Source organism: Vibrio penaeicida, assembly GCF_030689305.1.
Classification (GTDB): domain Bacteria; phylum Pseudomonadota; class Gammaproteobacteria; order Enterobacterales; family Vibrionaceae; genus Vibrio; species Vibrio penaeicida_B.
On the sequence record NZ_JAUYVM010000004.1, the window covers coordinates 230,686 to 288,356 of the forward strand.

Genomic DNA, 57,671 nt, shown 5'->3' on the forward strand with positions numbered 1-57,671 from the left:
CCTTTGAGAATCGGTTTTCCTGGGACGTAAGAATGCTGTAGTTGATTGATGGCAATGCCACGAGGACGAGTACTTGTCATCGTTTATTCCTTGTATTCGAAAAAGCCTATGCCCTACCCAAGGGAGGGCATAGGAAAGTGATGAGTGTTTAAATTAGATTTATTGTCTAGGGTCAACAGACCCTTGGTGTTACTGGTTTTTGGCTTGTTTAGCGAGTTCCGCCGCTTTCTTCTTAGCACGTTTAGCGGCTTCTTTTTCTGCTAGCTTTTTAAGCCCTGTTTTGGTGTAAGCGGTACCAGTAGCGTGTGCGATGTTGCGGATTACCGCCCAATCTTCTTTGTAAGTTATAGGAGCAAAGCGATCAGCGCCTTTGAAAGTCGCGCTCATTTCCGGCGTAAAGCGATAGGATGAAAACGCTTCTTTGATTTTTTCGACTAATTCAGGGTTGAGATCATGAGAGTAGCCAAAAGCAGAAGTTGGGAATCTAGGACTGCGATAAATGATCTTAAGTGCACTTTCGTCAACTCGACCTGCTGCTACCATTCGGTCGTAAACATCTGATGCGACGGGTGCAGCATCGTAGTCACCATTAAATACGCCAAGAATAGATTGATCGTGTTTGCCAGAGTAAAGAACTTTGTAATCTTTGTCTGGAACTATCCCTTTATTTGGAAAGAGTGCTCTAGGCGCTAGGTTACCAGAGTTTGATGAAGCTGATGTGTGAGCAACACGTTTGCCTTTCAAATCGTCCATGGTATTGATGCCGCTATCTTTTCGAACGATCGTAACTAAGTTATAGCCTTGGAAACCGTTTTCGTTGCCTTTTACAGCAATAGGCACGTAACCCGCAAGGTTTACAGCATAGCCTGTTGGACCTGTTGAGAATCCAGCAACGTGCAGTCTTCCTGAACGCATGGCTTCAACTTGTGCTGAGTTTGAGTGTACTGTGTAGTAAATGACGCGCTTGCCAGTAATTTTAGTCAGGTGTGCTTGAAAATCGGCGAACGCATCTTTGTATATAGCGGGGTCTTCAACAGGAGTATATGTAAAGACCAATGTACTTGGGTCGCGCCAGTCGTCTTTGTTTTTTGGTGTGTCAGCAACAAGGTCATTGTTTTCATCACAATACCGGTCATCCAATACACCTCTATTTTCACACGTCTGCGCAAATGCTAATGAAGGCAAAAGCAGGGAGGTAGCAATAAGTAATCCTTTAGGTGCTAATTTCATCTTGAAACCTTTTTGTTGATTTAATGTAAAGGGTCGAGTTTGTTATTGCTAGGAATGTGCCATGTTAATTAAATCTATGAAAACAAAGAGATATGAAGCTGGGTGTGTTTTTGATTTACAAATGTGTCACATCTGTCCTTTGTTTTTTTATTGTTTGGGTCAAATGTGTCCAAACCGTTTTTATGAATAATTAAGAGCCGCTTTTGGCGGCTCTATCATTAACTTACCTACTATAGTTTCATGCAGTTAGCGTAATAAGTGACGGTTGAAGGCCAATCACTGAATACACCTAAAACACCTACTTTTTGTGCCAAAGCATCTAACATCACCATGGCATCACCATCATTATTGATGCTGTTTTTAACACTTTGATAATACCAACCACCACCGTTGTTTAGTGGCCCAGAGCGCTCTAACGTCCATGTGATGATATCAAGACCAGCTTCTTTCGCTAGTTTGGCATAATCTGAAGGCACAATGCTTCCTTCACTGTCCAAAGTAACCAAGGCGTACATAGGAGGTGCAATAATGTTAACGCCTGATTCAGCTAAAGATTTCATATTATCTAGTGTGGGTTTAAAGTTCTCGTCGTTGTAGACTCGATCGTCTAAGTAAACAGCTTGCTGACCAAACTTAGGCTCGTTTGTTAGCCAGTATTTTACATCGTTCAAGTTAAACGATTGTACGTAGGCATCCTTCGCTTTAATCCCGCCAGCTTTTAGTTCATCAATCAGTTTTTGTGCATAATCTTCTTGCGAAAAACCGTTGTAAGGCATACCAACAGCAGGGGACTTAAGCTCTGGAGTAACTTTTACACCATGTTCTTTAAACAAAGCGACGCTTTCTGCATGAGTCATTAACGTTCCCGACGTAGAGTAGAGATCGGTTCGCCAGCCTGGTGTTCCATTCATGTATTCTTCAGGTGTTTGAGCCATTGGGTTAGCTCCATCCATTTTTCCTTTAAGCGTTTTAAATTCCGCCAAAGTAAAGTCAGACGTGCGACATTCAGCTTGCGCTTTTTCTCCCGTTTCCAAATTGGCGGGCTTGAAAGGAACAGTACATTTTTTTGCAAGCTCAGGAATGGCGAGTACATTGGTTGTTGTATGCAGATCGCTTTGCGAATGACGACACACTAGTTCTTTGTCTTTCGTGAAAGTAACGTCACACTCGAGTACCCCAGCGCCTGTGCGAATTGCCGCTAAGTAAGATTCTTTGGTGTGTTCAGGAAACTGCATTGCTGCACCGCGGTGACCGATGGAAAAATCGCTTCGATGAAAAGGACCGGCTTCACAAGCTTGAAGCTTAGTTTTTAGTGCGCTTTCGTCCATATTGTCGACAAGATACATAGGGCGGGGACCCAAATCTGCCGAGACTTTGGCGAAGGCAACCCCTGACGTCAGCCCTAGGCAAATGAGCGTAGTACCCACAAGTGTTTGTTTCATGTTATTTCTCCATTTTATAGAATGCACTTTAATGTGCAAAAGGAGAATTGCAGGCTACATGCCAATTATTATATTCAACAAAAACAAATGGATAAGATTGGAGGTTTTGATTATGAGTCATTTTTGTCCTTCAAATGAAAGCCCTTAGCAACGCCAAGACGAAGGGAAGCCTTGACGTTTGATAAGTAACCCCAGCTCTGGTTAAGCAAGAAGTTTATGAGCGTTTTAGTACTTTAAAACTGTCTTTGTCTAACTGATGTTTTTTCATTTTCCGGTACAAGGTTTTTCGTGGAAGGTTTAGTGTTTCTGATACCTGATTAATGTTTCCGCTGCTTTCAGAAAGCGCTGTTACCAGTAAATTCTTTTCATACTGATCAATTTGTTCTTCAAATCCCAGGGTTTTAGCCGTTTTATCTACTTCAATTGGCGCTTCGAGATCAAATCCATCTCCGACGATACCGAGTACGAACCGCTCAGCCACGTTTTTTAGCTCGCGAACATTGCCGACCCAAGTGTGTTTGTGTAATTGCTGAATATGCTCTTGATAAAGAGAGGGGGCACGAGTGCTGTATTTTTCACAAGATTGAAGGACAAAAAAACGAAACAGACTTTGCAGATCTTCTTTGCGATCACGAAGCGGTGGTAAATGAATGCTCGCAATATTTAACCGATAAAAGAGGTCGCTTCGGAATTGTCCCTGCTCACTTAACGCAGACAAGTCCGCTTTGCTCGCAGCAATAATCGTAATATTGACCTTAATGAGCTCGTTGCTGCCTACTCGTTCAATAACACGCTCTTGGATAAAACGAAGTAACTTTATTTGAATGGCAATTGGCATGGTTTCTATTTCATCAAGGAAAAGGGTGCCGCCATTGGCTTGCTCGATCTTTCCAATTCGTTTGCGATTCGCGCTTGTGAAAGCCCCGGCTTCATGCCCGAAAAGCTCACTTTCAATAATACTTTCACTCATTCCGCCACAGTTAATGGCGACGAACGGTTTCGATTTTCGTTTACTAAACTGGTGCAAGGCTCTGGCTATAACTTCTTTACCTGTTCCGGTTTCGCCGTTGATGATGGTGTCTACATTTGATTTAGCAAGAGCTAGGACTTGAGTGCGGATCTTTTCCATTTTACTGGAGTCACCAATGATGACGTCTTCTATACTGGTGCTGCTGGGCAAAGGGTGCTTTTCTAGCTGCATGAGCCGGGTCTGACACGCCATTGTTAACTTTTCGGTTAACAGTTCCGGTTCTAGCGGCTTCTCTAAGAAATCAAAGGCGCCGTTTTTCATGGCTTTTATGGCCATGGGAATATCACCATGTCCACTCATTAAGATGACAGGGACCCCAGGTGCTCGATTATTAATCGCACTAAGCAGGCACAACCCATCGATGGAAGGCATTTTAACGTCGCACAAAACAGCTAGGTTACTTTCTGGCTTAAGCTGTTTGAGCGCCTTTTCTGGTTCAGTAAACGTAGAAACATCGAACCCTTCAAGTTCGAGCATTTCTCCGACAGCGTCGACGACATCGTGTTCGTCGTCAATAAGTAAAATTGAATGTTTCATTGTAATAGTTATTTAGTTCGTTTTGAGTGTTAAGGTGAAGGTTGTACCTTCCTGAGCTTTGGATTCCGCTCTAATAGAGCCACCAAAGTCTTTGATAATGTTGTAAGCGATGGACAAGCCAAGCCCTAATCCTTTACCCGATTCTTTGTTGGTATAAAAGGGGTCAAATATGTGTTCGATTTCTTCTTGGTTTATCCCCGTACCGTTATCTGAAACGGTAATGCTTGTTTGATTTTGTGTCGTCGTTACGGCAATAGATATCGTCGGGTCTGAGACTTTTTCTACCGCGTCTAACGCATTCCCGATAATGTTAACCAATACTTGTTCTAAGCGAATGGTGTTAGCAGACACATACGTAAGGGAGTCGGGCTCAAAAGTGATAATGTCATTTGGATAGCGGCTTTCTAAAAGTTGAATGGCATCGTTGATGACCGGTTCCAAGTGTACCGATTCCATATGGCCATCACTTTTTCTTGCGAACGCTCTGAGATGCCGTGTTATCGCAGCGGTTTTGGATAGAAGCTTTTGTATTTTATCTAAGTTAGTTATCGCTTTTTCAGGGTTATCTTTGTCTAACCACAATTTCGCGCTTCTTACGTGGCTGTTCACGGCTGTGAGAGGTTGATTAATTTCATGTGTTATCCCAACGCTTAACTCTCCGAGTGCCGCTAACTTGCCGGCTTGTATTAACTCGTCCTGTGTGGAGCGAAGTTTCTTTTCTGCGGTAGCACGTTCGATGACTTCTTGCTCAAGCCGTTTGTTAGTTTGTTCAACTTCAATTGCTGTTTGTTGGAACACTTGCAAGTCTTTAGCCATTTCCGTTACTTCATCGCCACCAGAAATCGCGACAGGTGTGGCGAGATGTCCACTCGAAATGGCTTTCATATTAAGTTGAAGTTGCTGAATTCTTTGTAAGATATTTTTCTTTACATAAAACCAAGATATAGCCACGGCTGTTGCTATGCTGATTAGCGAAAGCAGTACGGCAAACCTTTGATTAGCCGACAATGATTGTCTTGCCGAATTAAGCGACCGATCGATGTCAGAATTAACGGTGGCAGTGTATCGCTCAATTTGCACAGCAAGCTGGTGTAGATGCGTGTTACTGTTCTCGAGTAAGAATTGAGCTTGGTAATGTCTATCGATTAATTCATCTTTTAGCGCAAAGAGCCTGCCACCTCGAGAAGTTAATTTATGAAGAACAACCAATTGCTCATTTAAGTTTGGGTGCTGAGAGGGAAGGGAACTTTTCTGCCATACTAACCACCATCTATTCCCTAACTCTTCTAATCGCAAGATGGTTTCATCCAACTCGTTAAAGCTGGCATCGTTATATAGTTTTTCAGCAAGGCCAGACTGGTAATAAATAAGTGACCGAAACTGTGCGTATTCGATTTTTTGCTTCTCGGAGTTCGATAACGAATCGAGAGACTCACCTGCTAATTCCAATAGTGGGAACAATCCATCAAGTAAAAAGTTCAGTTGAGAAGTTAGTTGATCCGATTGAGCTTCATTCTGATAAAGCAAACTCAAGCTGTTTCCGATTTGAGTGATGATGTTCTTAAAGTAGTTATGGTAGTCAGGGAACTGCGCCATGACATGGTTCATTTCAACAATCGCGCTGTTAATCTCTTCCATGGCATGGTTGCGTGACACGCTTGAATCAGCCGTACCTAGGAGTGGAGCTGTGGCAATGATCAGGCGAACCTTGTCATTTAATTTTGCGGCATAGTCCAACGCTTTGAGATCATTGTTGTTCAAATGCTCTAGTCGGGTATTGATATCTAAAAAGGTATAAGAAGACAATCCAGATACGATAAGCGTGGTTAAGGACAAAATAGCCATTGCCAGTGCCAGCCGCACGCCCATACCTTTCCATCGTATTTTCATATATCACTAACAAACTTAATAGAATACACCGTTATATAATGACCAATAACGATGCATTTATCCTAGTTAAGTTATAGTTTTGTTAAAAAAACTAAGCGCTGTGTCACTATGATGAAACTACAGCTTGGCTACAGATACCAGTGGGCAATGATCACTAAGCCGATGGTTAAGGACATCATGTTTGGTAAAGGTGATTTGTTTTGCTTGATTAAGCGGCAGATCAGGGCTTGAAACTATATGATCAATTAGATTTTGATACTGGTGTGTTTTTGTTGGATTAGAACGAGATCTCACGCGGCACTCTGCTTTGGTGTTTTTACTGGTCAGAGTAACTTGAGTATTTGTGTTTTTCGTTAATATACGCCACAACCAGTCATTAGGGTAGGCAAGATTATGGTTGAAATCGCCCATAATGGCATAAGATTGACCTTTCTTTTGTCTTTCTTTAATCCATCCATTAAGCGATTTACCTTGTTTGGCTAGGGCTCGGCAGGAATTGGTATTCTTTCTTGCAGCAAAGCAGCCCGATTTTAAATGTATAGACAACAAGTGAATAGGCTTCTTTTTCGGAATATCAACAACAATGTAAGTAGCAAACCGTAACTTGTTAAACTGAGATGGCATCAAATTAATATCATCTTGGTTTTGAACATTGATGCCTTTTGATACAGCAAACCCAGTGTATTGATTAATATCCTCAAACTGTAGATCTCGATGTTTACTTCTAGACCGTTCCGAGAAAAAGTATTGATAGCCAGCCCCAGTTACTTGCTCGAGCGCTTCTTTTGAATCCACTTCTTGAAATGACATTATGTGTGAAGACGGATTAGGTATATTACTAAACACCTTGTTCAGTGCTTTAAAGTCACTGGTTTCTCTTTGGCTAGGTTCAATTCGCTCACTCGGATTAGTGGTTAGCCACTCAAGGTTCCAAGTGGAAAACGTAAACTCTGTGCTTGCAGCAGGGAAATGAACAAGAAATGTTGATAAGAAGAAAAAACGTGTCAAAAGGAAAAGAAAGCGTTTCAAAATGAATCTCATTTGTTATTAATCTTTTTCAGGAATAATAACGGAATTTGAATAGATAAAGTATGACGTTTGGTTCAATTTTAACAAACAATCCAAATGTGCGATCGTCGCCACTAAGATCGATTTGATCTTGCACGCTCGCTTGTTTTTATTGATTTGGATCAAAACGCCTCCCCTGCGCATAACTTCTAATATTCCACCACATATAGTGCCTTTGAAAAATAAATACGCATATATAGTGTTTTAAACCAGCCAGCGCCGAGGAGTAAAAGTGAATACAGTTGTCATAAAAAGGGATGGGGCGAAAGCACCATTTGATAAGGGACGCATCATAACTGCTGTAGAAAGTGCATCGAATACATCTGATGAAGCGCTTTACCGATACGCCGAACAGGTTGCAAGCGCAGTCTACAATTCGCTAGAAAATCGCCTAGAAGTATGCATTCAGGAAATTCAAACTCTGGTTGAAAACGAGCTGATGCAAGGTCCTTATAAAGGTTTGGCTCGTTCTTACATTGAGTATCGTCACGACCGAGATATTGCACGTGAAAAACTCAGCGTTTTAAATAAAGAAATTGAAGGGCTTATTGAACAAAGTAATGCCGACTTGCTCAATGAGAATGCGAATAAAGACGGCAAAGTTATCCCTACACAGCGCGACCTACTGGCCGGAATAGTTGCAAAACATTATGCTAAAACTCACATTTTGCCACGCGACATTGTCCAAGCTCATGAAGCTGGAGATATCCATTACCATGATCTAGATTACGCGCCTTTCTTTCCAATGTTTAACTGCATGCTCATTGATTTAAAAGGCATGCTCACGCACGGATTTAAAATGGGGAACGCTGAAATCGACACACCAAAATCGATTTCAACCGCAACCGCGGTTACTGCTCAAATCATTGCTCAAGTTGCAAGCCACATCTACGGCGGAACCACGATAAACCGTATAGATGAGGTTTTAGAGCCTTACGTATTGGCTAGCTACAATAAGCATTTAGAAATAGCGAAAGAGTGGGATATTCATAATCCAGAGGCTTTTGCTAAAGCTCGCACAGAGAAAGAGTGCTACGATGCATTCCAGTCTTTAGAATATGAAGTAAACACTCTCCATACTGCAAACGGTCAGACTCCATTCGTAACATTTGGTTTTGGCTTGGGAACAAGTTGGGCATCTAAACTTATTCAACAATCTATTTTAAAAAATCGAATCTCTGGCTTGGGGAAAAATCGTAAAACAGCTGTTTTTCCGAAACTTGTCTTCGCTATCAAAGATGGTCTTAATCACAAGAAATCGGATCCGAACTACGATGTAAAATCACTGGCACTAGAGTGCGCATCCAAACGTATGTATCCAGATATCCTTAACTACGACAAAGTGGTTGAAGTGACGGGTTCTTTTAAAACACCAATGGGTTGCAGAAGCTTCTTAAATACCTACGAAGAGAATGGTGAGTTGATTCACGAAGGTAGGAATAACCTAGGTGTTGTAAGTCTTAACCTACCGAGAATTGCGATTCAAGCTAAAGGTAGTGAAAAGGCTTTCTATAAACTGTTAGATGAAAAACTCGCTTTAGCTCGTCGTGCCTTAGAAACACGCATATCTCGATTAGAGACGGTGAAAGCCAGAGTCGCCCCAATTTTATACATGGAAGGGGCATGCGGCGTGCGTTTGTCTCCAGATGAAAGCGTTGCTTCAATTTTCAAAAATGGCAGAGCCTCAATTTCACTTGGGTACATTGGTATACATGAAACCATGGTGGCTCTGTTTGGTGAATCTGATCATATGTACGATAGCGACACGCTTAGATCGAAAGGATTAAGCATTGTAGAGTACATGAAAACACGAGTTGAAACGTGGACAGAAGAAACCGGTTATGGTTTTAGCTTGTATGGAACACCGAGTGAAAACTTGTGCAGCCGATTCTGTCAAATTGATACTAAAGAATATGGTGTGATTGAAGGGGTAACCGACAAAGGGTATTACACCAATAGTTTCCACTTGGACGTGCAAAAGAAAGTGAACCCGTACGACAAAATCGATTTTGAAATGCCATATCCAGAAGTGTCTAGTGGTGGGTTCATATGTTATGGCGAGTTCCCTAGCATGCAACGTAACATTGAAGCGTTAGAAAACGTATGGGACTACAGCTATAGCCGAGTTCCATATTACGGCACCAATACACCGATCGATGAGTGCTACGATTGCAGTTATACCGGAGAATTTGAGTGTACGAGCAAGGGCTTTACATGCCCAAGTTGTGGAAACCATGATTCCACAAGGGTTTCAGTGACTCGCAGAGTGTGCGGTTACTTGGGCAGCCCTGACGCAAGACCGTTTAACTTCGGTAAGCAAGAAGAAGTGAAACGCAGAGTTAAACACCTTTAATGAATTACCATCAATATCATTCGGTTGATGTAGTAAACGGACCTGGTACACGCTGTACACTGTTTGTATCAGGTTGCGTTCACCAGTGTCGGGGATGTTACAACAAATCCACTTGGTCTTTGTGTTCTGGTCATCCATTTACATCGGAGCTCGAAGACCAAATTATCAAAGATCTGTCTGATACGCGTATACCTAAAAGAGGGCTCACACTATCTGGTGGTGACCCACTTCATCCTGAAAATGTATCAGATATTTTACGGATTGTTGTACGCGTAAAGTCTGAGTGCCCCGACAAGGACATATGGCTTTGGACGGGGTATCGAATGGATGAACTGACGACGGAGCAAAAGCGAGTGGTTGATCTTATCGATGTTTTAATTGATGGAAAGTTTGAGCAGGAGCAAGCTGATCCTAATTTAAGTTGGCGTGGAAGCGCCAATCAAATCATTCACTACATGAAAGTGTAAATTCGCAAAGACGAACAGGTTGAATCGTAGCGTTTAAACAATCACAATTTCCTTTCGATTTTTTGTTGTAACAATGTTAACTTGCTTGTCACTGTTGAATATCAAAGGGTTGTGAATTCCATGCTATCTCATCTACCGGAACCGAAACAGGATCCGATTCTTTCGCTCTCTGTTGCCTACCGAAATGATCCTAGAACCGAAAAAGTGGATCTGGGTATTGGTGTTTATCGAAATAGTAACGGTGACACACCAATCATGAAGGCTATCGCGTTAGCTCAAGAGCACGTTGCATCAACACAAAAAACGAAAGCCTATGTAGGGCTTGCTGGTTGTGAAGAATTCAACCAAAGCATGGTAGATTTATTGCTAAAAGGAACGGCGGCTTACGATCGCGTTTCGGCTATTCAAACTCCAGGCGCGAGTGGTGCACTTCGCATGTTGGGCGACTTACTGAAAGTTGCCCAACCGAACACCACTATATGGCTAAGTAATCCAAGCTATGTGAACCATCAACCTGTGATGGAAGCCGCTGGATTGAAAGTTAAGCATTACCGATACTTTAGCCCTTCAACAAAGCAAGTTGACGTTACAGCAATGCTTGAAGACTTATCTCTCGCTGGTCCAGAAGACGTTGTTTTACTTCACGGCTGCTGTCATAACCCAACGGGTGCAGATATTGATTTTAAAGCATGGGAAGCCATTACAGACATGGCAACCAAGCAGGGTTTCACCCCATTTGTTGATATCGCTTATCAAGGTTTTGGAGACGGACTAGAAGAGGATGCACTGGGTTTGCAGCATATGGCAAACCACGTTGAAGAAATGTTCATTACCACTTCCTGTTCAAAAAACTTCGGTTTATATCGTGAACGAACTGGCGCAGCGATAGTTGTCGGTAAAAATGCTAATGAAGCAGCTAACGCAAAAGGGAAGTTGTTGCAGCTAGCACGTGCGACTTACACCATGCCGCCAGATCACGGTGCCGCATTGGTAAAAACTGTACTAGGAAACAAAGAGCTAACTTCTGTTTGGCGAGAAGAACTTTCGCAAATGCAGCATAGGCTTGTTTCTCTAAGGGAAGGTTTATGTTCAGAGCTTAAAAATGCACATAACTCTGACCAATTTGACTTTATCCAGTCACACAAAGGTATGTTCACTGTGCTAGGCTTCTCATCTGAACAAATGCTTCAACTACGTGAAAACTATGGAATCTACGGTGTGGGTGACGGGCGTATAAACATCGCGGGCCTTACCGAAAAAGACATTCCTTATGTAGCCGAGGCAATAGTAACCGTATCTAACCAATAAGAGGTGGTAATGAAGTCGAGTAGACCTTTCATTTTCTTGGCAATAGCTGGTGTATTGACTGCGTGTATCAATATTCAAACAGGTGTGCATGCTGAGCCAAAGGCCAGTGGGAAATCGGAATCAACACACGAGGTGGACATGTTAAAAACACCCGACGGAAAATTGGTTCTCGGTGAGAAAGAGTGGGTTCATATTGCCGGTTTAGGAGAGAGCTATAAAGCTCGAGTCGATACTGGTGCAACGACTTCATCTATCAGCGCTGTTGATATAGAAACGTTTGACAAAGATGGGCAGGATTTCGTTCGATTTAGAATTGCTCATGAAGGAGAAAAAAGCCCGGTGCTAACTCTACCTGTGCAGCGTTGGGTTCGTATCAAACAATCTAGTCAAGATTCTTACCAAAGAAGAGCTGTGGTAGAAGGTGATATTCAAATTGGTGATTTGAAAACAAAGACAGAGTTTACTTTAGCTGATCGATCTCATCTTACTTTTCCAGTGCTTTTAGGAAGAAGCTTCTTCAGAGATGTCGCCGTTGTCGATGTCAGTAAAAAATATGTGCAGAAGAAAGTTAAGTAACGAGAGATTTTTGAATAACATTTAAAAAGCCTTCACTTTAATCATAAAGTGAGGGCTTTTTTTTGACTACCCGAGTTAGAACATGAATCTCGCGCCCATGATAAGCTGAGAGCCATAAACACCGTTGTCAGCGATGTTTGCACCGATTGAAAGTTGATCAGTTGAGTGGAAACGGCCGCCAAAGCTATAAGTAAGCTCTGTGGTGTCACTGTAAACCAACTGACCCACTTTTACATTGGCTTCAATGTTGTCTAGCACCCATATACGAGCACCAATATTCAATTCTGGTACAAACTGGTTACCAACAAATTTGTCGTCACTCGTTTTAATATTATGGAGCAGCATCTGACCGAAGATGTCCGCAAACCCTGTTGCTGGGCCGTTAAAGCCGACACCGACCGCGATGTCGTAATCACCTTCGAATCGGCTGTCTAAACGGCCAATAAAATGGGTGTTTTCGGTAAACGTCAAATTACCCTCTGCGCCGTAAGAAGTGGGGCTAGCACCGACTCTAAACTCAACAGAAGAGTAGTTGAAATTGTTAGCAAGAGTTGTCATCGGGCTTAGAGCCATGAAAAGTAGTGCTAAGTGGCGTTTACGTCCAAACATATGTATTCCATCCATTTTACGCTTTGGCTTAGTGCCAAAAATACGGGTATACAAAAAGGTCTGCAAAAAGCAGACCAATATTTAAATTTAACGATATTTCAATGAGATCTTAAAGGATCTGTAAGTGTTCCACTTCGATTTCTGGGGTTGAACCGCCTTCGTACTCGCCATAAAGACGGATTTTTGACTCGGCATTAAGTGGTTGTGTCAATACTATGTCGTCTAGCTCTACTTGGATCTGCGCATCTCCATCAGTAAATATAAAGGTATCTTTGCTGATCTGTTTAATTAGGTGTCCTTCGGTGACGACGTCTTTCTCGGCTGTCCAGCTGGTATCTTTCAGCATTTCTGCAACAGAGGTTAGGTCTACTGGGCCACTATACGTAACGTACTTTTCCTCTTGCTCTCTATCTCCAGCAAACGCAAGAGTAGGTAATGTGATTAGTGCAGCTGCAATGGATAAAGTGATGGCTTTCATGTTTTGTAATCCTTATGACTTGAGTTCGAATACAGTTAAACAGGAACAGTCTTAACAATGTCTGATGGGGAAGTTCATTTTGAATTCATTTGGTTTAGGGTGCTATGTAGCTTGAGGTTAATTAGTGATAAGCATTACTATACGTTCAATCAAAATACATAATAAAATGAATCGACTATGATCCCTTCAATTCAAGCTCTTATGGTTCAAGGAACAACATCTGACGCAGGAAAATCTGTTTTGGTGGCAGGCTTATGCCGCGTGCTTGCCAGAAAGGGGAGAAAGGTTGCCCCTTTTAAACCTCAGAATATGGCGCTGAATAGTGCTGTGACGAAAGATGGAGGCGAAATAGGTCGAGCTCAAGCTGTTCAGGCACAAGCATGTGGCGTGGAACCTTCAGTCCATATGAACCCTGTTTTGCTCAAACCTAACTCTGATACTGGCGCTCAGGTAATTCTTCAGGGTAAAGCGATAACCAATATGGAAGCAGAAGGCTATCATGACTATAAAAAGGTCGCGATGGACAGTGTTATGGACTCGTTTGGACGTTTACAACGTGATTTTGAATCTATTGTTATTGAAGGTGCAGGTAGCCCAGCCGAAATTAACTTAAGGGCAAACGATATTGCCAACATGGGCTTCGCCGAAAATGCCGATGTTCCGGTCATTATTGTGGCTGATATTGATCGCGGTGGTGTGTTCGCCCATCTATATGGCACGCTAGAACTGCTTTCGCAATCGGAACAAAACCGAGTAATTGGTTTTGTTATCAACCGCTTCAGAGGTGACATTAAACTTCTTGAATCTGGTTTAGATTGGCTTGAAGAAAAAACAGGGAAACCAGTATTAGGTGTATTACCCTTCTTGCATGGTCTAAACCTCGAAGCGGAAGATGCTATCACAAAAGAACAAGTGACGACCGAAGGGCAACTTTTCAAAGTAAAAGTACCGGTTTTTACGAGAATTAGTAACCATACGGACTTTGATCCCTTGCGATTAAACCCAAACATTGACTTCGAATACGTTGGCAAAGGGGAGTCCTTGCAAGGAGCAGACTTAATTATTCTTCCTGGGACCAAATCTGTACGGCAAGATCTTGAATATCTTCGTTCACAGGGGTGGGATAAAGACATTCTAAGACATATCCGTTTGGGCGGTAAGGTCATCGGGATATGCGGCGGGTATCAAATGCTCGGCAATACAATTTCGGACCCCGATGGCATTGAAGGCACAGCGGGTGACAGCGAAGGTCTCGCTTTACTGAATATGACAACAGTCCTCCACCCTGAGAAGCAACTTAAAACAGTTAAAGGTACACTTCGACTTGAAAACCAATCTTTTCCTGTTTCAGGTTATGAGATTCACGCTGGCGTGACGCAAGTCAACGAAACTCAACCCATTTCGCTAGAATATCAAGTAAGTGATGGAGCTATCAGTAGCTGTAACCAAATTTTTGGTAGTTACTTGCATGGCATATTTGAAGAACAAGAGGCTACGGGTCTGCTTCTGGAGTGGGCAGGTAGTGAAGAGATTCAACCTGTAAACTTTGAAAAGATGAAAGAAGATGCCATTGATCGTATCGCAGATGCCATTGAAGAGTATATGGACTTAGATAAACTTTGGGCGACTATACCGCAATGACCATTTCTAATGGTCTCAGCAATACTTGTACTGTTAATGCAAGAAAAAATGACCCTGTCACATTTTATCTTTACCACAATAAATCACACTGCCCAATTGTTTACCCTTTGGTGAACTTAGGCGTAATGTTTGATTCTATCTATCTGTTAAACTTTAAACATTTGAACGAGGGGAAGGGTATATTTAACTCATATGCCTACGTAACGGAACGCTGATGCTGACAGATTTTGAGTTGGAAGCACTTTACTTAAGTTTAAAGGTCGCGCTTTATGCGGTCATTTGGCTTACGCCTTTTAGTATAACGATTGCTTGGCTGCTTGCTCGAAAATCTTTCTGGGGCAAAAATGCTTTTGATGCGTGTATACACCTTCCTCTTGTATTACCGCCTGTTGTTATTGGGTATCTACTTCTTGTCGGTATGGGCAGGCAAGGGGCGATAGGAAAGTGGTTGTTTGATACGTTTGGCATCGCTTTCAGTTTTGATTGGAAAGGCGCTGTTTTAGCTTCTGCGGTAGTGTCGCTTCCTTTGATGGTCAGAGCGATCCGACTAAGTATTGAAAGTATTGATACAAAACTAGAACAAGTTGCTCGTTCCTTAGGGGCAACTCCTTTGCGCGTATTCTTTACGATTACGTTACCACTCGCCATTCCAGGCGTAATAACGGGCGCATTGCTCGCATTTGCGAGAAGCCTGGGGGAGTTTGGAGCAACGATAAGTTTTGTTTCTAGTATCCCAGGAGAAACCCAAACGCTGCCTCTTGCTATGTATTCTTTTATAGAAACGCCTGGAGCGGAATACGAAGCAGCGCGTCTATGCGTTATTTCAATTGTCGTAGCTTTGATTTCATTGCTCGTATCGGAAGTTCTTAGTAAGAAAGCCAATCAAAAAATTGGGTTGATTTCTAAGGAGAGAAAATGATTTTAATAAAAGTGAAGCAGCAACTTGGCCAGCTAAATTTAGACGTTGATTTGTCCGTTCCTTCAAAAGGGATTACCGCAGTTTTTGGGCGCTCTGGCGCTGGAAAAACATCTTTGATAAATGCTGTGGCAGGTCTGTCAATTCCAGACGACGGGCGAATAGAGGTTAATGGTAAAACTCTATTTTGCCGAGAATCTGGTCAAAATCTGCCTATTGAAAAGCGACGAATCGGTTATGTTTTTCAGGACGCAAGACTTTTTCCCCACTATTCAGTGAAAGGAAATTTACTCTACGGTACTGCGACAAAAGACGCTGCTTACTTCGATATTATTTGCGATTTACTGCAACTACATAGCTTACTGGGCAGGAAGCCTATCGACCTTTCTGGTGGGGAAAAACAACGTGTCGCTATCGGGCGCGCTCTGTTGTCTAAACCCTCTTTATTAATAATGGATGAGCCATTAGCATCTTTGGATCTTCCACGGAAACGTGAAGTGATGCCTTTTTTGGAGCGACTGGCGAATGATATTGATGTTCCAATTCTCTACGTAAGCCACAGTTTGAATGAGATCATTCGCTTGGCAGATCACATGATTATTTTGAATCAAGGTAAGCTTGAAGCGGCAGGCTCACTAGAAAGTGTATGGGATTCTCAGGCAATGCGACCTTGGCAATCTTTTTCTGAGCAAAGCACATTGTTTGATGCAATCGTTGAATCTCACCACCCCAAGTATGCTTTGACCGCGCTTAAATTGTGTGAAAAAACCCAACTTTGGGTCCAAAAAATAGATGCAGATCTTTCATCTCCAGTTCGTATTCAAGTAAGAGCAAATGATGTCTCTTTATGCTTATCAGAGCCAAAAGAAACATCTATACGAAATATTATCCCAGCGCTCATCGAGGACATGGAAGTTCAATCACCCTCACCAGACAAACAAAGCGTTGCCATTAAACTCAAGTTAAGCGACCAGTGTTCTTTGTGGTGTAACGTTACCCAATGGGCTGTTGATGATCTTGAGCTTGAGATCGGAAAAAGGGTCTACGCTCAAGTTAAAGGGGTAAGCGTTACACAACGCGATGTCATTCAGCATTGACCCGCGACGCTATCACTAGGTGAATAACCAAACTGCTTTTTAAAAGCATTAGTGAAGTTAGATGGGTGCTGATAGCCAGCGTCATAAGCCGCTTCTGTGATGGTCTTGTAACCTTGCTCTAAAGCCTGCTTTGCTCGAGCCAATCTTCGATAGCGAACGTACCCAAGTACGGTGTAACCGACTTCATGTTTAAAGCGCCTCTGTAGGTTTGAAGTGCTCATGGCTGCATATGAAGCTATATCTTCCAACGAAAGTTCCTTATCCAAATTGCTTTCAAGGTAACTAATTAGGTGCGAGATATTTCCGTTGAAATTGAAAGGTTGATCTGAAGACAACGAAGAGTGAATCTCAGAAGAAACTTGCTCAAAGGCGTTCGACATAACTAGTAGAGTGTTGGTTTCGAATTTCAGCATCTCAGTTAGCGTTTGAGGGCTCTTTATTTGAAGAAAATCATTGAGTAGTTCAATGATATCTCTACTAGGTTCAAAGCGAACATGTGCTTTGTCTGTATTAAGAAAATCCCACATATTGTCTTCAGAAGTTAAATTCAATCTTTGATTGAACCATTCCGGCTTGATCATTATGTTGATCTTTTTGACGTTGTTTCCACTTTGAGTTCGTTTGTGGAACGTAGCTGGCGTTTTAAGGTTAGCGATTAGTGCCTGAGGCGCATCGATAGCATCAAGCTCAAAGTGCAAATCGTCATAACCGAAAACGAGCTTACCCTCTAGTAAAATCGTGATAATGACGGATGTTGGAGCGGTTGCGACTATATGACAGTCTGTTAAGTCGGAAGTGACTCCGCCATGCACTGTGATACCCGCTTTCGAGCGATAGTCGACAAACTCTCCCTTTACAATCACGTCTTTAGATGAACGGTTGGAATTGATAACGCTTTGTTGATCGCCTCCGTTATTCACAAATTGAGTAATAGCGAAAGTTTCATGAGAGCGGGAACTCCGTTCTATTTTTGCGGGTGACATTCTATATTGTTCCTAATAAGCGTTTAGCGATTTTGGATAACTGTTTATTCTTTTCAATAATACTATCAGCAAATACCATATCTGCGAATAATTATCATTTGTAAGAATTAGGATGTGGTACCCATGGATAAGTTACGTGCTTTTACTAGCCGAAGAACATTTATTAGCCTTGCCATTGCTGGCATATGTGCACCTGCGATATCGTCTGCTTCAGAGGAAAAGTCTCATATTGAAAAAGTAATGGTGTGGGGGACTAGTGTAAAAAGTAGTTCTGAGTCATTAAGTTCTGATGACTTCGCGCTAAAACAAGCTGATCACATGTCCGATCTTCTAAGAGACATTCCTGGGGTAGACGTCGGTGGAACACATTCCGTTAACCAGCGTATCAACATTCGCGGTTTGGATGAAACTGACCTCGACATTCGTCTAGATGGCGCATCTCAGAACGCTAATATGTTCCACCACGTTGGGAACCTAACACTAAACCCAGACATCATAAAATCAGCCAATATTCAGGTTGGCGCGAATTCGGTAACAAGTAACGCTATAGGCGGTTCTGTTTATTTTGAAACGAAAGACGCAAAGGACTTACTTCGTTACGATGAAACGTATGGCGCTCGCGTATACGGCGGTATCGGTTCTAATGCATTTTCAACAGGCTCTTTGACAGCATACGGAAAGCTTTCTGATAGCGGTGATGCACTTGTGTATTTGTATGGCATAAAGCGCAGTAACTTCAAAGATGGTGACGGAACGGAAACAATTGGCTCAGAAGGGCAAGTTAATAACCTTTTAGCGAAAGCTGGGTGGGATATTGATGAAGCGCAGCGTCTAGAGTTTTCATACGACTATTACCGAGATCATGGTGACTACAACCCGCGCCCGAACTGGGGGGCCGAAGGAAATGAATTCAGATCATCTGATGCGCTAATCGACACCAAGTATTCGCGCCACACTTACACGTTAGGTTATGAATTAAAGACAGAAAATTCAGTTCTAAATGCGGCTCTTTATCAAAATAAAATAAACCTTTTCCGAAACGAAGTTGGCATTCCTGGATTCTGGCCCACAGACAGAGTTGGGGAAAACACGGCGGAAAGCACGAATACTGGAGGAAGTGTAAAAGGGCAGTCGGAACTTTCAGTACTCGGCTTTGCGAATACATTAACCTACGGCTACGAAGTGAAACAGCAAAATAGTGAGAACGAATACGCCCTAGGTGACTCTAATACTTCTAAAGCAATCTCTCATTCACTGTATGTTGAAGACAAAACGGTTGCAACGGATTCCGTTGATGTAACCGTGGGTGTTCGCTATGACAATGTGAAGCGTAACACTAACTTAGATGACACATCGTTTGATAAAGTAACGTGGGCTGGTGGCGTAGATTGGCGAATTACTGAGTCTGTTACCTTATTTGCTAGCACTCGTACTTTGTTTAAAGCGCCAGAACTTCTAGAAACGTTTATTAACTTTGAAGACAAGCTTTCTGACGACATTGCACCGGAAACAGGTTTCAACCATCAAGGCGGTATTAAGTTTGACAAAAGCATTAACGATCACTCTGTCGCTGCAAACTTGACTGTGTTTAACACGAGAATTAATGACTACATCATCAAAAAGTATCAGGGATCATCAAAACCATACCTGTTACTTAACGGAGAAGACGCAGAACTAACGGGTTTTGAGGCGAGCTTCCACTATGGGTACGATGCGTTCAACTCTCGCTTGTCGTATTCACGTTCAAACAATAAGTTCTTGGAATCTGGTGACCCAATTAACGCAACAGGTCGCGGTGCTCGCAGTACAGATATTGGAGACAGTGTTTCTCTTAACCTTGAATACGTCGCTTACGATATTGATGCAATATTTGGTTGGAATTCAAACTATATAATGGAAGAAACCAATGTACTTGAAGGCAACCCAGTTAAGGAAGCCTACGATGTTCATAAGATCTATGCTCAGTGGGCTCCAAGTCAAGTAGAAGGGTTGGCTCTTACATTTGGTATCGATAATCTATTTGATGCGGCGTACGTATCCCATGCGTCCACATCTGGCACATCTAAATCTCGTTCGGGCAAAGTATTTAGCCTAGACGACTTAGAACCAGGTCGAAACGTTAAGTTATCTGTTGCCTATCAGTTTTGATGGGTATCTAGACTAAACGGTCGCTCTGAGACAGGATATATTTTCCTGTCTCGAGCTATTGAGCGTTTCACTACACATCAAATTTCGCGACTAAGTTGTCCATATTCTCGCACTGCACTGCGAGAGTTTCGCAGGCGTTCTCAGCACTACTTATCATTTCAACCATTTGGTAGCTACTTTCTATAATACTTTGCATATTTTGATGAATGTCGTTAGAAATCTCTAGCTGCTGTTGGGCTGTGCGAGTAAATAACGTATTGGATTCCGATGCTTTATTGATACTACTAGAAATCAATTTAAGCGTTGTACTGGTTTCGTCAGCTTGTCTTAACGTTATCGCCCCCGTTTCTTGGCTCACTTGAATGGCTGAACTAGCTTCATTAGCACTGTTTTGTAAGGCTTCAACTAATCCTTTTATCTGATCGGTACTGTTTTGAGTTTTTGTTGCGAGGGTACGAACTTCGTCTGCGACAACAGCGAATCCTCTCCCTTGCTCACCGGCACGAGCGGCCTCAATTGCTGCGTTTAAAGCTAGCAAATTGGTTTGTTCTGCAATTTCAACAATGACGTCCAGTATCGATACGATTCCATTTACACTGCTATCCAGTGTCCCAAGTACCCGACAAGCCAATACATTCTCTTCACCTAGCTTTTGTATTGAGAGACTTGTTTTATTTAAAAAATCGGTTGCAGAGTGTAAGTTCTCAACACTGGCAGCATTGGCGGATTCTGTTGTGGAAATATTCGTCGACATGTCGGAATTAAGCGTATCAAGGCTCTGTGCCGCACTGTCAACTTGATCACTTTGAGATTGTTGTTCCGACACATGAATAACGATTCCTTGAGTTAAACTACGAATATTTTCCATCTCGGCTCTTACGGAATTAGAAGCGAGAATAATCTCAGTGATCGTTTCTTGAAGAGAGGTAATAAAGCTATTAAATGCCTTTGCAAGTTGACCTAGTTCATCTTGGCTTTCTAGTGGCATACGATAAGTTAGGTCGGCTTCACCTGATGCGATTTGCTTTAAAGATTCTGTTAATTTAATGACGGCGGAACTGACCCAACGACTCACCATAAAAGCGAGTGAAAGTGCGATTAAAATAGCTACTGCTCCACCTATTTCGAGAATAAGTGTTGCTTGCCTAGTTAGGGACTCTCGATTATCCGATATTGCCGATTGATGCTTGAGCAAACTGGCATCCATTAACCAGATAGATTGCCATGTTATTTGCTCTAACTCACTAAAACTTGGTTTGTTTTCGAAAAAGTAGGTAGAAGGCGAAGCATTTGCATACATTTTCTCTTGGCTTGCTATGTAATGAGTAATGCTTTGTTCTAACTCTTGTACAGATGATTTCTCAGGTAGTAGCGACGCAGTGATAATTGAAACATCGTTAATGATTTGGGATTGTAACCTTTTAAAACTTTCTGAGTATTGTGCGCGTTTATTATCGCTGTCGAAATCGAAAGCTAACTTTTCGGACAGACTTCTTAAAGAGATCATCGATTTAGATAAGGAGTTTAGTGCGCTAATAGATGGAGAAAGTCGAGAAAGTGATTCTCTATCAACTCGATTTTGTTCGCGTAGTTGATAAGTACTCAATAGAATGACAGCAGTAAAAATAAGCGCAACCGTGATAACTGGAAAAGCTATTTTGTGCTTCAATAGGATACGTGAAGTAATTCGGAGTTTCATGTTTGCACCAGTGACATTGCAATGAATTACCTACAATAGTAGTAAAAAAAATGGCTCCCATTCTTGGAAGCCATTTTTATTTAGAAGTTATATTTACTCTTCAACAGTAAACTCTTCAATTGTTACTTCAACACGACGGTTCTGCTCGCGTCCTGCTGCTGTGTCATTAGAAGCGATTGGATTAGATTCACCATCACCTTTAACAGTAATGCGGCTAGAATCTACACCTTTTGCAACGAAGTAATCAGCTACTGCTTGAGCGCGTTCTTCAGACAGTTTCTGATTGAATTTAGCACTACCACGGCTGTCGGTGTGACCAACAACGTCCACTTTTGATTGAGGGTAGGTAGTAAGAAGAGTCGCTACCGTTTCAAAACGACGAGTTCCAGCGGCACTTAACTTACTGCTTCCAGTTTCAAACAAGCTTACGTCTTGTTGTGATTGGAACGTAATAGTTTGCTTTTTAGGTGGCTCTGGTTTCTTTTCTTCAACGACAGGCGCTGGCGCAGGAGCTGGTTCAGCGACTGGGCGTGGTTCAGCTTTCGCTACAGGCGCTGGTTTTGCTTTGGCACCGAAATGATAATTAAGACCTAACGTGAACATGCTTGCTGTGCTGTCGTCAGCTGGGCCCGCATTAATTTCTGTCATCAATTGGTATTCAATTCGAGCACGGAGTGCTTCGGTGATTTTACCTTCGAAGCCAAGTCCTGCTAAAAGGTTTAGGTCATCTTTAGCTTCGTCGTAAGTGGAATAACCAGCACCAAGTTTACTGAAGAAATCAACATCTTCACTTAAAGGAATATTGAACTTAGGTGCAAATGTAATAGCGGTCATTGAACCTTCTAAATTCGTTAGAGTTCCGCCATTAAGGTAGTTTGACTTGAATTGACCGTAGTCATCATATCCTAGCTCTAATGCGACGTTGTCCAGTAGCTGATATCCAAGGTATACACCGTAGCCAGAACCGTCATCATCACATCCAGTTGACACAGCACAAGAGTTTGACAAAGATGAAGCACCCACTTTACCACCAAGATAAACTTGAGAGCTGGCAGTAAATGGAAGTGAAGAAAGTAGTGTAAGTACAACTAACTGCTTTTTCATAGATAATTCCTTTTTATAATATACAATGCGATTATTTGAGTAGATTGTTATAATCAGCATCATTATGAGAATCCATTTTCAGGAAAGCAAAACTCCAAATGAGAATTGCATTTCCAATCTCACAATCAAGACGCGTTCTTTATACAGCTCAAAATAGACAAAAGATCGCAAAAAGCGACCTTTTAATGAAAGTTTCCTTGGTTACTTTAGAAATACCTGATTGAAATCACGTTTCAGGATGGCATCTCTTCTCGCTTTTTTCAGTTGTTTCACCATGTCCTTCACACAATTGTGTAAAACTTGGTCTAATAAAGAAGCTCGGTACTCTTCTTTATCTTGCTCTGACATATCTTCGGGAAGTTTTATGGTAGGGAATTCTTCCATTACATTTAAGCCAGCAAATGCTTGGCTTACAGAAACTAATGCATGGAATTGCTCAAAGTTGTCTAACACATTCTGAGCACTAGCTGGTAACACATCCCATGATTCTCTAACTGCCTCTTCAGAGACTTCGTGAATCGACGTTACCATCAAGTGCATTTCTTCAGGAACATTGTCAAACTCAATAACTTGGCGCAATTCAGCTGATACGGTCGTAAGGTCGACTTTTTGTTGTGGGGTTTCGTTTTCGTTTGACATAAATTTTCTTCCAATGTTCAAAAAGCACATGCTAGGAATATCGCGATAAAAGTCAACAAATTACTGACAATATATAGGGTACACGACGTTCAGCATGCTATATTAATTTCATACCGTCAGAATAATAACAGCTTGAGTCTATGAAATCTCCGAATACGTCAATGAGGGTTTTACTTGTCGATGACCTACAATTTGAGCGCATGCAGCTTGCGATTCGCCTCAAGCAGCTTGGTCATGTTGTAGAGGTTGTTGAGAGTGGAGAACGAGCACTTGATGTCTATTCGTCATTTGATCCGGAATTGGTTTTACTCGATATCAATATGCCAGACATGGATGGATTTGAAGTCGCTAAAGAGATTCGAGCTCGTGATGATGACTGGGTTCCTATCATATTTCTAAGTAGCCATGAAGAACCTGAAACCATTGCGAAAGCCATTGAAACAGGTGGCGACGACTATTTGGTAAAGCCCGTAAATAAAGTTGTACTTGGTGCAAAGATGAATGCCATGCAGCGTATCGCCCAAATGCGTAGAGAGCTAAAACTGGTTTCATCTCAATTAGAACAAGTGAACATACATCTTCAACAACAAGCAAATGAAGATGGTCTCACACAAGTATACAACAGGCGGTATGTCGATAAAGAATTAAGAGACATGGTATCTTGGCATGGTCGACATCAGCTACCGTTAACAATCATACTTCTAGATGTTGATCACTTTAAAGCCTATAACGATCATTACGGGCATATAGAAGGGGATGCCTGTCTGCAAAAAATAGCCTCTACATTAGACCAGTGTTTTGCTCGCTCCGGAGAGTTGGTTGGTCGATATGGTGGTGAGGAGTTTGTTGTTATTGTGAGTAATGCCAATGCCGAAGATGCGCTAAAACAGGCTATTCGTGTCCAAAAGTCTATTCATTCATTAGGCATTCCACATTCTAAGTCTTCAACTAACGATATAGTGACGTTGTCACAAGGTGTTTACTCTTTCATTCCAACCGGTCGTGAAACAGCTGAAGATGTTTATGGTGCCGCTGACGTCTTGCTCTATAAGGCGAAAGCAGAAGGCCGTGATAGATACGTCACGAACTGATTACTTGTATCCATCACTAAACCTTAAATCACTCACTGCTCCTGAATATCATGAGGAGCAACTAAGCGCTAAACCTTGAGCCCAATCAGGAGCTGGATGTGTGTCTTTTTCCTGCCCAGATTCATCTGAAAAGGGGGCTTCAAGCAATTGCCTTAAACGCTTCACTTCCGAATAGTCGCCTTGATTCGCCATATCAATTGCATGTTGAGCCATGTAATTTCTTAGAATGTATTTTGGATTGGTTGCACGCATTGTTAGACAACGTAGACCTACTTCGCTTGATTCTCTTTCTAGCCTTTTCTCATAGTTATCAAACCAAGCTATTGCTGGTGAAGTTTCAGTAAATTGCGCCAAAAAATCTTCAGATCCAACTTTATCGACATTAGAAAGTGCACGAAACGTATTGGTATAATCCGCTTCTTGCGATTTCATTAACGCGAACAACTCATTGAACAATTCCGTATCTCCGGCTTCAGATTCAACGAGACCCAATTTTGCTCTCATATGCAGGCTATATTCTTTGGTCAGGTGTGAATAATAGTCATCAAGCGCACTCTCTAATTCTTTTTTTTCTACTAGTGGTGATAGTGACTGTGCCAATGCGGTTAAATTCCATAGACCTATGGATGGTTGATTATCAAACGCGTATCGACCTTGGTAATCTGAGTGATTGCAAATAAAGGATGGATCGAATTTTTCCATCATCCCGAATGGACCATAATCAAACGTTTCGCCTAGAATGGACATGTTATCGGTATTCATTACCCCATGAGCAAAACCAATGGACTGCCAATGGGCGATCATAGATGCTGTGCGCGAGACAACCTCTTTGAAAAACGAAAGGTAAGGGGAGCCTGACGATCGAGCCAATGGAAAATATTGGTCGATAACATAATCAGCAAACAATCTAAGATCGTCATGTTGGCTGGTATAATATAAGTACTCAAAGTGGCCAAATCTGATGTGTGTTTTGGCAATACGGACGCATACGGCACCTTGTTCCACTTGCTCTCGGTAAACGGGGGTATCACTCACGACTAAACCAAGCGCTCTGCTGGTCGGTATCTTTAGGTTATGCATAGCCTCGGACATCAGATATTCGCGGATACTGGAACGCAAAACTGCTCTTCCATCCCCTTGACGAGAATAGGGTGTTAAACCTGCTCCTTTTATATGAATATCATATTGAGATTCGTCTGCGTGAACCTGACACAGGAGCAAACCACGCCCATCACCTAAATCAGGGTTGTAAGACCCAAATTGGTGGCCAACATATTTCATTGCAATTGAAGGGTATGTCGTCAGTGATGTTGAGCCTGAAAGAATGGACAACATTTCATCGTCTGGTTTTTTGGGGAATCCTAAATGCATTGCTAGCGGCGTATTCCAATCAACCCAGCGCACATTTTCTAACGAAGTTGGATCCACCTCCGTAAAAAAGTGCTGCGGTAAGTTTATGAAGGGGTGAGATAGTTTGGCGCCTTTCCAAGTATGCATATTTAAACCTAGATAAATGTGGTTACGTTAAAATCTTACCACAAGGCTTTTAGCACAAATACTCGTGTATATTATGGGTATGAAAAAGCCACCTGAATGAGGTGGCTGTTCTATCTAGCAGCAAGCTAAGAATCAGATGGCATTGACGTCTTCGGCTTGTGGTCCTTTTTGTCCGTCTGTAACAACAAACGATACTTTCTGACCATCTTCTAGGTTACGGTGCCCCGTCCCTTGAATTGCAGAAAAATGAACAAATACGTCTTTACCACCTGTTTCAGGAGTGATAAATCCGAAACCTTTATCTTGGTTAAACCACTTTACCGTGCCATTGACTTTTTGACTCATAATTAAACTCTTTATATATACAAATTGATGCAGATTGTTTCCTGCAAAATCGAAGTTACCGTAAACTAAAAGAGTAGGCTAGCGAATTATGAATGAACAACATAAAGGTGTGATCTTAGACCATTTTCGGAACAACAATGAAAGGATATGTGTTTAAAAAGAGAGATATCAACAGACTCAACTAGTAACGACGCAATTTCGCCCATTTTTTTTCGCTTTATATAGTGCCTCATCTGCTGCTTTAAGTACCTTTTTAGGGTGTTTTATATCTGAACTATCCGCTACACCGATACTTATCGTCACATTCACTGTTTTCTCAGTATTATTAGAGCCTCGCTTCTTTGTGCCCAATTTATCATCTTTAGGGCGATCAGAGCGATTTCGCACAACCATGTCATAGCTCGCGACGTTTTCTCTTAACTCGTCAAGAAAAGGAAAAGATTCATCAGCGGTTTTTCCTTTAAATAACACCGTGAATTCTTCACCACCATAACGATAAACTTTAGCCTTCCCTTCGACATTTTTAAGTGTCTTTGCGACCAAGCGAAGTACATCATCTCCCGTATCATGCCCATGGGTATCATTGAACTTCTTGAAGTGATCAACATCTAGCATAGCAATCGAGTAATTTCGACCTAAATGACCCATCTCGTTTTCCAATGCTCTTCGGCTGGGGATCTCGGTTAACTGATCGATAAAAGCCAGTGAGTGGCTAGTAGACATGATGTTGTATATCAGCAAAATACCGGCAAGAGAGAAAAACACAGCCGAAATATACGAAAGTTGAAAAAATCCAAACGTGACGGTAGACAACAATAGACAGTTATATACTGCATAATCAAGAGCTTCTCGACGTGTAAGTACCATAATTGCAGAGATGCCAACAAAAATCACACTGTACAGAACCGCTAAAAATGGAAGTTTAGATACTTGGGGAATCGAAAATAAGATGCCTTCCCATAAATGATCCATTCCGTTTTGTGAAAAGTGCTCAACGGTGAGGTATGCCCAACCAATAAACAAACTAAGCAGAAGTAAATATGCTATGCCCGTCTTTGAAAAAAAACGTTTGTTTGGGAAAAGGTAAACGGTCATGCATGAGACAGGCATTAAAAATGCCAAGATTGAGAATTCAAGTTTGGTCGTTCCAAAATTTAGTGGAACCTGTAGTCTTTCTTGTATCACCAAATATGCCAGCATCATGGATACCGCTATCATGCCCATTCGGCCTTGGTTAAAGCTGTGACACAAGATCAGCGCGATAGAAAACAATAGATAAGGAAGAAAACCAATGGCACCTTGGTTTTGACTGATAAGAGGGGTAAGTTGATCGATACCATGGAGAATGCCTGTTACCAGGAATAAAGGAAATAGGAATCGGACCAGGTTTGCGTTTATCGCAGGTAAAGTCATTTGAGTTCAAAAAATCCGTCAACAGCAGCTACATATAGCCGGATCAGCATAAAGGAATAGGATACTTTTATTCACATAATTTCCAAGCGTTTTGCTAAACTTATTATGAAAAGTAGCGTACTACTGCGCATTTAGGCTAGTTTTTATGATACAAAACGAATAGGTCGCTGAAGCAGAAACAAGTCGATTGGCGTTGTTACTGATTAAGCGTTTATATCGGAATAGACGTCATGATTGAAACATAGGGAAGTACATAAATGAAAATAAGCGTCGATGTGCACAACTATATGGAGACATTAGTAGGAAACCGTCTAGGAGAACCCGACTATTCAGACAGTTATGACAGTGAGCAACTTGCCGATTTGGCTTGTATTGCATTAAACCAATTACGTCCAATTTATATTCGACATGATATAGATTTTTTGTCTGCATTGCCTGAGGAGCGTCTTGTTGTCTTGAGAAAACAGGTTGACGATGCGCTTATAGCGGCCGAAAGCATGATAAAAGATGATCGTCGTAAACGAACTGAAGATAGCATTCCTGTAATTTTTACCAAGCCTAGACGACATGATGACGATGAATTAGAGTGGTACGAAGTACCTATCCTAAAAAAGAAAGAAGAATAAGGAGTAATTTGTGGGACTCTTTTCTCGTTTATTTGGTGGTTCAAAAGAAACCGTCGTACAAGAAGCAGAACCTGTTGAGTATAATGGTTATCTGATTTACCAAGAACCAAAACCTGAAGGTGGTCAGTATCGAATAGCCGGCCGAATAACCAAAACTTTTGATTCAGGCGAAACCAAAACACATACATTTATTCGATCTGACGTTTTAGCAACAGAATCCGATGCAAATGAGTTCATGCTAAAAAAGGCGCAGATGTTTATTGACCAAATGGGCGATAATATTTTCAACTAAATAGTTTTTTTGCAGCACATCGAATTGATTTTAGTCACCTTTTTGAGAGCCATTAAGCAGTATGCTTAATGGCTCTTTCATTGTTTTGAAAAATTAAAAACTTTTTGAAAGTTGAAAATATAACTGAATTTAATTGCGATAATTTTTTAAGATAAAGATGAGGCTCCTTCATTCTTTAACGTTATATCTAATGAAACTTTGTGTTTTCAATACGTTTTAGTTGAAGTTAATCTCATCGTTAGATAAAAACTGATTATTAATTGTGCATTTAGTAGGGAATAACTATGCAAATTGGTGTGCCTAAAGAAACACTCGCAGGTGAAAGGCGAGTGGCTGCAACGCCGAAAACGGTAGAGCAGTTATTAAAGCTGGGATTTGATGTCTCGGTTGAGAGCCAAGCAGGGGTTCTGGCAAGTTTTGATGATGCAGCTTTTGAATCAGCTGGCGCGACTGTTGTCTCTCGAGATAACGTTTGGAAAAGCGACCTGATTCTAAAAGTAAATGCTCCTCAGGTCGATCCTGAATCTGGCGTTGATGAATTTGATTTGATTAAAGAAGGTGCGAGCCTTATCAGCTTTATTTGGCCTGCACAAAATGAAGCCCTCATGGAGAAGTTATCCAGCAAAAACATCAACGTGATGGCGATGGATGCCGTACCAAGAATTTCGAGAGCGCAAGCCCTTGACGCATTAAGTTCTATGGCAAATATCGCAGGATATCGGGCAGTGGTAGAAGCCGCGCATGAATTCGGGCGCTTTTTTACCGGTCAAATTACAGCTGCTGGTAAAGTACCTCCTGCAAAAGTCCTTATAGCTGGAGCCGGTGTAGCTGGTCTTGCAGCCATTGGGGCAGCAGGTAGCTTAGGTGCAATTGTACGCGCATTTGATGTTCGCCCTGAAGTAAAAGAGCAAGTCCAATCTATGGGGGCTGAGTTTTTAGAAGTAGATTTTCAAGAAAACTCAGGGTCTGGTGATGGCTATGCCAAAGAAATGTCTGATGAATTCAATAAAAAGGCAGAAGAGCTGTATGCTGATCAAGCCAAAGATGTCGACATTATTATTACGACGGCCCTCATTCCTGGACGACCAGCACCTAAGCTAATTACAAAGGCGATGGTCGATAGTATGAAAGCGGGCAGTGTCATTGTCGATCTTGCTGCTGCAAACGGCGGTAACTGTGAGTACACGGTAGCCGACGAAGTGATCACCACCCCGAATGGCGTAAAAATTGTGGGTTATACCGATATGGTCGGTCGGCTCCCAACTCAATCCTCACAGCTTTACGGAACCAACCTTGTCAACCTTCTAAAACTGCTATGTAAAGAGAAAGACGGTAACATCGATATCAATTTTGATGATGTCGTTTTAAGAGGGGTAACAGTAGTCAAAGAGGGTGAAATCACTTGGCCAGCGCCCCCGATACAAGTATCCGCCCAACCAGAAGTGAAACCCAAAGCTCAACCTGTTGAAGCTGTTAAGGCAGAGGAACCTACATCACCTTTCAAAAAGGTAGCAGCTCTGGCTATAGGGGTAGGTGCGTTTGCTTGGGTTGCCTCGGTCGCTCCAGCTTCGTTCCTTGCTCACTTTACGGTATTCGTTTTAGCTTGCGTTGTCGGCTATTACGTCGTTTGGAATGTATCGCATTCACTTCATACTCCACTGATGTCCGTTACCAACGCCATCTCTGGAATCATCGTTGTGGGTGCTTTATTGCAGATAGGGCAAGGGAGTGGGGTCGTTACCTTCTTGTCATTTATCGCCGTTCTAATTGCAAGCATTAATATATTTGGTGGTTTTACCGTCACCAAACGTATGCTTGAAATGTTCCGTAAAGACTAAAGGAGAGTAATCACATGTCTGCAGGATTAGTACAAGCCGCATACATTGTCGCCGCAATACTCTTTATCATGAGTTTAGCGGGACTATCTAAGCAAGAATCTGCGCGAGCAGGTAACTATTACGGCATCGCTGGTATGGCAATTGCCCTTATCGCAACCATTTTTGGACCCGATACATCTGGCGTAGTGTGGATCATTCTTGCCATGGTTATTGGTGGCGGTATTGGTATTCATTACGCTAAAAAGGTCGAAATGACCGAAATGCCAGAGTTAGTTGCCATTTTGCATAGCTTTGTCGGTATGGCAGCTGTTTTAGTTGGTTACAATAGCTACATTGATCCACCGGCTATCGCTGTAACCGATGTCGATGCACACGCTAAACACGTCATCCACATGGTTGAAGTATTTTTAGGCGTATTTATAGGCGCGGTTACATTTACAGGATCGGTCGTTGCATTTGGTAAGTTACGTGGGGTCATTAATTCATCTGCATTGAATTTACCTCATAAGCACAAGTTGAACTTAGCTGCGCTAGTCGTATCGGCTTATCTGATGGTTCATTTTGTCGAAGCCGATGGGAGCATGTTCGCCCTCATTCTGATGACGTTAATTGCTTTTGTATTTGGTTATCACCTTGTTGCGTCGATAGGTGGAGCTGATATGCCTGTTGTTGTTTCGATGCTCAACTCATACTCTGGTTGGGCTGCGGCGGCGGCAGGTTTCATGCTAGCAAACGATCTTCTGATTGTAACCGGTGCACTTGTAGGTTCTTCAGGCGCTATCCTTTCATATATCATGTGTAAGGCTATGAATCGCTCATTTATTAGTGTTATTGCAGGTGGATTTGGTCAGGAAGTCTCGGTATCTAGCGGTGATGAAGATCATGGAGAGCATACTGAAACATCTGCTGAAGAAGTCGCGGAAATGCTGAAAAACTCTAAATCAGTCATTATCACTCCAGGATACGGAATGGCAGTAGCACAAGCTCAATATCCGGTACATGAAATAACTGAAAAATTGCGAGCACATGGCGTTGAAGTTCGATTTGGCATACACCCTGTTGCAGGCCGATTACCAGGGCATATGAACGTACTGTTAGCAGAAGCTAAAGTGCCATATGACATTGTTCTTGAGATGGATGAGATTAACGACGATTTCCCAGAAACCGATACTGTTTTGGTTATAGGGGCGAACGATACGGTTAACCCAGCCGCGCAGGAGGATCCAAATAGTCCAATTGCTGGAATGCCAGTACTTGAAGTCTGGAATTCCCAAAACGTTATCGTATTTAAGCGTTCGATGAATACGGGTTATGCTGGTGTACAAAACCCACTATTCTTTAAAGAGAACACTCAAATGCTCTTTGGGGATGCGAAAGAATCTTGTGTACAAATATCTGCTCATTTGTAATTCAAGCTCAGCGCTTTAAAAAAGCTTTATGATAGAAGGGAAGCTAAGCTTCCCTTTTTATTTTCGCCTTGGTGTGACAACGTCACTATGTATGAGCAATGTAAACTCTTCCAAGATAATCATCGCGAATGTCAGCAATTGGTTAATAACGTAGAGCTGCTGTTATAATCACATTCTTATTAGTGTTATATTGCGAACTCACCGATAAATGCCATAGAGAACGAAACAGCTTTGCTAAGAAATATCGTATATTTGACTTTAGGCTGCGTTTTTACATCCGCCGCTTACGCACAAAGCTTGCCAGAGAGAATTGAGGAATTTAAAAGTCAATTTGATACCTCTAAGGCAATTGATTCCTATGACATGCGTATCATTCAGTCGGATTTCCCCAACAAGCTTCTAACGCCTGAATCGATGCTACCTCAGACGGCAAATTACCCTTTAAAAGATATACAGCGGCTATACAGCTTATCTGAAACCTGTAAAGGCAAGCTTCCATTAAGCCCACTAATTACAGAGCCTCTTGTTTTTACACGTGCTATTTGTAAAGGGACCAAGCTCCCCATTAAATGGTTTGCGCGATCTGGCTTAATTCATCCAGGTGGTGGTACATATGCAGCCCGTTACGCTGTAACCCATCCGGACATGTATGAGCAACTAGAAGACTACATGCACATCGAAGAGAGACCTGAATCCGGTACAACCAGTTTGTTAGGCAAGTTGCAGCGCATGGATTACATCACCATGAAGGCATTGCTCTCAGGTTCTGAAATGTTAATGCATGATAGTGAACTTTGGCTGCGACAAGGTGACCAATATTTAATATTCCCCCAAGATTTGTGGGAAATATTACTGAAACAACAAGAATTAAAGGCGACGCTATACAATGGCAAAGTTAGCTGTTTCGTTAAAAGCGGAAATATATGCTGGGAAGTAGAAAACCATTCTGATTTGCTTTTGCATATTATGATTGGGCTGGCGATATTCAATGTTGTTTTGATTCTTGGTTGGGCGGTTACTCGCTGGAATAGTAAGCGCAAAGAAATGCAAAGTAGGATGTTAGTTTTACAGATTCTGACCCACGAATTGCGAACGCCCATAGCCAGCCTGTCACTAACCGTTGAGGGTTTTAGAAGAGAGTTTGAGAACCTTCCCGAAACCGTATACGACGAATTTCGACGATTATGCGAAGACTCTAGGCGATTACGCCAATTGGCTGAGGCAAGTAAGGACTATTTGCAATCGGATAATCAACAACTTTCTAGTGAATGGCTGCCTTCTGTGAAGGAATGGCTCGAGTACAGATTTGAGGAATTAGAACAACCAATACATATCGAGCTAGATAAAGATAGCGCGATAAAAGTGAACATTTACTGGTTAGGGACATGCTTAGACAATTTAGTAAACAATGCCGTCAAATATGGTGTAGCACCTGTAGGTTTAAGTGTTAAGACAAAAAAGAATTGTGTGATTTTTAAGGTTACCGACCACGGTAATTTAACTAAGAGAGATTGGAAGACGCTTCGAAAGCCTTTTGTGAGTAAAAGTGGACTGGGGCTAGGTTTGACAATTGTAGAGTCAATGGTTGAACGAATGGGAGGCAAAATGTCTCTTCAAGGCCCACCAACAACATTTATATTGGAGATACCCTGTGAAACAGACACTGCTTCTGGTTGAAGATGATAAAAACTTAGCGGATGGATTGCTTGTAAGCCTAGAGCAAGCAGGTTATGAATGCCACCACGCGGAAACAATTTCTGAAGTAACCCCGCTATGGGACAAAGCCGATCTAGTCATATTAGACAGGCAGTTACCAGATGGTGATTCCGTAACTCATTTGCCAGAATGGAAAAAAATCAAACAAGTTCCTGTGATTTTGCTAACTGCTTTAGTTTCCGTAAAGGACAAAGTAAACGGGCTTGATGCCGGTGCAAATGATTATCTGACAAAGCCTTTCGCGGAAGCTGAGCTATTTGCTCGTATCCGTGCGCAGATGAGAGCGCCAGATGGAGAAGAACTGGATGATTCTCGTGTTACAACAGAGCATCTGGTCATCGATAAAAACACTCGTGATGTCATCTACAAAGAAGAAAACGTTACCCTAACTCGTACCGAGTTTGATCTTCTGTTGTTTTTGGCGACCAATTTAGGACGTGTATTTACCAGAGACGAGCTGCTTGATCACGTTTGGGGATACAACCACTTTCCTACGACTCGAACTGTCGATACACATGTGTTGCAACTTAGACAAAAACTACCAGGCATCGACATTGAAACGTTGCGTGGTGTCGGATATAAGATGAAAAGCTAATGTTCCGCCATTTACTTACGGGGTTAATTTGCATTTTACCGGTAACTGCTCACTCGACGAATCAGTGGTTTGAGCAGCAAACCTCGCTAACAAGTGCACACCAAAAACTTCTAGAAGATGATTTAGAGGGAGCATTCTCAGCAATAGTTGAAGTATGGCAGCAAAATCCGTCGAAATACGTCGCTAATCACTTAGATCAACTATTTCTTAAGTCTATAGAGAGAGATTGTGGTCGCTCCTTGAACGTTGAAGGGCTTCCAGATTGGATTGATGAAGTGGTTATAAGACGTCAGATGATCCAATCTCCAGGTAGAAATAATTCAAGTGTGATCATCGACGTATTAGGAAATAAAGAAATAGAGTCTATTGAATTAGATCGCTGGGGCGAACAAAGTGTGTCTAATGAGTCATCTTTTGACAAACTTAGCTCTGAATCCTCTAATCAAAACATATTTCAAAAACGATATAGCTTGAATGCGCGTTTAGCTAGCGGCTTATATCTACTAAAAATAAAGCCGATAAATGAGGAACCTTGGGTTACATGGGCTGTTATGTCAGAACCGCAAGCTAAGCAAATCGTTAGATGGCAATCCAAGGATAACTGGAAAGTCGAGAAAACAGGTCTTCTGAATAAACACTGTCCACTTCCTGTGCTAAACATTTCACTTTTCGACTTTCTTGAGGGAAAGTATCAAAAGGTATGGTCACAAGAATATGAAAGCGATTACCCCAGTTCAATACCTTTAAGAGATTTGGATCCCGATAGATATGTATTAGCTGTATCAATTACACACCGTCGATGGCAAGGTGCAGTTTCTATTGAAGATCAACAAGTAATTAGTAAAACCTACGATATTTCGGTGGATTAATAATACTAAAGATCTGATAATTTAAGCCGATAACGATCAAAAGGACAATGTTACGGTTTGATTATGAAAAAAATCAGTTTATCCACTACTATCGCACTCGCACTCGCACTCGCACTCGCTGCAGGTTCTGTTAATGCTGCAAACTATTCTGTCGATGGTCGAGGTGACGCCATGGGAGGAGTAGGGGTTGTATCCGCTGATTTTCTATCGGCACCATTCTATAATCCTTCTCTTGCAGCCTTGTATCGAAGAGACGACAACGCTGGTATGATCATCCCCGGCGTGGGCTTAACCTACACAGATAATGGTAAAATGCTGCAAGACATAAAAAGCGCAGCAGACGCAATTGATGCTGGTGACCCAACCGAAATCTTATCTGTTTACGATAAACTCGTTGGCGACGAAATAGCGTTAGATATAGGTCTTACGGCGGCATTTGCCATTCCAAACCAATTCGTATCGATGAACGTGTTTGGCAAAATCTATACTGAATCATACATAACTGCCGACATGGCACCTAGTTCAGTTCCTGATATCGACAAACTCGACCAATCACTGATTAAAGTCATGGGGATTGGCGTTACTGAACTAGGAGTAACATTCGCAAAATACTACACTTTGTTTGGACAACATGTTTCTATTGGCGCATCGCCAAAAATTCAAAGGGTGTATTCAGTTGCCAGTCACGCTTCCTTTTCCAATTTCGGATTCGGACGTATCACGGATTCTACAGCTGGTGAAACCGCATTCAACCTAGACTTAGGAGCTGTATGGTTTTACGGACCTTTTAGAATTGGTGCGTCTGCAATGAATATAATGACACGTGACATCGTCACCAATCAAGAGAGTGTAAATGTAGGTGGACGAGTTGTTGAAATAGGTGATACCTATGAAATGAGACCAAATTACACTGTTGGTGCTGGATTAGTTGGCGATTATTATACCTTTAGTGTCGATTACGATTTAGTAAAGCGAGACAAGTTCAAAGGCATGAGCGGCGATGATTCACAGATGCTTAGAGCAGGTATTGAAGTTGATGTCATGAGACAACTCCAACTTCGTGGTGGTTACTATACCAATCTTGCTAAAGAAAACGATGAAGGCACAATCACTGCGGGTATAGGGCTAACTCCTCTGGGTATAATCACTATGGACTTGGGTGCTAGTTATACCAACGCCAATTCAATGGGCGTTTACGTTAATTTCCTTGGCAGTTACTAACTATTTCGTTATCCTCGGCTTCCAATAAAAGGGGAGCTCAAACATGTTCCAAGATTTACCTACATTAACTCATAAAGAGCAACAAGAAGCTGTGGAGAGAATACAGTCTCTTATGGCGCAAGGGATGAGTACAGCAGAAGCAATAAAAATAATTGCAAACGAAATCCGAGAAGAAAAGAAAGGCTAGGGCAACCTAGCTTTTTTTATGTCTGTCATCCTCCACACCCAGCCTCTCCGTCTTACTCGCTCTATACAAGTACTTTTGAAAACTCCATTCGTCAAATCAAGCTCATAAGTTAAACAATCTAGCTTTCACTCTTCTGAGAAAATTCCGTTACAGGGCTTGGACGTTACAAATTGAGCTTTGTAATAAAAACCAACCGTAACCACCAGAATAAAAATCTGATACATTCATATAACCGCGTAAATACAATGACTTATATTTATCGTGCCATCTCTATTTTGTCCCGGACGAATTGGTTTACAATTAGAGTGTGTAAGTGCTCGCTATGCCGGTATCGTTAATAAAACAACGTTACCAACAGCTTATCCACATTTGGTAATTTACTTACAGGGTGTTTTTGAAGCATAAAAAAGGCTCCTTATCAAAGGAGCCTTTTTGTTGCAGGGTTAGTTATTTATTATCGTTATTTAGAAGCGATAATTTTACATTTGGGCAGGGTGTAATGTGTTTTTTTGAGGCATTGCCTCATAGCCATTTCTTCAGCTTCAGCTTGAGAATTCACTTCTGTTGCAAAGCCTAGAAGCCCGAGTTGATTTCCTGCAATGGCAGAATGGCTACCACTGGAATTGAACTTGTTGAACGTTTCTATGTCTTTCGTGCTAGAAACCTCGACAGGGTAGCCTTTAGTATCGATATTCATTGCTGTTTCTTCAAAAGCAGCAATTTCACACTTCTCAGGATCTGACGATCTTGCTGAACAAAGAAGCAATGCCTCCTTTTTTGCAGCTTCAATAGAAAGCTTTCCACTAGCAAAACCAAAAGCCATCGCTCGTTTCCCTTTCCAATGGACGGCAAAAGCTTTGTTCGACGGAAGTTCCAAATAGGCGTTGAACCTCTGAGTAGTCCATGCGTGAGGGTAATATTTGGCACTATCTTTTAGAGAGGTAGAAATGTGGGATTGTAATACTGATTGTTTATCATCACTGCCATCTGTTGTAGCGGCACATCCTTGCAAGATAAAAGTTCCAAGAATCAGAACGAAACGACACTTCATAATTATAATATTCTCATTAATATTGCTTTTAAATAAACCTATTGGTTTGTTCATTTAAGTATGCGATTCCAAATAAAAAATGTATAGGGATATCCACTGTTAGATGTGATACTGATCCGGAAATTTATGGGATACTGAGTCCAAAGCCTGATTTTCGATCAGCTAATTGACAATTAACCAGTAACTATATGTCTTTGATTCTCAATCATTTGACTTGCATTCTGTCATAGTATGTAACGCGATCGTTTGTTTCGAGAACATACTTATTTTCTGAGTAGCATAGGAATATTCGGATTTCCACACGCTGCGTATGTAGGCATTCAGCAACAAAAGAAACTAATTTCCTCGATATGACGAGCGGACAGATCTTAAATGCTTACCAGCATCCAATTTGGATCAGTTCACCTAAGCAGTCTCTGCGATAACGAAGTTGATTAATTCGAGGTTTTCTTTTGGAATGTGGAACCCAAGAGCATCAGCGATCATCCATTGGCGAAGCGTTTCCAAGGAGATATTAAATCCGTGAACTTCTGTAAGCTTTTCATGTACGAGCGTTGGGCCAAAATCTAGATAGTATTCTGAGATAAGTTTGAGTACGTGGAGCTTGGTGTCATCGCTGATGCGATTGCTCGAAGGTTTACCGGTTGCCATGGGCTAGGGATTCAACGCCAAGCTTTAAGTATGCGAGACAAGTGTCGGTAGCTTATTCCAAGAATGGATGTGGCATCTCGGCGCTTTAACTTATTGTTTAACACATCTTGGATAATGGAGAAACGTTGCAAATCATGGTCGTTCATCGTAACTAACATCCTAAATACCTCCAAGCAGACATAGGACAGATTCACTTGGAAATATTAGGACATTATCGCTTTGGGTTTACACACCCAGTGCGTATTATCTATCTTATGTTAAATAAGGTGTGAGTCTATGTAAGAACTATTCTTCTACCTTTGTCCTAACCCGTCAAAACTCGAGCTATTTAACCATAATCCCATTTACCATAAAATAGCTAATAATCATTACTTTAATCAAAGATTAAGACATGATAATTAGCACTTAGACTATGTGTGCGGCAGGCATAAAAAAAGCCAGATTGACCTGGCTTATGACTATCCAATATCTATGATTCTTAGCCGCCGGCTAACTTAACAGTAAGACCTTTCTTTTCTAGATGCGCTTTTATTTTATCGCGACTATCACCTTGAATTTCGATCGTTCCATCTTTTACTGAGCCACCGCATCCACACACTTTTTTCAATTCTGCCGCAAGCAGTTTTAAAGGTGCGTCATCTAAATCTAGCCCAGTGACGATACATACACCTTTACCTTTTCGTCCTTTAGTCTGGCGCTGAATTCTAACTACACCATCACCTTTAGGGCGTTGCTCTTTAACTTCTTCAGGCTTAATACGCCCAACTTCCGTTGAATACACTAGAGACATGCTTGATTCTCAATCCTATCGACAAAAATTTATTTTATCCTTTTTTGGCGGCAGCAGCCAAGTGTGCATCAATGTGTTTTTGAATGGCGAGTTTTCCACCTTTAATCAATCTACCGTTAAAGAAACAATACCAAGCGTTAGGCGCACCAGTATCGTTTTTTAGTTGGAAACCATTGTAATTTTCTTCTGTCCCGGCAGCGACTTTTTTAGCTTCCAAAGTTGAAAACTCTTTGGGGTCAATCAGAGATGCAGTATCACACCACCAATCAATGCTTTTCTTTACTGAAGCAAGGTTCCCGGAAAGTACTCTGTTTTTAATTTTAACTTGCCATACTTCGCCGTTGGATGACTGCAAAGTAAAGCCTCGGTGCATACTCGTTGCCATATTGCTGAACTCTTAGTTCTTTGTTTCTATTAATAATAATTGTAATCCTTGGATTCGCAAGTAGAATTAGTAACAATATTGCCTGTTATAGTGCGTTAAAATGAAGAAAAACATATCTCCGATCACAGATTCATCAATTAGAGCCACAAGTGTAAAACTGTTTTCACAACAAATTAACCTTAACATGTTAGACAAAATAACAAGTAATCAGTATTCAGCTAATTCATTGAAGTCTATGGTTAATGATTGGAATCATTTTGTTTCATTTTGTGCTGAGAATGACGTAGCTTCCCTACCCGCTTCTATTGCTGCAGTGAAACGATTTCTAAATCAGGAATCCTCTAAGAAAAAATTTGCTTCAATACGAAGATGTTGCCTAACTATTGGTACGATACATCGAATTCACTCCTATTCCGACCCAACGAATCATCGTCAGATAAAGTTTTTATTAAGTGAATTACGACTTCAAAAGCATGGTGATTCTAAAAGTGTGCGCGCTTTTACTAGTGAGCATTTGCATGATCTCAACAATCTACTTTCTTCGTCGATCCTAACCAAAGATATACGAGATTTGGCTATTTATTGCATCATGTTCGAATGCGCACTAAAACGTTCCGAGCTAAGAAACATGAATATGGACAACATCGGTTTTAAGAACGAAATCGCCATTATTCATTTGGGTGACAAGGTATATGAGTTGAGCATTAACTCTTCGTTCGCACTCAGAAAATGGATTAGTAGGAATCATACTAACATTCTTTTTTGCCGCATCGATAAACATGAAAACCTGTATGAATCCACATTAGATGATTCTTCGATCTATCGTATTTTTAGAAGGGGCGGCCAGCTACTCGGATTATCAGGAAGTGAGAATTTTTCAGGGCAATCCAGTCGTATAGGTGCAGCCAAAGAGTTAGCGTCGCAAGGCTATAAATTGAAAGAAATTCAAGATTTTGGCAGGTGGTTGAGTCCCGCAATGCCTGCTCAGTATTTGGGAAAACTAGGCACTGCGGATAGAGAAAAGCTTAAGTTTGTAACGATTAAACCGTGGGATTAACGTAGCGACTTGCTGATAGCATCGCTTAAAAAATCTGTAAAGCTTATACCGTAATACTCAACCATTTTAGGAAACATTGAAATTGGCGTCATTCCAGGGAACGTGTTGACTTCATTTAAGTATATTTCGCTATCTTCGGTTAAAAAGAAGTCTATTCTAGAAAGGTCTTTAAGCCCCATATGCTCAAATACTTTTCTAGCGTGTGCACGTATTTCTTCTACTTGTTGTGCTGTTAAGTCTTTAGCTTCAACCTCTGTTATAGAATGGCTATCTGCACCGTACTTTTCTTCATACGTATAAAAGCCATTTTCAGGAGCCATGATTTCGCCAGGCTTGGTAATAATTAGTTCGCCTTGATATTCAAATGCAGCGAGCTCTAATTCTCTCGGTTTAACCGCTTTTTCAATCAGTACTTGCTCAGAAAACGAAAAGGCTTTATCAATCGCATCTTTTAGATCGGACTCATTAGTGACCTTGTAACAACCTACAGATGAACCCTGCCTTGCCGCTTTAACAAATAGAGTTCCCCATTTCTTAAATGCATCGACAGACTTCTGATAAGCGTTTTCGTTGTTATCAGAAAGGAAAACGTAAGGAGTATTTGGAATATTTAGCGCGTCATACCACAGCTTAGAGGTGATTTTATTAAAACTGTTTGTACTCGCTTCGGGGCCGCACCCAAGGTACGGGATTTTGGCGAGCTCAAACATAGATTGAACATCACCCGTTTCGCCTGGGTATCCATGCAAACACGGAACAATATAGTCGATTCGAAATTCGTGGTCATCGCCTTTCAGCATTGAATGCGCTATATCTAATTCTGTTTTTGTACCACATTCTAAACGCCATTCTTCTTTTGTCATTTCAACACGAATGACGTTAAAACAACTATTAAACTTAAGCTGCTGCTGAATAAAATTGGCTGACACCAGAGAAACTTCATGCTCACTGGATCCCCCGCCGCATAGTAAAAGGATATTTTTTTTAGTCATCTTATGGGGTCTTTCCATGAAAAACTGTCTGTTATCATTCTAAAGGTTTGCATATCAATATTCAGTAAATTTTAGGTAATTTGCTGTGCAACCGGTCAGCATATAAGCCTTACTGGCTATTGCTGATACCTTTTATAAAATTTGAGCACAAAAAAAAGGGCTTTCGCCCTCTTTTATATGTTTGGAAATTAATTCAATTTATCCATTACTGGGTAGTCAGAGTTCTTTATTGCGTCAATACTCTTAGGGAAGGGTTTCAACTTTTTAAAATCCTCTGGCAAAGTAGCAATTGCAGCTTTGGCTTCTGCTGATGTTGCATAGTCACCATATAAGATTGTGTACCAATTTGTTCCATTAACTTGCTTATAGTTGCCCCAAATCGGCTGACCTTTAGGGAGTCTGTTTGCAAACCTTTCAAGTTTACTTTCTCTATCCAAAGCTATTACTTGAATAGTGTATCCATAGCGTGGATTCGATTTTAGCTGGTTATGTGTAGGAGGAAGAATCTTGATCTTCTTCTTTTGAACTTGTGGTTTAGGAGCAAGTTTCACTACTTTCTTTTCTTCTTGGACTGCGACCGTTGGCGTTGTTGTTTGAGCAGCCATCTTAGGTGTTTCATTAATCGAAACTTCTTGTATTTGTGCTTGCTGGGTAATTGGAGCTTGGATCGAATCTACTTTGTAATCTTCTGAATAAGATTCGCTGGTCACCCCTTTCTCGTATGTATCCGAGGCACAAGCTGCCAATAGTATCGAAAGACTGATAATTGAAATTTTTTTCATGTGTAATGCTTACGCTAATTTATTCTTTTCAAATCATGCACATTGATTCACGCAGAATCAAGTGCAGTCCCCAGTTAATTGTAACTCAACTCGTGATGATTCCCACAATATTTGCTCTAGAGGAATTAGTGTTTAGTTTTTTTGCGAACAACATGGAGCGAACGACACCAAACACTGTTGTAGATCACATACTGAAATCTATCTACACGATAGCTTAAATTGCTTACACTTATATACTCAAACCACCTCAAGGTGCAGGATTCAGAGCTTTATCTTCAGTTTCAGGTCAAGGAAAAGAACGCAGTGGAATGACGAGTCCTTTCCAAGTTCTTTGACGATGAAATGGGACAGAAGATGAGCTCCCAAGGGTGAGTTTGCTTGGTTTTCATGCCGCGTTACCGATTCTAGATTTAGAACCACTAGATCTTCAAATCGGTTCCTTGCCTGAAAATCAAGCAATTCTCGCTGAACCTAGCACCTTGAGGTGGTTTGAGTATACTACGTCAACTCAATGAGTTAGCTTCAGATTTTCGTGTTGAAACCTGAAATCACGGATAGCATCGGTATATACTAGTATGATGCTTGCCAAATTGTTTTTTATGAATTTTATGGAGCGTTGATGAATCGGTTAAATAAGCTTCTCAGTCCAACATCTGTTGCGGTTATCGGTGCTTCACAGTTACCTACACGGGCTGGCTACATCGTAATGAACAATTTGCTCCAAGGGGGATTTCAGGGAGCAATTATGCCAGTGTCCCCAAGATACAAATCTGTATGTGGCGTGTTGGCTTACCCGACTGTCGAGTCTCTGCCAATCATTCCTGACTTAGCTATATTGTGTACTCATGCATCTCGAAACGTAGAACTCTTTGAACAAATAGCGCGAAAAGGTGTTGGTGCAGTAGTCATTCTTTCGTCTGATATGCACTGCCTCGACCAAAGTGGTGACTCTTATGAAAAAAAATGTATTGAGCTAGCCAGACGTTACAACGTAAGAATTCTGGGGCCTAATAGTCTGGGTTTAATTCTACCTTGGCACCGTTTCAATGCCTCTTTTTCTCCTGTTACAGCCCTTCCTGGGAAAATAGCTTTTATTTCTCAATCCGCCGCTGTTTGCACCACCGTTCTGGACTGGGCAAATGACAAGCAGATTGGTTTTTCGGCATTTATCTCAATTGGTAATGGATCGGATGTTGATTTCGATGAACTTCTCGACACACTTTGTACAGACAGTAAAACCGAAGCGATATTGCTGTACATAGACAGTATTAAAGACGCCAGACGTTTTATGTCCGCAGCTCGAGCAGCAAGCCGAAATCGCCGAATACTCGTTTTAAAAGGCGGTCGCTCTATTGCAGGGCAAAAAGCTGCAACATTACATACAGGCAGTATTCCCAGCTTGGATGTTATATATGATGCAGCGATACAGCGTTCTGGAATGCTGAGAGTAAAAAATACCCACGAACTGTTCGCAGCAGTTGAAACGCTGACTCATTCTGTTCCCCTTCGAGGCGAGCGCCTTGCTATTGTTACAAATGGCGGCGGCCCCGCGATTATGGCTATCGATACCCTAATGGATAAGGGTGGTAAGTTAGCTGAATTGAGTAATGACACAACCAACAAACTCTCTACCCTACTACCTACGAGTTGGTCCGGTTGTAACCCTATCGACATGATTGGTGATGCCAATAGCCAAAGATACGTTGACACAATTGGTACGTTAATGGATGGAGATGAATTCGACGCGTTGTTGATAATGCATAGTCCTTCCGCTGTTGCTCACTCGACCGAGACAGCGCAAGCCATTATCGATTGTGTCAAAAAACACCCCAACGCCAGACGTTTTAACATCTTGACGAATTGGTGTGGTGAACAAAGCACAAAAGATGCGCGTCAGCTTTTTACACAAGCCGGAATACCAACGTATAGAACACCAGAAAGTGCGGTTACCGCATTCATGCATTTGGTGGAATACAGGCGTAATCAGAAACAATTAATGGAAACGCCAGCTTCAGCGGGTCAAATTGAGCACAATGATGTTGATCTCGCGAGAGACTGGATAAATAACCAGTTATCTGAGGGGAACACACATTTGGATACCCACCAAATAGATTTCTTACTAAAACAATACAAATTCAATGCCTTACCTACTTGGCTCGCAAGCGACCCATCCGAAGCGGTACATATTGCAGAGAATATCGGCTATCCCGTTGCTGTTAAACTTCGTTCACCCGACATCGCTCACAAGTCTGATGTTCAGGGGGTTATGCTTAATTTAAGAAACAGCGTCGAGGTGGCTTCGGCTGCGCAGTCTATTCTGGATCGGGTTTCCCTTACTTACCCTAGTGCTCGTATACAGGGTTTGTTGGTTCAAGGCATGGCCAACCGTGCGGGCGCTCAAGAAATCAGAATCAAAGTCAAATCAGACCCTACCTTTGGTCCTGTCATATTGTTGGGCGAAGGTGGTTCTGAATGGAATGAAGCAATGGATGCCACAGCTGCAATTCCACCTTTGAATATGACACTTGCTCGCTATCTTATCGTTCGAGCAATAAAAAGAAATAAGCTCAGAGTTCAACAACTGCCAAACCCGATGAGCGTCGATGGGCTTAGTGAATTCCTTGTACGTATTTCGCAAATGGTAATAGATTGCCCGCAAATCAAAGGGCTGGATATACATCCAGTACTCGCTAACGGTGAAGATTTTACAATCTTGGATGCGGACCTGACTATCGAAGAATTCGAAGGCGATTCTCACCAGCGTTTGGCCATTCGCCCCTATCCAATCGAACACGAAGAACATGTTGTGTTAAAAGACAACAGCGATGTGTTGTTACGCCCTATCCTGCCTGAAGATGAGCCTGACCACGCTGAGTTTATCTCAAATGTTTCGAAAGACGATCTCTACAAACGATTCTTCAGTGATGTCGGTGAATTTAATCACGAGGCATTAGCTAACTTCACGCAGATAGATTTTGATAGAGAAATGGCATTTGTTGCTCAACAATACCATGAAGGCAAGAAACGAATCATTGGCGTAGCAAGAGTACTCTCTGACCCAGAAAACTTTGATGCTGAATTTGCTATTTTAGTGCGATCCGATCTCAAAGGGTGCGGGCTCGGACGAGTATTAATGGATAAGTTGATAAGATATTGCAAAGAGCGAGGAACCAAACAGATGTCCGGTATGACCATGCCGACGAATCGTGGCATGATCATGCTAGCTCAGAAAATGGGTTTTGAATTGGACATTCAGTTTGAAGATGGCATTGCCGATATGAGGCTCCCTTTAAATGAGTAGTCCACTTTCCAGTTTTTCTTAATATATTGAATACACCAAGATTTACTTTTACCCATTTTATTTCTTCGCCAAGCAAGCACAATTTCAACAGGGGCGTCTTCCGTCCCTTCTATTTTTCTTAGAAGCTTCTTCTCAATCATCTCTTTCGCTATGTGGGTTGGAATGGTTCCAATACCTAGCCCAGCAGTCAACGCTTCAACTTTTGCGTGGAAGCTTGTTACCGTTAATCTAGGTTGTTCATCCAAAATATTTCGGCTCAGCGCCGGTGCTTCTCTTGCAGTATCTGCGATTACTATTGCGCGATAATGGCTGCGCGAATCGTTATCAAACTCGCCTTTTCTCTGATGTATATAGTGATCGTAAGCCGCTACCCAAGTCATCGACATCTCGCCGATTGGCTCTGCTTTTACGTCCTGTGGGTATGTATCTGGTTTCGGGCAGATAAGAAGATCCGCGCGATCGTAAGCAAGCGACTCCCAACACCCAGCTAAGATTTCTTCTTGCAGCTTAACGCGTGTTTTACTCACCGCTCCCAAATGCTCAACTAACGGGAAAAATGTATTTACAGGAACAATACCATCATGAGCGATTGTTAAATCCAACTCCCAACCGTGAGCCAGTACGTTTGCATCCGATACCATATCTTCTGCTGCACTTAATAACATTCTTCCACGTTCAAGTAATAGCTTTCCGGCGTGTGTGAACGTTGCTTTGTGTCCAGACCGATCAAAAATAACGAGATCAAGATCTTGTTCTAATTTTTGAATCTGATAACTAAGGGATGAAGGTGCTCGGTTAAGCTCATTTGCTGCAGCGGCGAAGCTGCCTCTGCGGTCAATGGCATCAAGAATATGTAAGGCTTCTAGGGTAATTGGGCTGTTCAAGAATAGCTCTCTGTTCGATGGTAATCCTATTTACAATACGACACCTTACTTTTCATTGTATTAGTGCATTAGATAAGCGTGATTAAGATCACGAATACTGAAAATTTACGCTTTCTTACACTTCAAATACCGAACTTTATACTGAAATTAAAACAAAGAGTTAGCGTATTTGCATATTTCCTCTATCAGTTGTTTTTGTCGTGTAATGATAATTGTAATGATAGTCATTATCATTTTGATCAATTACAATCCTCGCACCATTTAAAGCGATTCATGGAAAAACAAAAATGTCGCAACCTAACTTTAAGAAGCCTTTGCTCACGGCTTCAATCTTAATTGCCCTTTCTACGCCTACTTTGGCAAACGAGCAAGTAAATGAAACTGTTGTAGTAACTGCTACAAAAACAAACCAGGCCCTTGAAGATGTGGCAGCGTCTGTAGCAGTGATCACCGATGCTGAAATTGAATCAAATATGTCTAACAATATCGCTGATGTATTTGACTACACACCAGGCGTTACAATTGAAAACGCTGGTCGCCAAGGTATCCAAGGTATCAATATCCGCGGTCTTTCGGGCAACCGTGTACAGATTGTCGTTGATGGTGTAGTTCAGCCTGACCAATACGATCCAGGAGGTCCTTCAGGTTTCGTTCGTTCAGGACGTCTGAACTTTGACCCTGAAATGATTAAATCCGTTGAAGTTGTTAAAGGTTCTGCATCTAGCCTTTATGGTAGTGATGCGATTGGAGGTATCGCAGCCTTTAAGACTAAATCCGCGTCTGATTTCTTAGCGCCTTCTGGCGATGACTTTGGTGGTTATGTAAAACTAGGTTACTACTCTGCGGATAAGACTTTAAGTGAGTCTGTTGCGTTAGCAAATCGTTCTGGGCAGCTTGAGACTCTAGTGGCTTACACGCGTAAAGATGGCAAACAAGTAGACAACTTTGGTAAGCCAGATGAGCAAGACTATGCCACAGATAACCTGCTAGTAAAGCTTGGCTATGAAGTGAACGATGCTCATGCAGTAGAATTGCGTGGAACCTATGTTAAAGGCGATACCAAGACTCAATTACAAAGCACGCGTTACAAATATTTTAACTCTCAAGACGTTTCTGACTCCAAAAGTATCGGAGTAAAGCACACTTGGAATGCTAATATCGGCGCTTTGGACAATCTTGCATGGCAAGTAGACTGGTTAAGTCAGACAGAAAATGCAGATACTCACCGTGAATATTTGTCTGATGGAAATGTGCAACACAAAGACTACATTTATCGTGAGAGAGGCTTCCAAGGCTATATTCAGGCAGATAAGTTTATCTCTGGCGATAGCATTGACCATTTCTTAGTTTATGGTCTGTCTTTCAAGAACAAAGATATACACAATGTAAACGAAGAAAAAAATAGCAGTCGTCCAGATAAAGTCATTTATTACATGCCAAATGCTTCTGAAACTCGATTCGGTGCATTTGTTCAAAATGACATGGCTATGTGGGATGGAAAGCTTCGCCTAACCCCTGGTGTTCGTTTTGATTCTTTCAAAACCAATCCACAAGGGAATGTACCGTCTAACTCAGCGGGCTACACACCAGATAGCTATGACAAATACAGTAATTCCGCTGTCACAGGTCGAATTGGCGCAGTATACGAAGTAGTAGACAATCACAAACTGTTTGCTCAGGTGAGTCAGGGTTTCCGTGCTCCTAACTTCCAAGAACTTTTCTACTCGTTCTCTAACCTGACACACGGTTACATGAACAAACCAAACCCAGACCTTAAGGCAGAAGATAGTATCTCGTATGAGCTTGGTTTCCGTTCGAGCTTTGAACATTCTGACTTGGAGTTCAGCGTTTTCTACAATGATTACGACAACTTTATTGAGCATAAAGAAGTTCAGAAAGCCAATCGTACAACAAGAACACCAAGAATCTTGCAATACGTTAATGTTACTAAAGCGACAATCAAAGGTGCAGAAATCGCAAGCAAGCAAGATTTATCTGGTCTTGTTGGATTACCAGAAGGTTTCTCATCGGGTATTGCAGCAGCTTACACAGAGGGTAAATCTGGTGAAGGTGACCCGCTAAACTCGGTAAGCCCATGGCAGGCAGTTACAAAGCTTAGCTATGATGCGCCTACGTCCGACTGGGGCACATCACTAAAAGTTGTTTATACAGCTAAGAAGAAATCTAAGGACATTACACCAGGTACCGACCGTAGTGGTAACCCAGTGGGCGTATTTGAAATGCCTTCAGCAACGATTGTAGACGTAACTGCGTACTACAAGCCAATTGAAGACTTGACTTTACGAGCTGGTATTTTCAACGTAGGAAATAAAGAGTACTACCGTTGGAATGACGTTCGCTCCCTTACCGAAGCGGACTTAGATTTCACTCAACCAGAACGTAACTTTGCGATTACAGCGAAATACGAATTCTAGATTAAGAATATGATGCAAAAGCAAAGACCGAGAAATCGGTCTTTTTTGCGTTTATGAGACCGGATTGACAAGTGACTAGTCAGAAAACAAAAAATCCAGCAAAGGCTGGATTTTTACAAGTTCGAAAATTTCTAAAAAGTAATCAAAAAGTGATTGAAATATTTCGAGATTATTTGTTTTCTGTCATCTCTTTCTTGACCATTACAGCAGCTGCAACGATGAAAGTGATGATAAGCGCTAGCTCCATCGGTGTCCCCTGAAAATTGAATTACAGAATTGTTGCTCACCGCGTTAAGAAAATGTTTTTTAACGCTCAAAATTAAGCAACGCGGGTATTCTAACAGGTTATGGATTGAGCGAAAGCCCTTAACGAGATTTTTACGAAAAATATCGATTCAGATCAAAAAAGGAGCGAAATCGCTCCTTTTGTTAAATTTGTTAGTCTGAATACCCTTCTGGATTTTGTGACTGCCAACGCCACGTATCTTCAGTCATTAAATCTAAAGAACGTTCGGCTTTCCAGCCAAGTTCGTCAATAGCTTTCTTCGGATCAGCCCAACATTCTGCTATATCACCCGGTCTACGGTCGACCAGTTTATAGGGGATATCTTTGCCGCTGGCTTTTTCAAAAGCTTTCACCATATCTATTACACTGTACCCGTTACCAGTACCTAAGTTATAGATATGTAGCCCGTTTTTATTACCAACGGTATTCAATGCGGCAAGGTGCCCGTCGGCCAAATCCATTACATGAATGTAGTCACGTACGCCAGTTCCGTCTTTTGTTGGGTAATCACTGCCAAAAACCGATAAAAACTCTCGGCGACCTACCGCGACTTGAGAAACAAAAGGCATCAAATTGTTAGGAATGCCTTGTGGATCTTCACCGAGGTCGCCAGTCGGATGTGAACCAACGGGATTGAAGTATCGTAACAGTGTAATGCTCCAATCTGGGTTTGCTTTTTGAAAATCGGTTAGGCACTCCTCTACCATGAGTTTACTCCGACCATATGGGTTGGTCGCACTGGTTGGGAAATCCTCTGTAATCGGAACAGATGCTGGGTCGCCATAGACAGTAGCAGAAGAACTGAATACCAATGTTTTCACGTTCGCTTCGCGCATAGCTTCAACAAGAACTAGCGTTCCATGAACGTTGTTATCGTAGTATTCCAAAGGCTTTTCAACAGATTCACCAACTGCTTTAAGCCCCGCAAAATGAATACATGCTTCAAGATCATGTGTTTTCATGGCTTCGACTAATAATGCTTTGTTTCGGATATCACCTTCTACAAATACCGGTCTAGTCCCAGAAACTTTTTCAATCCTATCTAATACACTGGATTTACTGTTGTACAAGTTGTCTAGAATAACTGGTGTCATTCCAGCTTCTATCATTTGAATGCAAGTGTGGCTGCCGATATAGCCCATGCCACCAGTAACAAGTACTTTCATCATTATTCCTAAATGGTGAGATTGACGTAATTCTACTTTCGATAGACTCGGATTAGTAGTCTCAAAAATCAAAGTAACTGGATTTTATAGAAAAATCTTCCGAGATTTTTTAATTTTGTTCGCTAAAGTGATACTGATGCTTATACCCAAGTGATCTCAAGATGCCGGATTCAGAGCCTTACATACTGTTTCAATTCAAGGAAAAGAACGTAGTGGAAAAATCCCAACAGCCCCTAATTACTTCTCAACTCACTTAAACCCCATTATCCTTACATTTAAAAATAGGAGATATACACGACATGACCAAGGAAAGGTTAAAACTGAATTGCGACATGGGCGAAAGTTTCGGATCATGGAGTAAAGGGCTTGATGAAGACGTCATGCCATGGGTCGATATGGCTAACATCGCTTGTGGTTTTCACGCTTCAGACCCAGATGTTATGTCCAAAACACTTAAACTCGCAAAGAGCCATTCGGTTAAAGTCGGTGCTCATCCGGGTTATCACGACCTCATCGGGTTCGGGCGACGGACTATTCCAATGACGCAAGATCAAATAGTACACTCTATCGTGTACCAAGTGGGTGCGTTAAAATCGCTAGCATCGCTCAATGACGTGCATCTTGACTACATTAAACCGCATGGCGCTTTGTATAACGATATGATGCAAAATGAAAGTGTGTTCATTGGTGTTTTAGCGGCCGCTGAAAATTTTTCCCTGCCAGTGATGATTTTAGCGTCTAGCGACAACACTCGTTATCTAGATTTAGCGGATCAATTTAATGTACCGCTGCTATTTGAAGCTTTTGCAGATAGGGCATATCAGGATAGCGGACTTTTAGTACCGAGAAGCCAACCAAATGCCGTTCATCATAAAGAAGAAGATATTTTCTACCAGGTTATACAACTCGCAAAGTACGGAAGCATCACTAGCGAAAATGGTAATGCTATTCAAATTGAAGCAGATACGGTTTGCGTACACGGTGACAACCCAGAATCTATTGCCATGGTTCAGCGTATCGCGCAGGGTTTACAATCATTATAGAGTTGAACTGGAAAAAGCGAGGCTCGCCGGAAGCCTACGAACCTCGCGTGATGGAGATAGTAGCGTTATAGCCCCAATGGGTTTATGACAACCGCATCACCTTCTTTCAGACCTTTTCTTACTTGCGTACCTTGCCCAAGTTGCACCAATTGCGTCTTCAATTTACCTTCTTCATATACCTTTACGTAATCAAGTTGGCCAACCTGATATAAAGCACTTTCTGGAACGCTTAGAACACGGGTTTTGTGGCTAAATACGAAAACTTTTCCATACACGCCCGGATATATTGATGGGTGATTTGATAGCGCAAGCTTCACTACAAAGCTCCGTGAAGATTGGTCAGCGGAAGGTGATATTTCAACTACATTAGCTTTACCTGAATAATGTGATGTGGGTAAATCAAGCTGGAGCTCAGTACCAAGTTTTACCCTACTTATCAGAGATTCAGAAACATTTACCTCCAGTTGCAATGATTGGGGGTTATATAGAGTCATAAGAGGTGCCCCGATTATTGCGGTATCACCAACCCCGACGGCTTTAGTGGTTATAACACCGTCAAAAGGTGCTCTAATAACGCTATAATCAAATGTGGTTTGTGCTTCTTTTAACACAGCTTGGCTCTGCTTAAACGACGCTTTGGCAGACTCTAGCTGCGATTCTACGCGGTCAAATTCTGACTGAGGCAACAGCTTCTTCTTCACTAACTCTGATACCCGCTTATACTCTTTAGAAGCTGCATTCATTGAAGCTTGATCGGAAGACAAACGTTGCTCTGATTGCTTAACTCTTGCGTCCAAATCATCGCTTTCAAGACGTATCAGTACCTCACCTTTAGTTACAATGTCACCGACATCAACGGCTAGGTCAATCACTTTAGCAGTAACCCTGGCTGAAAGCTGCGCTTGCTGGTCAGCAATCACTGTGCCAGTAAATTCGCGTAATTGAGGCTCTTCTGTATACTTCACCACAACGGTATTGAAGTCCGTGGTAACCTCATTTTGCACTGGTTTCACAGTGACTTTTTCGGTAAATCCACCAGCCATATAAATAAACAAAACGACGAGTATCGCAAACAAACTCGTTCCAAGTAGAAGTTTTGACGATCTCATATCTCTTCTCCGTTATTAACTGGCAAACCATGCCCTTTTACATTTGAATACGCTAGGTGATACACGACTGGGATGACCAGTAACGTAAAGACTGTGGAAGCGGTTATTCCAAATATGACTGCCCATGCAAGACCGTTAAAAATAGGATCCAGCGTTATCACGACATTACCCAGTAGTGTTGTACCAGCAGTAAGCAGTATCGGTCGAAGCCTGACGGCACCGGACTCAATCAAAGATTGTTTAAGTTCTTTACCTTGAGCCAAGGATTGCTGAATGAATTCGATAAGAACAAGTGAATTTCGTACCACAATACCCGCTAACGCGATCATTCCGATCATTGCTGTTGCCGTAAACAGTGCAGGATCTGGGTAACCATTGATATCGCCACTCATTGTGTTAAGGAACCAAAAGCCAGGCATAATGCCTATCACCGCAAGGGGTATCGCAAGCATGATGATCCCAGAGACAGCAGGTAGCCCCGTTTGAATCAGCATAATGATGAAAACACCTAATAAAGCGGCACCATAGGCAATCCCCAAATCTCGGAATACGTCGACGGTGATTTTCCACTCCCCTTCGCCGCTCCATACCACATTGGTTCCTTCACTTACTGACCACCCCTGATGCCCACCGTTTGAAAAATAATGCCTCTCGGACAACTCACGTGATTCTTCAGAAGGCTCCCTACCCTCATCGGAAATGACGTCAGCGATAATTTCACCTGGCACTCTTCCCGCCGCTTCAGCGTAGACATAAACGACCGGTTTTAAGTTTTTATGGTAGATAGGCTGATCTTTCGATCTTTTCTCAAAATGCCCCAACTCTGAAAGTTGAACGAGGGGCTGTGGTGAATCTTCAAGGCTGCCATTCACGTTTTGTTTACTGATCCCTGCTTGACCCCGAACATATAGTGAAAGCAAGTTATTGAGGCTATCTCGCTGGGATTCAGGTAACCGTATAACCACAGTAAGTGGTTCGATTTCTCGCTCCATTTTAAGATTCGCTAAGGACAGCCCCTGATTGGCTGCGACAATAGTTTGGTTGATATCGTTAATTGAGATACCAGAAAGCGCCGCTTTTTCCCTATCAACAACAAATTGCCAGATCTCTATTTTCCCTTGAATACTGGTATCGACTTCTGAAACAAACGGTTCTTGTTCCAAACGAGCCGCTACTTTCTGAGCTTCGCTTTGCAACCTTTCGTAGGAAGTCGTCTCTTCTCCATAAACTTCTGCTGTTAGTGTAGCGATAACAGGCGGCCCTGGCGGTACTTCGACTAACTGGATTGAAGCGTCAATTCGATCGGCAATGGCTTCAATGTCTGCCCTAACGCGTGTAACAATTTGGTGCGACTGCTGACTGCGCTTATCTTTATCGACTAAGGCAATTCTTAGTTCGCCTTGGTACGGCATCTCTCTCATAAAATAGTGCCTAACCATGCCATTAAAATCCATGGGCGAAGCTAAACCAGCAAAACCAGAAACCGATTTAACCTCCGGCTGTTTAATCAAGTAGTCTGAGAACTCACGCAATGCATTTGATGTGCTCACAAAACTCGTCGATTCAGGCATGTTTACAATCAGTTGGAATTCATTTTTATTGTCGTAAGGCAAAAGCTTTAGTGGGACGAGACGTAAGGCGGGTAATAACGCTGCGCCAATAAACAAGGCTGCTACCAAGCCTAAAAACATCCAACTGTTCTTTTTAGATGACAATATAGGCGTCAGCAACTTGTTGTAACTGCGATAAAGCAAGGTTGTTTCTAATTGATACACACCTTTTTGTTCTGCCGTTCTTAGAATCTTCCTTGCCAGCCAAGGTGTGACCATGAAGGCGACAATGGTGCTGAATATCACAGAAACAGGAACGTTAAAGGCAAGCGGTGCCATATAAGGCCCCATCATACCTGTAATGAAAAACATTGGGGTAAACACAATGACAATCGCCACTGTGGACATAAGAAGCGCTGAACGAATTTCCCCCATCGCTAAAACAATCGCTTTGGTTCGCGATAGATCTTTACGTTTCAGATACCTTTCTATGTTGTCTATACTAGCGATTGGGTCGTCAACAATAAGACCGAGTGCTAAGATCAATGCAAACAGTGTGACTCGGTTTATAGAGTAACCAAAGGCTAAATCCATCCCTAACGCGGCGCCATAACTTATCGGTATGGCTATCCCTACGACTAATGCGCTTCGCCAATTTAAAAATAATCCAACAAATACAACGACCGTAATAATTGAGATTCCAAGGCTCGATACAAGGTTTCCAACTTTATCATTTGCCGTTTCACCATAATTTCTAATGATGTCAATTTGGACAGCTTCAGGGAATTGTGTCGACTTAAGTAATTTCAACTCCTCAATAATTTCATTAGCCACACTTACTGCATTGGAACCATTTTGCTTAGCGACGGAAATAAACACGGCAGGATAGAAAGTGTCGTTGGTAGTCCCATATTGAATCCACGTATCGGTAGTGGGTTCTTCTGGTCCGTCAGTGATAAGCGCAACGTCTCTTAAATAGACTGGCTTTCCGTCAATAACATTAACGACTAGGCTTCCTAGCTCATCAGCACTGCTAAAAAACTGTCCCGATTCAAGATAGTAAACCTCTCCCAGTTGATGGAAAGTTCCCGCACTTTCTTTAGCATGACTCAAACGGAAAGCACCCTGTAAGTCGTCTAAAGTGGTTTTTCGACTTGCCATTGCTGAAGCGTCTAATTTGATCTCAACAACTCTAGACTGACCTCCGGTTACTTTTACAATGTTCGTATCATCTAAAGACTTCAGCCTTTGCGTAGCCTGAGTGGCAATACGTTTTAACTCGAATGTTCCTAGTTGTTCGTGGTCCGTTGAATACAGAGCCGCAACCACTATGGGCACATCATCTATCTCTACGGGTTTTACGACCCAGTTCGCGACCGAAGAAGGGACAATATCCTGATTTGAATAGAGTTTGTTATAGAGTTTAACCAAAGCGTTTTCTCGATTCTCACCCACGTAGGAACGAACAATCACTTGTGCTTTATTTTCCATGGATGTCGAGTAAACGTATTCCACACCATCGATTTGACTAAGTAACTTCTCTAAAGGCTCTGTTACTTGCTTTTCAACTTGTTTAGCACTTAACCCTGGCGCATCAATCAAAACGTCTGCCATCGGCACAACGATTTGTGGATCTTCCTCTTTCGGTGTGAGCCATAGAGCCGCACCGCCAATAATTAGTGCAAAAATGATGAGTATCGGAGGGAAGTAACTGTTCATTACAGAATGAACAAACCCTCGATCATGACCAGACCTCATTACCAATTCCTTTTTATACACGTATGAAACCCGCGCTAGGCGCGTACATTTAAGTTTCAGTGAGAATTTAGATACGACGAAAAATAGCTTACGAGCAGAAAATGTCGTGTAAGTTATGAATCAATCTTTCTATTCGCTTATCCGCGAGTGAATAGAAAACTTGTTGAGACTCTTTCCTTACGCTCACCAGATTGTTTTTTCTTAAAACAGTTAGGTGCTGTGAAAAGGCAGACTGACTAAGTGTAGAGCTGCTTTGTAACTGCCCTGCTCCTATTTCGCCATCAACTAACTGACAAAGAACCAGAAGGCGTTCCGGATGCGACATTACTCTTAGAATTTCTGCTACTTCCACCGAGCTCGTTTTCATTTGTTGGAGACTCATCGACACCTCTCAGTTCAACACAACCTAATTTAGATTCTACTAATAAATGTAAATTAGTCAACATAAGAACATGCTTAATTAGCATGAGTTTTAAAAAGAATTACATAGAACGCCATTTTGTTTAGAAAGTCACTTATAAGTAAGTTTTTTTAAACAACACAAGTCACAAAAGAGATCACTTTCAAATATGTGCGCGCAGACCCCGTTATCAAAATGGAATAGATATAACAATCAATAGCCTATCTATATTATTCAAATAATTGTACTGAGATATTTAAACTTACTAATCATAGATCCTGCATCAAATATATACAAAACAGCACTTTACAGACGTTTTGTCCCCCCTTACTTTTTACAACAGGGTTAAGTTAAGTTTGCTCACGCACTTTGTGCCCAAATGAGGCTAGTTCTTGAGTTGTATAAGCTTGTTGGTTAAGTTTGATTATGAATTGTTTAAAGGAATAGATAATGAATAGAGTTTGGGTGACCGGAGATGCGGTAGTGGATTTGATTCCGGATACGGAGAGTACATACCTAAAATGCCCCGGAGGAGCGCCAGCAAACGTTGCAGTAGCCATCGCTCGACTAGGTGGTCAAAGTGCATTTTTTGGACGAGTCGGCGACGACCCTTTTGGTGGATTTCTAAAACAAACACTAACGGACGAGAATGTCGATAGCAGTTTGGTAAAGAGAGACGAAAACCAACGTACGTCTACCGTCGTAGTTGAACTGGACGACTCAGGTGAAAGGACATTTACATTTATGGTCCGCCCAAGTGCAGATCAGTTCACACAACCCGAAGACATACCCAATTTCCAGCCGGGAGAATGGCTTCATATTTGTTCGATCGCGCTTGCTAATGAACCCGCAAGGAGCACCACTTTATTAGCAATGCAACGTGTTAAGAAAGCCGGTGGCTATGTAAGTTTTGATCCGAACTTGCGCCACGAAGTTTGGGCAAATCAAGGCGACATTATTCCTACCGTAATAAAAGCAATAGAACTATCCGATGTCGTTAAGTTTTCAGATGATGAATTGTTTTATCTAACAAACACCAATTCAATAGATAAGGGGTTAGAGAGCTTAGAACACCTAAACTTACCGCTGGTTATCGTGACTCAAGGTGCCAAAGGCGCATTAGTTGTCCATGAAAATAGACAAACTATGATTACAGGAAAAGTAGTCTCCCCAGTGGATACTACAGGCGCTGGTGACGCTTTTGTTGGTGGATTACTTACCTATCTCGCTAAGAACAAAGACTGGAATAAACAGGACAATATTACTCAAGCCGTTGGCTGGGCAAATGGCTGCGGGGCACTCGCCACGACTCAAAAGGGAGCGATGACTGCATTACCAACGATAGACGCACTTAACGAATTTATTAAGTGATCGCTGATTCAACTCCTAGCTAAGCGTAACGTTTTAGCTGCGTGAAACGTTTACCTTTTGGTTAACCTTAAGAAAAGAGCCACCTAAGTGGCTCTTTATAAATGATATTTGATGCCTCACTTATGGCGCGATTTGCAATGCTCGATAGCACTTTCTAATAACTCAAGTGCGTTTTTGTCTGTTGTAGGTAATTCAGCATCGGATTGATTTACTGGCGTTACCCTGTCACCCCACTTTATGTGCCCAGCTCCCCATGTAAGACCCGCACCGAAAGCAGCCGTAAGAATATCACTTCCTGGTTTTACTCTGCCTTCTTCAACGGCTTCGCATAACGCAATAGGAACGG

General features: G+C 41.8%; 52 protein-coding genes (2 of these 52 only partly in view). 24 read left to right on the forward strand and 28 right to left on the reverse strand.

The annotated features are described in order from the left end of the window. From phnC to Q8W40_RS09120, 6 genes are all read right to left on the reverse strand, one after another. On the reverse strand, nt 1-80 hold the start of the coding sequence (phnC, locus tag Q8W40_RS09095; protein WP_305396859.1) for a phosphonate ABC transporter ATP-binding protein. It extends 691 nt beyond the left edge of the window; 80 of the gene's 771 nt are visible here — the first part of the coding sequence; the start codon lies at nt 78-80; its stop codon lies off the left edge, out of view. A 109-nt stretch (nt 81-189) separates the two neighbouring features. After that, on the reverse strand, nt 190-1,230 hold the full coding sequence (phnD, locus tag Q8W40_RS09100; protein WP_305396860.1) for a phosphate/phosphite/phosphonate ABC transporter substrate-binding protein: 1,041 nt from the start codon (nt 1,228-1,230) through the stop codon (nt 190-192). 230 nt (nt 1,231-1,460) lie between these two features. Continuing rightward, a complete protein-coding gene (locus Q8W40_RS09105; RefSeq protein ID WP_305396861.1) occupies nt 1,461-2,672 on the reverse strand; it encodes a glycerophosphodiester phosphodiesterase family protein in 1,212 nt (403 codons plus the stop codon). A 214-nt stretch (nt 2,673-2,886) separates the two neighbouring features. Further along, nucleotides 2,887-4,239: a sigma-54-dependent transcriptional regulator gene (locus Q8W40_RS09110; protein WP_370693374.1), complete on the reverse strand. Its 1,353-nt coding sequence runs from the start codon at nt 4,237-4,239 to the stop codon at nt 2,887-2,889. A 12-nt stretch (nt 4,240-4,251) separates the two neighbouring features. After that, complete coding sequence (locus Q8W40_RS09115; RefSeq protein WP_305396862.1) at nt 4,252-6,129, reverse strand: sensor histidine kinase; 1,878 nt, start codon at nt 6,127-6,129, stop codon at nt 4,252-4,254. 117 nt (nt 6,130-6,246) lie between these two features. After that, complete coding sequence (locus tag Q8W40_RS09120) at nt 6,247-7,158, reverse strand: endonuclease/exonuclease/phosphatase family protein (RefSeq protein ID WP_305396863.1); 912 nt, start codon at nt 7,156-7,158, stop codon at nt 6,247-6,249. Between the two features lie 271 nt (nt 7,159-7,429). On the opposite strand from Q8W40_RS09120, the gene nrdD reads away from it, so the two are divergent. From nrdD to Q8W40_RS09140, 4 genes are all read left to right on the forward strand, one after another. Continuing rightward, nucleotides 7,430-9,550, forward strand: coding sequence for an anaerobic ribonucleoside-triphosphate reductase (nrdD, locus tag Q8W40_RS09125; protein WP_305396864.1), 2,121 nt, complete (start codon nt 7,430-7,432; stop codon nt 9,548-9,550). Then, complete coding sequence (gene nrdG / locus Q8W40_RS09130) at nt 9,550-10,017, forward strand: anaerobic ribonucleoside-triphosphate reductase-activating protein (RefSeq protein ID WP_305396865.1); 468 nt, start codon at nt 9,550-9,552, stop codon at nt 10,015-10,017. The genes nrdD and nrdG overlap by 1 nt, the downstream gene beginning before the upstream one ends. A gap of 120 nt (nt 10,018-10,137) precedes the next feature. Further along, entirely contained in the window at nt 10,138-11,325 is a 1,188-nt protein-coding gene (locus Q8W40_RS09135) for an amino acid aminotransferase (RefSeq protein WP_305396866.1), read from the forward strand. Between the two features lie 9 nt (nt 11,326-11,334). Then, nucleotides 11,335-11,901: an ATP-dependent zinc protease family protein gene (locus tag Q8W40_RS09140; RefSeq protein ID WP_101115042.1), complete on the forward strand. Its 567-nt coding sequence runs from the start codon at nt 11,335-11,337 to the stop codon at nt 11,899-11,901. A gap of 75 nt (nt 11,902-11,976) precedes the next feature. Here the strand turns inward: Q8W40_RS09140 and Q8W40_RS09145 are convergent, their stop codons facing one another. Beyond that, nucleotides 11,977-12,510: a hypothetical protein gene (locus Q8W40_RS09145; RefSeq protein ID WP_101115043.1), complete on the reverse strand. Its 534-nt coding sequence runs from the start codon at nt 12,508-12,510 to the stop codon at nt 11,977-11,979. Between the two features lie 109 nt (nt 12,511-12,619). After that, a complete protein-coding gene (locus tag Q8W40_RS09150; RefSeq protein ID WP_305396867.1) occupies nt 12,620-12,988 on the reverse strand; it encodes a YgiW/YdeI family stress tolerance OB fold protein in 369 nt (122 codons plus the stop codon). A 177-nt stretch (nt 12,989-13,165) separates the two neighbouring features. Here Q8W40_RS09150 and Q8W40_RS09155 point away from each other — a divergent pair, with 177 nt between their 5' ends. The 3 genes from Q8W40_RS09155 (at nt 13,166) to modC (ending at nt 16,642) form a co-directional block, all read left to right on the forward strand. Continuing rightward, nucleotides 13,166-14,629 (forward strand): cobyric acid synthase, encoded by a 1,464-nt coding sequence (locus Q8W40_RS09155; protein WP_305396868.1) that lies wholly within the window; start codon nt 13,166-13,168, stop codon nt 14,627-14,629. A gap of 214 nt (nt 14,630-14,843) precedes the next feature. Beyond that, nucleotides 14,844-15,548, forward strand: a complete 705-nt coding sequence (gene modB, locus Q8W40_RS09160) for a molybdate ABC transporter permease subunit (protein WP_305396869.1) — start codon at nt 14,844-14,846, stop codon at nt 15,546-15,548. Then, nucleotides 15,545-16,642, forward strand: a complete 1,098-nt coding sequence (gene modC / locus Q8W40_RS09165) for a molybdenum ABC transporter ATP-binding protein ModC (protein ID WP_305396870.1) — start codon at nt 15,545-15,547, stop codon at nt 16,640-16,642. The genes modB and modC overlap by 4 nt, the downstream gene beginning before the upstream one ends. Here modC and Q8W40_RS09170 read toward each other — a convergent pair. Further along, nucleotides 16,633-17,625: a helix-turn-helix transcriptional regulator gene (locus Q8W40_RS09170; RefSeq protein WP_305396871.1), complete on the reverse strand. Its 993-nt coding sequence runs from the start codon at nt 17,623-17,625 to the stop codon at nt 16,633-16,635. The genes modC and Q8W40_RS09170 overlap by 10 nt on opposite strands. A 123-nt stretch (nt 17,626-17,748) precedes the next feature. Between Q8W40_RS09170 and Q8W40_RS09175 the strand changes: the two genes are divergently transcribed. After that, nucleotides 17,749-19,773 carry a TonB-dependent receptor domain-containing protein gene (locus Q8W40_RS09175; RefSeq protein ID WP_305396872.1) on the forward strand — a complete coding sequence of 675 codons (2,025 nt, stop codon included), beginning with the start codon at nt 17,749-17,751 and terminating at the stop codon, nt 19,771-19,773. Between the two features lie 70 nt (nt 19,774-19,843). On the opposite strand, the gene Q8W40_RS09180 is transcribed toward Q8W40_RS09175, so the two are convergent. From Q8W40_RS09180 to Q8W40_RS09190, 3 genes are all read right to left on the reverse strand, one after another. Further along, on the reverse strand, nt 19,844-21,472 hold the full coding sequence (locus Q8W40_RS09180) for a methyl-accepting chemotaxis protein (protein ID WP_305396873.1): 1,629 nt from the start codon (nt 21,470-21,472) through the stop codon (nt 19,844-19,846). A gap of 93 nt (nt 21,473-21,565) precedes the next feature. After that, nucleotides 21,566-22,576 carry an OmpA family protein gene (locus Q8W40_RS09185; protein WP_180958485.1) on the reverse strand — a complete coding sequence of 337 codons (1,011 nt, stop codon included), beginning with the start codon at nt 22,574-22,576 and terminating at the stop codon, nt 21,566-21,568. A gap of 201 nt (nt 22,577-22,777) precedes the next feature. Continuing rightward, nucleotides 22,778-23,215, reverse strand: a complete 438-nt coding sequence (locus Q8W40_RS09190) for a DUF3069 domain-containing protein (RefSeq protein WP_101115053.1) — start codon at nt 23,213-23,215, stop codon at nt 22,778-22,780. Between the two features lie 140 nt (nt 23,216-23,355). Between Q8W40_RS09190 and Q8W40_RS09195 the strand changes: the two genes are divergently transcribed. Then, nucleotides 23,356-24,306 (forward strand): GGDEF domain-containing response regulator, encoded by a 951-nt coding sequence (locus Q8W40_RS09195; protein WP_305396874.1) that lies wholly within the window; start codon nt 23,356-23,358, stop codon nt 24,304-24,306. A gap of 48 nt (nt 24,307-24,354) precedes the next feature. Here the strand turns inward: Q8W40_RS09195 and Q8W40_RS09200 are convergent, their stop codons facing one another. From Q8W40_RS09200 to Q8W40_RS09210, 3 genes are all read right to left on the reverse strand, one after another. Next, nucleotides 24,355-25,803, reverse strand: a complete 1,449-nt coding sequence (locus Q8W40_RS09200) for a protein adenylyltransferase SelO (RefSeq protein ID WP_305396875.1) — start codon at nt 25,801-25,803, stop codon at nt 24,355-24,357. Between the two features lie 132 nt (nt 25,804-25,935). Next, on the reverse strand, nt 25,936-26,148 hold the full coding sequence (locus tag Q8W40_RS09205) for a cold-shock protein (protein WP_305396876.1): 213 nt from the start codon (nt 26,146-26,148) through the stop codon (nt 25,936-25,938). Between the two features lie 177 nt (nt 26,149-26,325). Next, the gene (locus tag Q8W40_RS09210) at nt 26,326-27,561 is read right to left on the reverse strand and encodes a GGDEF domain-containing protein (RefSeq protein ID WP_305396877.1); all 1,236 of its coding nucleotides are present in this window, start codon (nt 27,559-27,561) and stop codon (nt 26,326-26,328) included. Between the two features lie 257 nt (nt 27,562-27,818). Between Q8W40_RS09210 and Q8W40_RS09215 the strand changes: the two genes are divergently transcribed. The 9 genes from Q8W40_RS09215 (at nt 27,819) to Q8W40_RS09255 (ending at nt 36,314) form a co-directional block, all read left to right on the forward strand. Then, nucleotides 27,819-28,187: a late competence development ComFB family protein gene (locus Q8W40_RS09215; protein ID WP_305396878.1), complete on the forward strand. Its 369-nt coding sequence runs from the start codon at nt 27,819-27,821 to the stop codon at nt 28,185-28,187. 10 nt (nt 28,188-28,197) lie between these two features. Continuing rightward, complete coding sequence (locus Q8W40_RS09220) at nt 28,198-28,479, forward strand: HlyU family transcriptional regulator (protein WP_305396879.1); 282 nt, start codon at nt 28,198-28,200, stop codon at nt 28,477-28,479. A 284-nt stretch (nt 28,480-28,763) separates the two neighbouring features. After that, nucleotides 28,764-30,317 (forward strand): Re/Si-specific NAD(P)(+) transhydrogenase subunit alpha, encoded by a 1,554-nt coding sequence (locus Q8W40_RS09225; protein WP_305396880.1) that lies wholly within the window; start codon nt 28,764-28,766, stop codon nt 30,315-30,317. 14 nt (nt 30,318-30,331) lie between these two features. Then, nucleotides 30,332-31,726 carry a Re/Si-specific NAD(P)(+) transhydrogenase subunit beta gene (gene pntB / locus Q8W40_RS09230; RefSeq protein ID WP_305396881.1) on the forward strand — a complete coding sequence of 465 codons (1,395 nt, stop codon included), beginning with the start codon at nt 30,332-30,334 and terminating at the stop codon, nt 31,724-31,726. Between the two features lie 231 nt (nt 31,727-31,957). Further along, entirely contained in the window at nt 31,958-33,403 is a 1,446-nt protein-coding gene (gene vxrA / locus Q8W40_RS09235; RefSeq protein WP_305396882.1) for a sensor histidine kinase VxrA, read from the forward strand. Next, nucleotides 33,378-34,037 carry a response regulator transcription factor VxrB gene (gene vxrB / locus Q8W40_RS09240; RefSeq protein ID WP_305396883.1) on the forward strand — a complete coding sequence of 220 codons (660 nt, stop codon included), beginning with the start codon at nt 33,378-33,380 and terminating at the stop codon, nt 34,035-34,037. The genes vxrA and vxrB overlap by 26 nt, the downstream gene beginning before the upstream one ends. Continuing rightward, nucleotides 34,037-34,906 carry a DUF2861 family protein gene (locus tag Q8W40_RS09245; RefSeq protein ID WP_305396884.1) on the forward strand — a complete coding sequence of 290 codons (870 nt, stop codon included), beginning with the start codon at nt 34,037-34,039 and terminating at the stop codon, nt 34,904-34,906. The genes vxrB and Q8W40_RS09245 overlap by 1 nt, the downstream gene beginning before the upstream one ends. A gap of 63 nt (nt 34,907-34,969) precedes the next feature. Then, nucleotides 34,970-36,127, forward strand: a complete 1,158-nt coding sequence (locus Q8W40_RS09250; RefSeq protein ID WP_305396885.1) for a conjugal transfer protein TraF — start codon at nt 34,970-34,972, stop codon at nt 36,125-36,127. Between the two features lie 43 nt (nt 36,128-36,170). After that, a complete protein-coding gene (locus Q8W40_RS09255) occupies nt 36,171-36,314 on the forward strand; it encodes a YoaH family protein (protein WP_101115065.1) in 144 nt (47 codons plus the stop codon). Between the two features lie 460 nt (nt 36,315-36,774). Here Q8W40_RS09255 and Q8W40_RS09260 read toward each other — a convergent pair whose 3' ends face one another. The 5 genes from Q8W40_RS09260 to Q8W40_RS09280 form a co-directional block, all read right to left on the reverse strand. After that, on the reverse strand, nt 36,775-37,419 hold the full coding sequence (locus Q8W40_RS09260) for a hypothetical protein (protein WP_305396886.1): 645 nt from the start codon (nt 37,417-37,419) through the stop codon (nt 36,775-36,777). Nucleotides 37,420-37,770: 351 nt separating this feature from the next. Further along, entirely contained in the window at nt 37,771-38,016 is a 246-nt protein-coding gene (locus Q8W40_RS09265; RefSeq protein ID WP_305396887.1) for a hypothetical protein, read from the reverse strand. 11 nt (nt 38,017-38,027) lie between these two features. Beyond that, nucleotides 38,028-38,174: a helix-turn-helix domain-containing protein gene (locus Q8W40_RS09270; protein WP_305396888.1), complete on the reverse strand. Its 147-nt coding sequence runs from the start codon at nt 38,172-38,174 to the stop codon at nt 38,028-38,030. Nucleotides 38,175-38,494: 320 nt separating this feature from the next. Continuing rightward, entirely contained in the window at nt 38,495-38,806 is a 312-nt protein-coding gene (gene yciH, locus Q8W40_RS09275) for a stress response translation initiation inhibitor YciH (protein WP_101115068.1), read from the reverse strand. A gap of 34 nt (nt 38,807-38,840) precedes the next feature. Then, entirely contained in the window at nt 38,841-39,191 is a 351-nt protein-coding gene (locus tag Q8W40_RS09280) for a DUF3319 domain-containing protein (RefSeq protein WP_101115069.1), read from the reverse strand. A gap of 100 nt (nt 39,192-39,291) precedes the next feature. Here Q8W40_RS09280 and Q8W40_RS09285 point away from each other — a divergent pair, with 100 nt between their 5' ends. Beyond that, nucleotides 39,292-40,248, forward strand: coding sequence for a tyrosine-type recombinase/integrase (locus tag Q8W40_RS09285; protein WP_305396889.1), 957 nt, complete (start codon nt 39,292-39,294; stop codon nt 40,246-40,248). Here Q8W40_RS09285 and Q8W40_RS09290 read toward each other — a convergent pair. Further along, nucleotides 40,245-41,240 (reverse strand): D-alanine--D-alanine ligase, encoded by a 996-nt coding sequence (locus Q8W40_RS09290; protein WP_305396890.1) that lies wholly within the window; start codon nt 41,238-41,240, stop codon nt 40,245-40,247. The genes Q8W40_RS09285 and Q8W40_RS09290 overlap by 4 nt on opposite strands. A gap of 188 nt (nt 41,241-41,428) precedes the next feature. Next, nucleotides 41,429-42,022 carry an SPOR domain-containing protein gene (locus tag Q8W40_RS09295; RefSeq protein WP_305396891.1) on the reverse strand — a complete coding sequence of 198 codons (594 nt, stop codon included), beginning with the start codon at nt 42,020-42,022 and terminating at the stop codon, nt 41,429-41,431. 619 nt (nt 42,023-42,641) lie between these two features. On the opposite strand from Q8W40_RS09295, the gene Q8W40_RS09300 reads away from it, so the two are divergent. Next, a complete protein-coding gene (locus Q8W40_RS09300) occupies nt 42,642-45,323 on the forward strand; it encodes a bifunctional acetate--CoA ligase family protein/GNAT family N-acetyltransferase (protein ID WP_305396892.1) in 2,682 nt (893 codons plus the stop codon). On the opposite strand, the gene Q8W40_RS09305 is transcribed toward Q8W40_RS09300, so the two are convergent. Next, nucleotides 45,275-46,207 carry a LysR family transcriptional regulator gene (locus Q8W40_RS09305; protein ID WP_104402195.1) on the reverse strand — a complete coding sequence of 311 codons (933 nt, stop codon included), beginning with the start codon at nt 46,205-46,207 and terminating at the stop codon, nt 45,275-45,277. The genes Q8W40_RS09300 and Q8W40_RS09305 overlap by 49 nt on opposite strands. A 287-nt stretch (nt 46,208-46,494) precedes the next feature. Here Q8W40_RS09305 and Q8W40_RS09310 point away from each other — a divergent pair, with 287 nt between their 5' ends. Together Q8W40_RS09310 and Q8W40_RS09315 are read left to right on the forward strand one after the other, a co-directional pair. Beyond that, complete coding sequence (locus Q8W40_RS09310; RefSeq protein WP_305396893.1) at nt 46,495-48,642, forward strand: TonB-dependent hemoglobin/transferrin/lactoferrin family receptor; 2,148 nt, start codon at nt 46,495-46,497, stop codon at nt 48,640-48,642. A 71-nt stretch (nt 48,643-48,713) separates the two neighbouring features. Further along, a complete protein-coding gene (locus Q8W40_RS09315) occupies nt 48,714-48,902 on the forward strand; it encodes a hypothetical protein (protein ID WP_305396894.1) in 189 nt (62 codons plus the stop codon). A gap of 178 nt (nt 48,903-49,080) precedes the next feature. Here Q8W40_RS09315 and galE read toward each other — a convergent pair whose 3' ends face one another. Next, nucleotides 49,081-50,094, reverse strand: coding sequence for a UDP-glucose 4-epimerase GalE (galE, locus tag Q8W40_RS09320; protein ID WP_305396895.1), 1,014 nt, complete (start codon nt 50,092-50,094; stop codon nt 49,081-49,083). Nucleotides 50,095-50,393: 299 nt separating this feature from the next. Between galE and Q8W40_RS09325 the strand changes: the two genes are divergently transcribed. Then, a complete protein-coding gene (locus Q8W40_RS09325) occupies nt 50,394-51,137 on the forward strand; it encodes a 5-oxoprolinase subunit PxpA (protein WP_305396896.1) in 744 nt (247 codons plus the stop codon). 65 nt (nt 51,138-51,202) lie between these two features. Here Q8W40_RS09325 and Q8W40_RS09330 read toward each other — a convergent pair whose 3' ends face one another. The 3 genes from Q8W40_RS09330 to Q8W40_RS09340 all read right to left on the reverse strand — a co-directional run bounded on the left by Q8W40_RS09330 (nt 51,203) and on the right by Q8W40_RS09340 (nt 55,936). Next, a complete protein-coding gene (locus tag Q8W40_RS09330) occupies nt 51,203-52,246 on the reverse strand; it encodes an efflux RND transporter periplasmic adaptor subunit (RefSeq protein ID WP_305396897.1) in 1,044 nt (347 codons plus the stop codon). Then, a complete protein-coding gene (locus Q8W40_RS09335; RefSeq protein WP_305396898.1) occupies nt 52,243-55,554 on the reverse strand; it encodes an efflux RND transporter permease subunit in 3,312 nt (1,103 codons plus the stop codon). The genes Q8W40_RS09330 and Q8W40_RS09335 overlap by 4 nt, the downstream gene beginning before the upstream one ends. 88 nt (nt 55,555-55,642) lie before the next feature. Then, nucleotides 55,643-55,936 carry an ArsR/SmtB family transcription factor gene (locus Q8W40_RS09340; RefSeq protein WP_101115080.1) on the reverse strand — a complete coding sequence of 98 codons (294 nt, stop codon included), beginning with the start codon at nt 55,934-55,936 and terminating at the stop codon, nt 55,643-55,645. 468 nt (nt 55,937-56,404) lie between these two features. Between Q8W40_RS09340 and Q8W40_RS09345 the strand changes: the two genes are divergently transcribed. After that, the gene (locus tag Q8W40_RS09345; protein WP_305396899.1) at nt 56,405-57,325 is read left to right on the forward strand and encodes an aminoimidazole riboside kinase; all 921 of its coding nucleotides are present in this window, start codon (nt 56,405-56,407) and stop codon (nt 57,323-57,325) included. 116 nt (nt 57,326-57,441) lie between these two features. On the opposite strand, the gene Q8W40_RS09350 is transcribed toward Q8W40_RS09345, so the two are convergent. Next, nucleotides 57,442-57,671, reverse strand: partial view of a ketoacyl-ACP synthase III gene (locus tag Q8W40_RS09350; protein ID WP_305396900.1) — the 3' portion only. 856 nt of this gene lie beyond the right edge of the window; 230 of the gene's 1,086 nt are visible here — the last part of the coding sequence; its start codon lies beyond the right edge, outside the window; the stop codon is at nt 57,442-57,444.

Excerpts from the sequence above, each read along its gene's own strand:
- modB (WP_305396869.1), top strand. The coding sequence starts at position 14,844 with ATGCTGACAGATTTTGAGTTGGAAGCACTTTACTTAAGTTTAAAGGTC.
- modC (WP_305396870.1), top strand. The coding sequence starts at position 15,545 with ATGATTTTAATAAAAGTGAAGCAGCAACTTGGCCAGCTAAATTTAGAC.
- Q8W40_RS09110 (WP_370693374.1), bottom strand. The coding sequence starts at position 4,239 with ATGAAACATTCAATTTTACTTATTGACGACGAACACGATGTCGTCGAC.
- Q8W40_RS09115 (WP_305396862.1), bottom strand. The coding sequence starts at position 6,129 with ATGAAAATACGATGGAAAGGTATGGGCGTGCGGCTGGCACTGGCAATG.
- Q8W40_RS09155 (WP_305396868.1), top strand. The coding sequence starts at position 13,166 with ATGATCCCTTCAATTCAAGCTCTTATGGTTCAAGGAACAACATCTGAC.
- Q8W40_RS09300 (WP_305396892.1), top strand. The coding sequence starts at position 42,642 with ATGAATCGGTTAAATAAGCTTCTCAGTCCAACATCTGTTGCGGTTATC.
- Q8W40_RS09200 (WP_305396875.1), bottom strand. The coding sequence starts at position 25,803 with ATGCATACTTGGAAAGGCGCCAAACTATCTCACCCCTTCATAAACTTA.
- Q8W40_RS09310 (WP_305396893.1), top strand. The coding sequence starts at position 46,495 with ATGTCGCAACCTAACTTTAAGAAGCCTTTGCTCACGGCTTCAATCTTA.
- Q8W40_RS09285 (WP_305396889.1), top strand. The coding sequence starts at position 39,292 with ATGAAGAAAAACATATCTCCGATCACAGATTCATCAATTAGAGCCACA.
- Q8W40_RS09145 (WP_101115043.1), bottom strand. The coding sequence starts at position 12,510 with ATGTTTGGACGTAAACGCCACTTAGCACTACTTTTCATGGCTCTAAGC.
- Q8W40_RS09195 (WP_305396874.1), top strand. The coding sequence starts at position 23,356 with ATGAAATCTCCGAATACGTCAATGAGGGTTTTACTTGTCGATGACCTA.
- Q8W40_RS09325 (WP_305396896.1), top strand. The coding sequence starts at position 50,394 with ATGACCAAGGAAAGGTTAAAACTGAATTGCGACATGGGCGAAAGTTTC.
- Q8W40_RS09135 (WP_305396866.1), top strand. The coding sequence starts at position 10,138 with ATGCTATCTCATCTACCGGAACCGAAACAGGATCCGATTCTTTCGCTC.
- Q8W40_RS09260 (WP_305396886.1), bottom strand. The coding sequence starts at position 37,419 with ATGAACAAACCAATAGGTTTATTTAAAAGCAATATTAATGAGAATATT.
- Q8W40_RS09205 (WP_305396876.1), bottom strand. The coding sequence starts at position 26,148 with ATGAGTCAAAAAGTCAATGGCACGGTAAAGTGGTTTAACCAAGATAAA.
- Q8W40_RS09295 (WP_305396891.1), bottom strand. The coding sequence starts at position 42,022 with ATGAAAAAAATTTCAATTATCAGTCTTTCGATACTATTGGCAGCTTGT.
- Q8W40_RS09150 (WP_305396867.1), bottom strand. The coding sequence starts at position 12,988 with ATGAAAGCCATCACTTTATCCATTGCAGCTGCACTAATCACATTACCT.
- Q8W40_RS09105 (WP_305396861.1), bottom strand. The coding sequence starts at position 2,672 with ATGAAACAAACACTTGTGGGTACTACGCTCATTTGCCTAGGGCTGACG.
- yciH (WP_101115068.1), bottom strand. The coding sequence starts at position 38,806 with ATGTCTCTAGTGTATTCAACGGAAGTTGGGCGTATTAAGCCTGAAGAA.
- nrdG (WP_305396865.1), top strand. The coding sequence starts at position 9,550 with ATGAATTACCATCAATATCATTCGGTTGATGTAGTAAACGGACCTGGT.
- Q8W40_RS09190 (WP_101115053.1), bottom strand. The coding sequence starts at position 23,215 with ATGTCAAACGAAAACGAAACCCCACAACAAAAAGTCGACCTTACGACC.
- Q8W40_RS09270 (WP_305396888.1), bottom strand. The coding sequence starts at position 38,174 with ATGTTAGTTACGATGAACGACCATGATTTGCAACGTTTCTCCATTATC.
- Q8W40_RS09175 (WP_305396872.1), top strand. The coding sequence starts at position 17,749 with ATGGATAAGTTACGTGCTTTTACTAGCCGAAGAACATTTATTAGCCTT.
- Q8W40_RS09225 (WP_305396880.1), top strand. The coding sequence starts at position 28,764 with ATGCAAATTGGTGTGCCTAAAGAAACACTCGCAGGTGAAAGGCGAGTG.
- Q8W40_RS09330 (WP_305396897.1), bottom strand. The coding sequence starts at position 52,246 with ATGAGATCGTCAAAACTTCTACTTGGAACGAGTTTGTTTGCGATACTC.
- phnD (WP_305396860.1), bottom strand. The coding sequence starts at position 1,230 with ATGAAATTAGCACCTAAAGGATTACTTATTGCTACCTCCCTGCTTTTG.
- Q8W40_RS09180 (WP_305396873.1), bottom strand. The coding sequence starts at position 21,472 with ATGAAACTCCGAATTACTTCACGTATCCTATTGAAGCACAAAATAGCT.
- Q8W40_RS09265 (WP_305396887.1), bottom strand. The coding sequence starts at position 38,016 with ATGGCAACCGGTAAACCTTCGAGCAATCGCATCAGCGATGACACCAAG.
- Q8W40_RS09335 (WP_305396898.1), bottom strand. The coding sequence starts at position 55,554 with ATGAGGTCTGGTCATGATCGAGGGTTTGTTCATTCTGTAATGAACAGT.
- Q8W40_RS09215 (WP_305396878.1), top strand. The coding sequence starts at position 27,819 with ATGAAAATAAGCGTCGATGTGCACAACTATATGGAGACATTAGTAGGA.
- galE (WP_305396895.1), bottom strand. The coding sequence starts at position 50,094 with ATGAAAGTACTTGTTACTGGTGGCATGGGCTATATCGGCAGCCACACT.
- Q8W40_RS09290 (WP_305396890.1), bottom strand. The coding sequence starts at position 41,240 with ATGACTAAAAAAAATATCCTTTTACTATGCGGCGGGGGATCCAGTGAG.
- Q8W40_RS09255 (WP_101115065.1), top strand. The coding sequence starts at position 36,171 with ATGTTCCAAGATTTACCTACATTAACTCATAAAGAGCAACAAGAAGCT.
- Q8W40_RS09280 (WP_101115069.1), bottom strand. The coding sequence starts at position 39,191 with ATGGCAACGAGTATGCACCGAGGCTTTACTTTGCAGTCATCCAACGGC.
- Q8W40_RS09185 (WP_180958485.1), bottom strand. The coding sequence starts at position 22,576 with ATGAAAAAGCAGTTAGTTGTACTTACACTACTTTCTTCACTTCCATTT.
- Q8W40_RS09210 (WP_305396877.1), bottom strand. The coding sequence starts at position 27,561 with ATGACTTTACCTGCGATAAACGCAAACCTGGTCCGATTCCTATTTCCT.
- Q8W40_RS09250 (WP_305396885.1), top strand. The coding sequence starts at position 34,970 with ATGAAAAAAATCAGTTTATCCACTACTATCGCACTCGCACTCGCACTC.
- Q8W40_RS09345 (WP_305396899.1), top strand. The coding sequence starts at position 56,405 with ATGAATAGAGTTTGGGTGACCGGAGATGCGGTAGTGGATTTGATTCCG.
- Q8W40_RS09245 (WP_305396884.1), top strand. The coding sequence starts at position 34,037 with ATGTTCCGCCATTTACTTACGGGGTTAATTTGCATTTTACCGGTAACT.
- Q8W40_RS09170 (WP_305396871.1), bottom strand. The coding sequence starts at position 17,625 with ATGTCACCCGCAAAAATAGAACGGAGTTCCCGCTCTCATGAAACTTTC.
- Q8W40_RS09140 (WP_101115042.1), top strand. The coding sequence starts at position 11,335 with ATGAAGTCGAGTAGACCTTTCATTTTCTTGGCAATAGCTGGTGTATTG.
- pntB (WP_305396881.1), top strand. The coding sequence starts at position 30,332 with ATGTCTGCAGGATTAGTACAAGCCGCATACATTGTCGCCGCAATACTC.
- Q8W40_RS09340 (WP_101115080.1), bottom strand. The coding sequence starts at position 55,936 with ATGAGTCTCCAACAAATGAAAACGAGCTCGGTGGAAGTAGCAGAAATT.